At 63.9% G+C, this 56,962-nt stretch carries 55 protein-coding genes, 2 pseudogenes and 1 riboswitch (1 of these 58 cut by a window edge); of the genes and pseudogenes, 34 read left to right on the top strand and 23 right to left on the bottom strand.

Annotated elements, in window-relative coordinates; all coding sequences use genetic code 11:
* The 5 genes from AOT87_RS10845 to AOT87_RS10825 all read left to right on the top strand — a co-directional run.
* Positions 1-148, top strand: partial view of an alpha/beta hydrolase gene (locus tag AOT87_RS10845; RefSeq protein WP_234795837.1) — the 3' end only. Its footprint begins 536 nt before the window's first position; the window shows 148 of its 684 coding nt (coding positions 537-684); the start codon falls outside the window, past its left edge; it ends in the stop codon at positions 146-148.
* A gap of 61 nt (positions 149-209) precedes the next feature.
* The gene (locus AOT87_RS10840) at positions 210-731 is read left to right on the top strand and encodes a hypothetical protein (RefSeq protein WP_057970095.1); all 522 of its coding nucleotides are present in this window, start codon (positions 210-212) and stop codon (positions 729-731) included.
* Entirely contained in the window at positions 731-1,879 is a 1,149-nt protein-coding gene (locus AOT87_RS10835; protein ID WP_057970096.1) for a hypothetical protein, read from the top strand. Before AOT87_RS10840 ends, AOT87_RS10835 begins: the two co-directional genes overlap by 1 nt.
* Complete coding sequence (locus tag AOT87_RS10830; protein WP_057970097.1) at positions 1,876-3,027, top strand: hypothetical protein; 1,152 nt, start codon at positions 1,876-1,878, stop codon at positions 3,025-3,027. Before AOT87_RS10835 ends, AOT87_RS10830 begins: the two co-directional genes overlap by 4 nt.
* Positions 3,024-4,178, top strand: coding sequence for a hypothetical protein (locus tag AOT87_RS10825; protein ID WP_057970098.1), 1,155 nt, complete (start codon positions 3,024-3,026; stop codon positions 4,176-4,178). The genes AOT87_RS10830 and AOT87_RS10825 overlap by 4 nt, the downstream gene beginning before the upstream one ends.
* Here AOT87_RS10825 and AOT87_RS10820 read toward each other — a convergent pair.
* Both AOT87_RS10820 and AOT87_RS10815 read right to left on the bottom strand, forming a co-directional pair.
* Complete coding sequence (locus AOT87_RS10820; protein WP_030095862.1) at positions 4,118-4,540, bottom strand: helix-turn-helix transcriptional regulator; 423 nt, start codon at positions 4,538-4,540, stop codon at positions 4,118-4,120. The genes AOT87_RS10825 and AOT87_RS10820 overlap by 61 nt on opposite strands.
* A 263-nt stretch (positions 4,541-4,803) precedes the next feature.
* Entirely contained in the window at positions 4,804-5,496 is a 693-nt protein-coding gene (locus AOT87_RS10815) for a GAP family protein (RefSeq protein ID WP_057968756.1), read from the bottom strand.
* 202 nt (positions 5,497-5,698) lie between these two features.
* Here AOT87_RS10815 and AOT87_RS10810 point away from each other — a divergent pair, with 202 nt between their 5' ends.
* Positions 5,699-6,394: a CPBP family intramembrane glutamic endopeptidase gene (locus AOT87_RS10810; protein ID WP_030095860.1), complete on the top strand. Its 696-nt coding sequence runs from the start codon at positions 5,699-5,701 to the stop codon at positions 6,392-6,394.
* On the opposite strand, the gene AOT87_RS10805 is transcribed toward AOT87_RS10810, so the two are convergent.
* Positions 6,391-6,825, bottom strand: coding sequence for a membrane protein (locus AOT87_RS10805; RefSeq protein ID WP_030095859.1), 435 nt, complete (start codon positions 6,823-6,825; stop codon positions 6,391-6,393). The two genes, AOT87_RS10810 and AOT87_RS10805, sit on opposite strands and share 4 nt — an antisense overlap.
* Positions 6,826-6,907: 82 nt before the next feature.
* On the opposite strand from AOT87_RS10805, the gene AOT87_RS10800 reads away from it, so the two are divergent.
* Complete coding sequence (locus AOT87_RS10800; RefSeq protein WP_057968755.1) at positions 6,908-7,465, top strand: TetR/AcrR family transcriptional regulator; 558 nt, start codon at positions 6,908-6,910, stop codon at positions 7,463-7,465.
* Here the strand turns inward: AOT87_RS10800 and AOT87_RS10795 are convergent.
* Genes AOT87_RS10795 through AOT87_RS10785 form a run of 3 tightly spaced genes read right to left on the bottom strand, consistent with a single transcriptional unit; the run spans position 7,462 to position 11,451 of the window.
* Positions 7,462-8,025, bottom strand: a complete 564-nt coding sequence (locus AOT87_RS10795; RefSeq protein ID WP_057968754.1) for a DUF4352 domain-containing protein — start codon at positions 8,023-8,025, stop codon at positions 7,462-7,464. The two genes, AOT87_RS10800 and AOT87_RS10795, sit on opposite strands and share 4 nt — an antisense overlap.
* A complete protein-coding gene (locus AOT87_RS10790; RefSeq protein ID WP_057968753.1) occupies positions 8,022-9,668 on the bottom strand; it encodes a CocE/NonD family hydrolase in 1,647 nt (548 codons plus the stop codon). The genes AOT87_RS10795 and AOT87_RS10790 overlap by 4 nt, the downstream gene beginning before the upstream one ends.
* A gap of 10 nt (positions 9,669-9,678) precedes the next feature.
* Positions 9,679-11,451 (bottom strand): hypothetical protein, encoded by a 1,773-nt coding sequence (locus AOT87_RS10785; RefSeq protein WP_057968752.1) that lies wholly within the window; start codon positions 11,449-11,451, stop codon positions 9,679-9,681.
* A 105-nt stretch (positions 11,452-11,556) separates the two neighbouring features.
* Between AOT87_RS10785 and AOT87_RS10780 the strand changes: the two genes are divergently transcribed.
* Positions 11,557-12,501, top strand: coding sequence for an NAD-dependent epimerase/dehydratase family protein (locus AOT87_RS10780; RefSeq protein ID WP_057968751.1), 945 nt, complete (start codon positions 11,557-11,559; stop codon positions 12,499-12,501).
* On the opposite strand, the gene AOT87_RS10775 is transcribed toward AOT87_RS10780, so the two are convergent.
* On the bottom strand, positions 12,445-12,813 hold the full coding sequence (locus AOT87_RS10775; protein WP_078354521.1) for a DUF2304 domain-containing protein: 369 nt from the start codon (positions 12,811-12,813) through the stop codon (positions 12,445-12,447). The two genes, AOT87_RS10780 and AOT87_RS10775, sit on opposite strands and share 57 nt — an antisense overlap.
* Entirely contained in the window at positions 12,810-13,508 is a 699-nt protein-coding gene (locus tag AOT87_RS10770; RefSeq protein WP_030095852.1) for a glycosyltransferase family 2 protein, read from the bottom strand. The genes AOT87_RS10775 and AOT87_RS10770 overlap by 4 nt, the downstream gene beginning before the upstream one ends.
* A gap of 110 nt (positions 13,509-13,618) precedes the next feature.
* Between AOT87_RS10770 and AOT87_RS10765 the strand changes: the two genes are divergently transcribed.
* The gene (locus AOT87_RS10765; RefSeq protein WP_030095851.1) at positions 13,619-15,004 is read left to right on the top strand and encodes a wax ester/triacylglycerol synthase family O-acyltransferase; all 1,386 of its coding nucleotides are present in this window, start codon (positions 13,619-13,621) and stop codon (positions 15,002-15,004) included.
* A 19-nt stretch (positions 15,005-15,023) separates the two neighbouring features.
* On the opposite strand, the gene AOT87_RS10760 is transcribed toward AOT87_RS10765, so the two are convergent.
* From AOT87_RS10760 to AOT87_RS10745, 4 genes are all read right to left on the bottom strand, one after another.
* Positions 15,024-16,283, bottom strand: a complete 1,260-nt coding sequence (locus tag AOT87_RS10760; protein ID WP_057968750.1) for a hypothetical protein — start codon at positions 16,281-16,283, stop codon at positions 15,024-15,026.
* On the bottom strand, positions 16,280-17,632 hold the full coding sequence (locus AOT87_RS10755; protein WP_057968749.1) for a M1 family metallopeptidase: 1,353 nt from the start codon (positions 17,630-17,632) through the stop codon (positions 16,280-16,282). The genes AOT87_RS10760 and AOT87_RS10755 overlap by 4 nt, the downstream gene beginning before the upstream one ends.
* The gene (locus tag AOT87_RS10750) at positions 17,629-21,633 is read right to left on the bottom strand and encodes a Pls/PosA family non-ribosomal peptide synthetase (RefSeq protein WP_057968748.1); all 4,005 of its coding nucleotides are present in this window, start codon (positions 21,631-21,633) and stop codon (positions 17,629-17,631) included. Before AOT87_RS10750 ends, AOT87_RS10755 begins: the two co-directional genes overlap by 4 nt.
* A 180-nt stretch (positions 21,634-21,813) precedes the next feature.
* Positions 21,814-22,794: a TerC family protein gene (locus AOT87_RS10745; protein ID WP_057968747.1), complete on the bottom strand. Its 981-nt coding sequence runs from the start codon at positions 22,792-22,794 to the stop codon at positions 21,814-21,816.
* Between the two features lie 256 nt (positions 22,795-23,050).
* Positions 23,051-23,163, top strand: a riboswitch (SAM riboswitch).
* A gap of 32 nt (positions 23,164-23,195) precedes the next feature.
* Here AOT87_RS10745 and AOT87_RS10740 point away from each other — a divergent pair.
* The 4 genes from AOT87_RS10740 (at position 23,196) to AOT87_RS10725 (ending at position 27,640) form a co-directional block, all read left to right on the top strand.
* A complete protein-coding gene (locus AOT87_RS10740) occupies positions 23,196-24,521 on the top strand; it encodes an aminotransferase class V-fold PLP-dependent enzyme (RefSeq protein WP_057968746.1) in 1,326 nt (441 codons plus the stop codon).
* Between the two features lie 83 nt (positions 24,522-24,604).
* The gene (locus AOT87_RS10735) at positions 24,605-26,194 is read left to right on the top strand and encodes an NAD(P)/FAD-dependent oxidoreductase (RefSeq protein WP_057968745.1); all 1,590 of its coding nucleotides are present in this window, start codon (positions 24,605-24,607) and stop codon (positions 26,192-26,194) included.
* Positions 26,191-27,150, top strand: a complete 960-nt coding sequence (locus AOT87_RS10730; RefSeq protein WP_057968744.1) for an SDR family NAD(P)-dependent oxidoreductase — start codon at positions 26,191-26,193, stop codon at positions 27,148-27,150. The genes AOT87_RS10735 and AOT87_RS10730 overlap by 4 nt, the downstream gene beginning before the upstream one ends.
* 52 nt (positions 27,151-27,202) lie before the next feature.
* On the top strand, positions 27,203-27,640 hold the full coding sequence (locus AOT87_RS10725) for a hypothetical protein (RefSeq protein WP_193601852.1): 438 nt from the start codon (positions 27,203-27,205) through the stop codon (positions 27,638-27,640).
* Positions 27,641-27,652: 12 nt separating this feature from the next.
* On the opposite strand, the gene AOT87_RS10720 is transcribed toward AOT87_RS10725, so the two are convergent.
* The gene (locus AOT87_RS10720) at positions 27,653-28,174 is read right to left on the bottom strand and encodes a 2-oxo-4-hydroxy-4-carboxy-5-ureidoimidazoline decarboxylase (protein WP_057968743.1); all 522 of its coding nucleotides are present in this window, start codon (positions 28,172-28,174) and stop codon (positions 27,653-27,655) included.
* 114 nt (positions 28,175-28,288) lie between these two features.
* Here AOT87_RS10720 and AOT87_RS10715 point away from each other — a divergent pair, with 114 nt between their 5' ends.
* Positions 28,289-28,963, top strand: coding sequence for an MmpS family transport accessory protein (locus AOT87_RS10715; protein ID WP_057968742.1), 675 nt, complete (start codon positions 28,289-28,291; stop codon positions 28,961-28,963).
* Here the strand turns inward: AOT87_RS10715 and AOT87_RS10710 are convergent.
* Positions 28,960-29,448: an inorganic diphosphatase gene (locus AOT87_RS10710; RefSeq protein WP_057968741.1), complete on the bottom strand. Its 489-nt coding sequence runs from the start codon at positions 29,446-29,448 to the stop codon at positions 28,960-28,962. The two genes, AOT87_RS10715 and AOT87_RS10710, sit on opposite strands and share 4 nt — an antisense overlap.
* 105 nt (positions 29,449-29,553) lie before the next feature.
* Between AOT87_RS10710 and dacB the strand changes: the two genes are divergently transcribed.
* The 3 genes from dacB to tilS all read left to right on the top strand — a co-directional run bounded on the left by dacB (position 29,554) and on the right by tilS (position 32,953).
* A complete protein-coding gene (gene dacB, locus AOT87_RS10705) occupies positions 29,554-30,951 on the top strand; it encodes a D-alanyl-D-alanine carboxypeptidase/D-alanyl-D-alanine-endopeptidase (RefSeq protein WP_057968740.1) in 1,398 nt (465 codons plus the stop codon).
* A 68-nt stretch (positions 30,952-31,019) separates the two neighbouring features.
* Positions 31,020-32,021 carry a zinc-dependent metalloprotease gene (locus AOT87_RS10700; protein ID WP_227457858.1) on the top strand — a complete coding sequence of 334 codons (1,002 nt, stop codon included), beginning with the start codon at positions 31,020-31,022 and terminating at the stop codon, positions 32,019-32,021.
* 56 nt (positions 32,022-32,077) lie between these two features.
* Positions 32,078-32,953: a tRNA lysidine(34) synthetase TilS gene (gene tilS, locus AOT87_RS10695; RefSeq protein ID WP_057970100.1), complete on the top strand. Its 876-nt coding sequence runs from the start codon at positions 32,078-32,080 to the stop codon at positions 32,951-32,953.
* On the opposite strand, the gene AOT87_RS10690 is transcribed toward tilS, so the two are convergent.
* Positions 32,950-34,446: an NAD(P)/FAD-dependent oxidoreductase gene (locus tag AOT87_RS10690; RefSeq protein WP_057968737.1), complete on the bottom strand. Its 1,497-nt coding sequence runs from the start codon at positions 34,444-34,446 to the stop codon at positions 32,950-32,952. The two genes, tilS and AOT87_RS10690, sit on opposite strands and share 4 nt — an antisense overlap.
* Before the next feature lie 89 nt (positions 34,447-34,535).
* Here AOT87_RS10690 and hpt point away from each other — a divergent pair, with 89 nt between their 5' ends.
* The gene (gene hpt, locus AOT87_RS10685; RefSeq protein ID WP_030095835.1) at positions 34,536-35,117 is read left to right on the top strand and encodes a hypoxanthine phosphoribosyltransferase; all 582 of its coding nucleotides are present in this window, start codon (positions 34,536-34,538) and stop codon (positions 35,115-35,117) included.
* 28 nt (positions 35,118-35,145) lie between these two features.
* Here hpt and AOT87_RS10680 read toward each other — a convergent pair whose 3' ends face one another.
* The 6 genes from AOT87_RS10680 to AOT87_RS10655 form a co-directional block, all read right to left on the bottom strand.
* On the bottom strand, positions 35,146-35,754 hold the full coding sequence (locus AOT87_RS10680; protein ID WP_030095834.1) for an SIMPL domain-containing protein: 609 nt from the start codon (positions 35,752-35,754) through the stop codon (positions 35,146-35,148).
* A gap of 3 nt (positions 35,755-35,757) precedes the next feature.
* Positions 35,758-36,507, bottom strand: a complete 750-nt coding sequence (locus AOT87_RS10675; RefSeq protein ID WP_057968736.1) for an SIMPL domain-containing protein — start codon at positions 36,505-36,507, stop codon at positions 35,758-35,760.
* A 24-nt stretch (positions 36,508-36,531) separates the two neighbouring features.
* Complete coding sequence (locus tag AOT87_RS10670; protein ID WP_057968735.1) at positions 36,532-37,563, bottom strand: zinc-binding dehydrogenase; 1,032 nt, start codon at positions 37,561-37,563, stop codon at positions 36,532-36,534.
* The gene (locus tag AOT87_RS10665; protein WP_057968734.1) at positions 37,563-38,756 is read right to left on the bottom strand and encodes an LLM class flavin-dependent oxidoreductase; all 1,194 of its coding nucleotides are present in this window, start codon (positions 38,754-38,756) and stop codon (positions 37,563-37,565) included. The genes AOT87_RS10670 and AOT87_RS10665 overlap by 1 nt, the downstream gene beginning before the upstream one ends.
* Positions 38,753-39,718, bottom strand: a complete 966-nt coding sequence (locus tag AOT87_RS10660; RefSeq protein WP_057968733.1) for an alpha/beta hydrolase — start codon at positions 39,716-39,718, stop codon at positions 38,753-38,755. The genes AOT87_RS10665 and AOT87_RS10660 overlap by 4 nt, the downstream gene beginning before the upstream one ends.
* 273 nt (positions 39,719-39,991) lie before the next feature.
* Entirely contained in the window at positions 39,992-40,810 is an 819-nt protein-coding gene (locus AOT87_RS10655; protein WP_030095829.1) for a Coq4 family protein, read from the bottom strand.
* Between the two features lie 62 nt (positions 40,811-40,872).
* On the opposite strand from AOT87_RS10655, the gene AOT87_RS10650 reads away from it, so the two are divergent.
* A complete protein-coding gene (locus AOT87_RS10650; protein ID WP_030095828.1) occupies positions 40,873-41,535 on the top strand; it encodes a helix-turn-helix domain-containing protein in 663 nt (220 codons plus the stop codon).
* Here AOT87_RS10650 and AOT87_RS10645 read toward each other — a convergent pair.
* A pseudogene (locus AOT87_RS10645) lies at positions 41,532-42,377 on the bottom strand (VWA domain-containing protein); the annotation flags it as partial. The gene AOT87_RS10650 and the pseudogene AOT87_RS10645 overlap by 4 nt on opposite strands.
* 34 nt (positions 42,378-42,411) lie before the next feature.
* Here AOT87_RS10645 and AOT87_RS28810 point away from each other — a divergent pair.
* From AOT87_RS28810 to AOT87_RS29035, 7 genes are all read left to right on the top strand, one after another.
* Complete coding sequence (locus AOT87_RS28810) at positions 42,412-42,576, top strand: hypothetical protein (protein ID WP_157859009.1); 165 nt, start codon at positions 42,412-42,414, stop codon at positions 42,574-42,576.
* A gap of 32 nt (positions 42,577-42,608) precedes the next feature.
* On the top strand, positions 42,609-43,163 hold the full coding sequence (locus AOT87_RS10640; RefSeq protein WP_234795797.1) for a recombinase family protein: 555 nt from the start codon (positions 42,609-42,611) through the stop codon (positions 43,161-43,163).
* 547 nt (positions 43,164-43,710) lie between these two features.
* Complete coding sequence (locus AOT87_RS10635; RefSeq protein ID WP_057966646.1) at positions 43,711-44,367, top strand: MspA family porin; 657 nt, start codon at positions 43,711-43,713, stop codon at positions 44,365-44,367.
* 452 nt (positions 44,368-44,819) lie between these two features.
* Positions 44,820-45,812, top strand: coding sequence for a hypothetical protein (locus AOT87_RS10630; RefSeq protein WP_057970101.1), 993 nt, complete (start codon positions 44,820-44,822; stop codon positions 45,810-45,812).
* 57 nt (positions 45,813-45,869) lie between these two features.
* Positions 45,870-48,260, top strand: coding sequence for a hypothetical protein (locus AOT87_RS10625; RefSeq protein WP_057967197.1), 2,391 nt, complete (start codon positions 45,870-45,872; stop codon positions 48,258-48,260).
* Positions 48,261-48,299: 39 nt separating this feature from the next.
* The gene (locus tag AOT87_RS10620) at positions 48,300-48,782 is read left to right on the top strand and encodes a hypothetical protein (protein WP_057967199.1); all 483 of its coding nucleotides are present in this window, start codon (positions 48,300-48,302) and stop codon (positions 48,780-48,782) included.
* A gap of 7 nt (positions 48,783-48,789) precedes the next feature.
* Positions 48,790-49,152 carry a DUF4333 domain-containing protein gene (locus AOT87_RS29035; RefSeq protein ID WP_198528404.1) on the top strand — a complete coding sequence of 121 codons (363 nt, stop codon included), beginning with the start codon at positions 48,790-48,792 and terminating at the stop codon, positions 49,150-49,152.
* 89 nt (positions 49,153-49,241) lie between these two features.
* Here the strand turns inward: AOT87_RS29035 and AOT87_RS10615 are convergent.
* Positions 49,242-49,763: pseudogene (locus AOT87_RS10615) on the bottom strand (substrate-binding domain-containing protein); the annotation flags it as partial.
* A gap of 205 nt (positions 49,764-49,968) precedes the next feature.
* Between AOT87_RS10615 and AOT87_RS10610 the strand changes: the two are divergent.
* From AOT87_RS10610 to AOT87_RS10575, 8 genes are all read left to right on the top strand, one after another.
* The gene (locus tag AOT87_RS10610; RefSeq protein ID WP_030095826.1) at positions 49,969-50,397 is read left to right on the top strand and encodes a hypothetical protein; all 429 of its coding nucleotides are present in this window, start codon (positions 49,969-49,971) and stop codon (positions 50,395-50,397) included.
* Positions 50,398-50,558: 161 nt separating this feature from the next.
* Positions 50,559-52,829 carry an ATP-dependent zinc metalloprotease FtsH gene (gene ftsH, locus AOT87_RS10605; protein WP_057963929.1) on the top strand — a complete coding sequence of 757 codons (2,271 nt, stop codon included), beginning with the start codon at positions 50,559-50,561 and terminating at the stop codon, positions 52,827-52,829.
* 1 nt (position 52,830) lies between these two features.
* The gene (folE, locus tag AOT87_RS10600) at positions 52,831-53,445 is read left to right on the top strand and encodes a GTP cyclohydrolase I FolE (protein WP_057963928.1); all 615 of its coding nucleotides are present in this window, start codon (positions 52,831-52,833) and stop codon (positions 53,443-53,445) included.
* Positions 53,442-54,494 carry a dihydropteroate synthase gene (gene folP / locus AOT87_RS10595; RefSeq protein ID WP_057967196.1) on the top strand — a complete coding sequence of 351 codons (1,053 nt, stop codon included), beginning with the start codon at positions 53,442-53,444 and terminating at the stop codon, positions 54,492-54,494. Before folE ends, folP begins: the two co-directional genes overlap by 4 nt.
* Positions 54,491-54,877: a dihydroneopterin aldolase gene (folB, locus tag AOT87_RS10590; protein WP_057963926.1), complete on the top strand. Its 387-nt coding sequence runs from the start codon at positions 54,491-54,493 to the stop codon at positions 54,875-54,877. The genes folP and folB overlap by 4 nt, the downstream gene beginning before the upstream one ends.
* Complete coding sequence (folK, locus tag AOT87_RS10585; RefSeq protein WP_057967195.1) at positions 54,874-55,410, top strand: 2-amino-4-hydroxy-6-hydroxymethyldihydropteridine diphosphokinase; 537 nt, start codon at positions 54,874-54,876, stop codon at positions 55,408-55,410. The genes folB and folK overlap by 4 nt, the downstream gene beginning before the upstream one ends.
* Positions 55,410-55,877: a DUF3180 domain-containing protein gene (locus AOT87_RS10580; RefSeq protein WP_057967194.1), complete on the top strand. Its 468-nt coding sequence runs from the start codon at positions 55,410-55,412 to the stop codon at positions 55,875-55,877. The genes folK and AOT87_RS10580 overlap by 1 nt, the downstream gene beginning before the upstream one ends.
* Positions 55,878-55,947: 70 nt before the next feature.
* Positions 55,948-56,962: DUF6779 domain-containing protein (locus AOT87_RS10575; RefSeq protein WP_109398577.1), on the top strand; the 1,015-nt coding region annotated here is incomplete at its 3' end.

Below are 56,962 nucleotides of genomic sequence, written 5' to 3'. Positions count from 1 at the left end.
CGGAAACATCGAGACATCAATGCCGCAGTGGGCAATCGCAGAAGGCGTCGCCGGGGTGGTCATTCCCGATGCCGGTCACGTAGTTACGTTGGATGCCCCTGAATCTGTGAATGCTGCGCTCGTCGCCTTTCTCCGGTACTTGACGTAAATCACTTCGCTGCCGGGTACTTCTGCTGTGGGCGCAACGCAAGGCCGCTAGATTAAAGGTCATGTGGTTCGCGGGACGCGGTGCAGGCCGTCACGGTTTGGTCGTTGCTGCGGTGGACCAGGTGCTGGCCACGGCCACCGGGCGGCAAGGCTCGGTAGTTGACGTCACACATAGCTGGGCGCACGCGAACGGCCGCGTGGTGGATATCGAGGATGCACCACTCGCGGCGGGCGTTTTTGGCCAGTGGATCTCGTTCCCCGACCGGGAGCTCGTGCAGGTGGGGCAAGGAGTCGTGGGCCGCGACCGCACGATCGCCCATGAATTGGGCCACATGGTGTTGGGTCATCGAGGGCTTCCGGTTGCTGAGTTCGCCGCTGAGCACGTCCGCGCGGTGCCGCCTGAGCTGGTTGCCCGCATGCTGCAACGCAGTTGTGGCGCGGATGAATTGACCCATAGCGATGACCGTTGGCCGCAGGATGAGCTCGCTGCTGAGCGGTTTGCGGCATTGTTGGTGCGCCGCTTGCGGGCCGGCCGACGAGACCGCCCGAGCTGGAGTCCATACGTCGACGACGCGCTGGGGTAATGACTCGCTCGGTATGGGATTCCCTGCAGGCTGTGCGCGTCGCGGTACTGATCGTGTTTCTGCCGGTAGTGCTGTATCGGATCTGGCGATTGGTCCGGTACCCCACGTCGATTCCCGCCATCGCTGCCACAGTCTTCGGGGTATGGGTGTGGTTCTGGATGTTGATATTCACCGAGCCGGTGTGGACGGCGATGCCTGCCTCCGTGCACGCGGTGAGCATGGGCGGTTGGGCGCCGGTCTGGATGGCTGGCTGTCTGCAGATCTTCGTGATTGGGATCAACGGTGACGTTTCGCAGGTCTGGATTCGTCGTGGGCTGCGCACCACCTTTATCGTCACCGGTTTGGTCCTCATCGTGGTTGCGGTGGCGGTGAGTCAGAGCCGTGTGCTGGCTTCTTCTGCCGACATGTTTGCGCTTACCAATGCTCTCCTAGACGGGGGAGATCGTGGTGCTGCCGTTGCCCAAGTAGTGAGTAGTGGGTTCCTGGCAGTGGTGCTTGTTCAGCTCGCGTGGGTCGGATTCCGCCACGCCGACCGCACCCCAGTTGGAGTGGGATTGGGACTACTGGCGATGGCAGCGGTATTACAACTGACCGCAATCGCACTCACCGGAGTCTGGCGACCCCTGACTGGGGGAGGTATGGGAATCGGTGGTCGATATGTTCCCTCACTTCAGATTTTGCCCGGATGCGCGGGCGCGGCGCTTATGGTCGTGGGATTCGCCTGGCCGCCTGTGATGCTGCGTGTCCAGGCACGGCGAGAACTGCGGCGGCTACGTCTGCTCCATGATGCTCTTGTCGGTATGTTCCCAGGGTTGTCCCCGCCGGCAGAATCTCAAATAAGGTTGTCGGACTTAGTATTTGAATGGGTAGCGCACGTGCAGGACGGTCTCACCATCTTGTCTCAGCGCCGTGAGGTACCTGTAGAAACGGGCTGGGCGCCTCCCGCCGATCAGATAGGTCGTGCTTTGGAAGTGGCGAATTGGATTTCTGGCCAATCAGTTTCGGGATTCAGTTGCGAATGGCTGCGTCCGCCTATGGGCATGAGCGAACAGGCGTGGGTGCTCGCGATCGCCGACGCTTACCGCAACTGTATGGAGACTTCCGAGGTTCAGGAAGTCGGACGCGAGCGTCTGCCGGTGGGAGGATGATCACTCGCTCGATATGGGAGGTGATGCAGGCAGTACGCGTTGCGGTGCTGATCTGCTTCCTGCCTGTGGTGCTGTACAGAATCTGGCGGTTGATCCGTTACCGGACATCAATCCCAGCTGTTGCGGTAACTGCCTTTGGGGCGTCCGCCTGGCTCTGGCTCCTGGCGTTCACCGACTCTGTATGGAACGTACTGCCGCAGATTGTGCGTGCTGTCAGCATGGGTGGCTGGCCGGCCATCACGATCGCGGCTTGTTTGCAGGTTTTCGTCGTTGGTATCAGCGGTGACGCCTCACCGGATCGGGTTCGTCGTGGGCTGCGAATTACCTTCGCGATGGCTACGCTCGCACTCGTTGTCGTGACACTGACGGTGAGGAACAGCAGTGTGCTCATGACAACGTACGACGCATTGACGATCTCGAACATCGTGTACTCCGGTGGCGATCGCGCATCCGCAATTGCCACCATTGTGACTAGCGGGTACGTGATATCGGTGGTTCTGCAAATGATGTGGGTAGGTTTTCGGCACGCCGACCGAACGCCAGTCGGAGTGGGCCTGGGGTTGCTGGCCACCGCATCGGCATTCCAAGTTGTGGGTAGCCTCTGCGGAGGGGTCTGGCGTCCGCTTGCCCATGGCGAGGGCTTTATAGGCAGTCCGGTGGGGCTGTGGTTTCAGACGCTTCCCGGATGTGTAGCTGCGATCTTGATGGTCGCGGGCTTCCTCTGGGCGCCGGTGGTGTCGCATGTTCAGGCGCGGCGGGACATGAAACGGCTGCGGCCGCTTCACAGCATGCTCGCTGATATGTTTCGAGGACTGTTTCCGCCGACGGAAAGTCAAATACGTTTGTCGGACAAGGTATTTGAGTGGAGCACACATATTCAGGACGGTCTTACGCTTTTGGCGCAGAGTCGCGGAGTGCCGCTAGATAGCTCCGCCATGGTTCCAGAAGAGGAGGCAGCACGGGCCTTGGCTGTGAGTAATTGGATTTTAGGTCAATCGTCTGCGGGATTCAGTTGCGCTTGGCTGCGCCCACCAGTGGACGTGAGTGATCAGGCTTGGGTGCTCGCGATCGCCGACTCGTACCGCAACTGTATGGAGACCTCCGGGGTTCAGGAAGTCGGACGTGAGCGTCTGCCGGTGGGAGGATGATCACTCAGTCCACGTGGGACCTGATGCAGATTGTGCGCGTCGCCATGCTCGTCTGCTTTCTGCCGGGGCTGCTGTACCGAATATGGCGGGTTGTGCGCTACCCGACATCAGTCCCGGCTGTCGCGGTAACTGTCTTTGGGGTGTCGGTGTGGATCTGGTTCGTGGTGTATACCGACTGGGTCTGGGCCGCATTGCCAGAGGCCGCACGTGCTGTCAGCGTGGCGGGTTGGCCAGCCATCACGATCGCGGCGTGTTTGCAAATTTTCGTCGTTGGTATCAGCGGTGATGCGTCGCCCGAGCGCATTCGCCGTGGGCTATGGATCACTATGGCAGGCGCGGCGATTGCACTTACCGTCGTCTTCATCGCTATGAGTTACAGCGAGGTGGTCCCGAGGGCTGATGATGTGCTGGCGACCGCAAATGCCATGTACGCCGGGACTGATCGCGGTGCGCTCGTCGCAATTGTGGTGAGCAGTGGGTACATGGTGTTAGTGGCTCTTCAGCTCGCATGGGTGGGCTCTCGCAACGCCGATAGAACTCCCGTCGGCGTAGGTCTGGGCTTGCTAGCGGCTGCATCGGCGTTCCAGGTAGTCGCGAGCATCTGTGGCGGGATGTGGAGCCCGCTGAGCCGGGGCGAGGGCTTCATCGGCGGCGCGGTCGGACGGTGGCTGCAGACCTGGCCGGGGTGTATCGCAGCGGGTTTGATCGTCGCGGGCTTTCTTTGGCCTCCCATCATGCTGCGTGTTCAGGCACGGCGAGAATTGAGGCGGCTAGGCCCGCTCCGTGACGCACTCGCCGGTATGTTTCCGGGGCTGTTCCCGCCCGTGGAATCGCGAATTCGATCGTCGGACTTGGTGTTCGAATGGACGACGCATGTCCAGGATGGACTCACGCTATTGGCGCAGAGTCGACGGGTGCCGCTAGTAGCCGACTCGCCCCTGCCAAAGAGTGGCTCAGAGCGGAGTCGGGATGTTGTGAATTGGCTTGTAGGTGAAGCAGTTCCAGGATTCAGTTACGAATGGCTGCGTCCGCCCGAAGGAGTGAGTGAAGGGCCTTGGGTGCTCGAGATCGCGGACGCTTACCGGGAACGTCAGGAAGACTTGGAGGCGCCGGCTTCCTTGTCGGGTATGCCCTCGACCTTGCGTAAGTGATCGACCATGTCGGCGATCGCCTGCCGACTGTTCTCGGAGAGCGCATAGCTGCGCTGCGCGATCTCACGAACCTTCGAGTCACGCAGCTGTACAAGCCAATCCAAATCGCGATTCACCGACGCGGCGTAGTCGGCGTCATAGAAGTAGGCGGGGCTCACCTGGAAGAACTCGGCTAGTGCCGCGACGATCTCCGGCGCCGGGTTCGATCGTTCGCCCTTGCGCAGGAGCGACAGATAGGGCGAGGAGACCTCGACGCCGCGCTCGCCCAGCGCGGTGACCACCTCGTTGAGGGAATAAGGTCCGCGCCCGGCCGGATGCACAGTGGCAAACAAATGGCTCAAGCGCTGCGAAAAGTCTGGCACAGCACCCCCTCACATACTTTCACTTCGCAGCCCAACGATACACGCACACACTGTGCTGCTCATCGTAGGTCTACGGGTGTCTGAGCGGTATGAAACTTATCGGAAGGGTAAGTCATTGACAAGGGCTATTTACTGACAGTAATGTCCGGGGTGTTCGTTCGGCTAATCAAGGTCGATCGTGCTCGGCTGGTCAATCGCTGTGCTCATCGTGGGGTTGAGCACAGCGAATGGTCAGCCGATTTACGTATGAGTCCTGCCGCTGCTCAGCGGAGCCCCAGAGCACTGTGATGCAGCAGCGCGCCGACAATCAGAACGCCCCCGAGTCCCAGGAATATGACCCGAATCGCGGTGGGGCCGTATCGCGTCACCGTTCGCACCAGACCTCGCTGCACCCGCCGCGCGCGAGGGGACCGTCGCGTCGACAGTACGAGAATCAGCAGACTGGGAAGAATCGCGACCAAGCCATAGCCGACCAACAGCAGCGGCCACATCGACGGCAGCGGGTGACGTGAGGCGAGCATCGCCAGCGCGCTCAGATACGGAACAGAGGTGGGTGCCTCCGCGTAGCCCAATGCGAGACCCACAAGCGCGAGAAGCCATGGATGGCGTCGCGCAACAGTACGAATCCATGGTGGCGTCACCGGTTCGGTGAACCAGGTCAGCGCCGCAACGGCGATCAACAGAATGCCGATGATCAGTTGCGCCCAGTATCGGGTAGACGGGGTGATGTCCGAGCCGCCGGCGACATCGGTCAACGAGCGCACGCCGAGCACGGTCGCCAGTCCAAAGGTGAACAGCGCTACGAATAGGCCGGTGACAAAGCTGAGGCCGCCGGGAAATGCTGATCGGCGTTCCAGCCGGGTCGCATAGACGATGGTGGTGGCGACACCGATGTTGAGCACGTTGAGGGCGTCCAGGCAGGCGAATCCTGCGAACGCCAGCAACAGGGTGAGCACGATTCCAGAACTTACGTGAGCCGGATCGTGTTCCGGCCATGGCCGGGTTGTGGGGACTGCCACAGTCGCTCGTGCGCTGACCCCCGGACGGTAGTCACGACTGGATCACACTCTGAACTGGGCCAACGTCACCGCCGGTACTCTGAACCGGATGCCTACTCAGACCTCGGCCGCTGTTGCGCCCCTGCACGGATTGCGGGACGTGCGCACGTATATCGATATCGCCGTCGTGGTCGCCGTTCTCGTGGCCACGAATCTGATCGCGCACTTCACCACACCATGGGCCAATTTCGTGGTGGTGCCGGTCGCCGCGATCGGGCTGCTGGCACTGATCCGCTACCGCGGCCATTCGTGGGCTGAGCTGGGGTTGGGCCGGGACCACTGGCGTTCGGGCGCCAAATACGCAGCCGTCGCGGTTGTCATCGTCGGCGCGGTGATCGGCATCGGTCTCTTGCTGCCGGTCACCCGGCCGATGTTCCTCAACAGCAGTTACGCCACGACCGTCTCGGGTGCGTTGCTCGCCTCCTTCGTCCTGATCCCGCTGCAGACCGTGATTCCCGAGGAGCTCGCTTTCCGGGGGGTTCTGCACGGCACGATGGCTCGAGCCTGGGGCTTTCGCGGAGTCGCGGCCGTCGGGTCGCTGTTGTTCGGCTTCTGGCACATCGCCACGTCCTTGGGATTGACCACCGGCAATGTCGGCCTGACCAAGTTGCTCGGGGTGGGCCTTTGGGCACAGATCGCTGGCGTGGCCGGCGCGGTGGTGGCCACCGCCCTTGCCGGATTTGTCTTCACCTGGCTGCGGCGTCGTAGTGGCAGCCTATTGGCGCCGATCGCGTTGCATTGGTCGCTCAATGGGATGGGAGTGCTGGCCGCAGTCTTGGTCTGGCACCTCGTCTAGCCCCATACGACGAGCGCGGTCGCCGCGAGAAACAACAGCTGTTCGGCGGTGCGCCAACCAAGGGGAGTGGACAGCGGATTTGACCGCTGACTGGCGGCATACACATTGGCCGGAAACATCACCACCAGCAGCACTCCCAAGCACCCGGCTGCCACCGCCCTCGTCGAGGGAATCAGGACACCGATCGCGCCGAGTAACTCGAGGACTCCGGTGAGCGCCACCAGGAACCCGGGTGCCGGAATCCGTGGCGGAACTATCGCGATCATCGCGGCACGCATTTTCGGGACGAAATGCGCGATCCCGGTCAGCGTGAACATCGCGGCGAGGCCGACCGCCACGGCGGCCGGCCACGAACTGACGGGTGCCAACCCCTGCGTACCGACTAAACGAGCCAGGAGCGTCCCGGCGAGGAGGGCAATGAGCGGTGCCATGACAGATCTCCAATCTTGACATTGACTAGATAGACGATACCCCCAAACTTGTCACTGTCAAGATTCGCGCTATGCTGAGGCGATGTCGTATCACCATGGCGGTCTGCGGGCGGCGATCCTGGCCAGCGCGGCCGACATGGTGGCCCGACGCGGCGCCACCGAGCTGTCACTACGGGAACTAGCTCGCGAGGCGGGTGTATCCCACGCCGCACCCGCCCATCATTTCGGCGATCGTCGCGGACTGTTCACCGCGTTGGCCGCCGACGGATTCACCAAACTGGCCGAGGCGCTAGACGGCGCGCACCCGGACTTCCATGCCGCGGCGCTGGCCTACGTGGACTTCGCCCTGAGTCATCCGGGCCACTACTCGGTGATGTTCGAACCCGCGCTCCTGGATGCCACCGACGCGCAATTGACCGCGGCGCGTGAGCGTGCCGGGGCGGCACTGAATGCAGGAATCGAGACGTTGACGCCACAGCAGACCTCGGCCGACAAGGTCACCGCGGCTCGCGCCGCGTGGTCCTTGGTGCACGGGTTTGTCTCACTGTGGTCCACTGGGGCACTGGCTGATTCGCATGATGCCGATCCGAAGACGATCGCCTCACAGCTCGCCTACACGCTGTTCCCGCCCACCGGTTAGCCCAGCAGAACTTTGGCGCCCTTGGATCGGTAGTCGGTGTGCAGGTCGATCTCCTTGGGTACCGTGCCAGCCGGTACGTCGTAGACGAGCACTGACCGCTTCTGCGCGCCGGGTCCCAGTTCTGCGCCGGGCTCCAGCTGTTCGGCGTTGCGCGCCAAGATGTTTGCCATGCTATCCGGCGTGTACTCCTTGCCCGTGGCGTCCTTGAGCTTTTGTTCATCGCCGAGGAACGAGTGCGTGGTCTGTCCGAGGTTCAGGACTTCGACGTGGACCACGACAAAGGTGCCGACGGCGGTCGCCTGCAGGGCAGGATTCGCCACATCGCCAACGGTCCCGGCATCACCCACCCGGGTGACCACAAACGCGAGGTCTCCATCGCGCACCTGCTGTCCAAGAGCCCCGGGCTTGCCTTCTTCCGCTGTGACCACCTTGGTTTCCGCCCCTCCGCCTGTAGGGCCGACGTGGATCAGGGTCGGGCGGCTCTCCGATGGCTGGCCGCCCCCGCATGCGGTGAGCAAGATTCCGGTAAGAGCAAGAGCGCAAACGCGTTTCGCGATCATGAGGCGTGTAGCACCGGCAATGTCACGGCCGAGGGATGTTTCTCGTCATGGCGGATCTCGAAGTGGATCGGAACAATGCGGCTGGCGGTCGCCAACGGTTCACCGGACCCGGTGTTGCGGGCGTGGTTCGGAAACGCACCCCCACTGACCTGGACCCGCAGCCGATGTCCCCGCGCGAAACGATAACCGGTGGGATGCATGGTCACCTGGACCGGTGACTGCGCGGCACCGTCTAGTTTGACGATTCCGTCAGTTACGTTGCGGGAAACTCCCTTCCGATCAACGTCGCAGAGCCTGACGAACAAATCGCCCTGACCACTGTCGGTTGTCGCGTACACCGATGCCGAAACCGGGCCGACCAGATCAAGGTCTTTTGTCAGAGGCGAGGTGGTGAAGACCAGCACATCGGAGCGACTTTCGATGGACGCGTTGTCGCGCTGCCCGGACACCCTGGCGTCAAGCAGCGGCCCGCCCACCACCGGGGTCGGGTTCTTTGGATCGTATGTGAAGGTGTCGACGGCGCTATCACCTTGTGGTGCTTGCCAATCAAGCCCGTGATCGGCCTGCAGATACAACGGTGTGGGCGTCGAACTCTTCGGCGGCCAATGATCGAAATCCAGCCATTGACCGGCCTTCTGTAGGTAGACCCGTACCGGTGCACGATGCGTTGATGAGGCGTCGCCGTGTAGATGTGCTGCCAGCCAAGAAAAGCTGTCGGCTATCGCCGTCTTGATCGACTTCGCATGGTCCCACGAGCCGATGGTGATACGCCGGGGGCAGTCGGCCTTCTGTAGCTCCTCGTAATCGCGGAGCTGACCTACTAGAAGCAGATCCCACCAGCCGGTCACCATGCTCACGGGTGTGCCCAGCGTCGCGAGCTGGGCGGTGTGGTTGATCTCGTCCCAATAGTCGTCGTCGTTGTGATCGGTCACCGTGCGCCAGAAGGGTTCTGGCTTTCCGATCGCGACATTGTCGGCGTCGGCGAGAGGTAGGTGATCCATCGCTCGGCGCACCCGCTTGCCGTGCGCGTTCGCCCGAAGCAGGCGGACCGCCTGCGGGATCTCCGGTGAACCGACCGCCGCGGACCACGTCAGGAGATTGTGCAGGTTGAACGACCCGCCCGGATAGAAGAGCTCGGTGAAGTTGCTGGTGGTGATTGCCGGGCACATGGCGGCCAAGGGTGGCTCGATGTACGGCGCCACCGCCCATTGCGTATGGCCGAGGTATGACGGTCCGGCGGTAGCGAGTGTGCCGTCGCACCACGGCTGTTCACGGACCCAGGCGGCGGTTGCAAGGCCATCCGCCCGTTCCTGGCGAAACGCGTCGAATTTGCCTTCGGATGCGAATTGGCCCCGGGTGTCTTGCACTATCACCTGAAACCCTTGACGGGCCAATAACGTTGCCCAGAGTTGGCTGATGATGCCCTGCTTGTCGTACGGGGTGCGGAAGATGACGGCAGGCAGGGGGTCCTGCCCCGGCGGGCGGAAGTGGTCGGTAGCGAGCTTGACGCCGTCGGGCATCCTCACCGGGATGTCGCGGCGCGTCTGTATCTGAGTGAACTGGGGTTCGGGCAGATCGAGCAGCTTTTCCAGGACGGGTGCAGAGAGTCGTCCGGTCCAGGTCAAAGCCAGTTCTCCGAGCATGGCGCCCAATCTACCGGGGAGCGAGCGCCCCTACCGGCCCGACGGCTACGCACAGTGACAATGACTGGGTAATCGGTTGCAGGGTAAGTGAATTACCCGAACCTGGGAGTCTGATGAACACCCGATTGAGTCCCGGCCGAACGGGAACCTTGATTCTGGGCCCGTTGGTGAACGATGCCCACACGGCACCCTCGGTATTGGCCAGGTAGTTCAATTCGACGATCCAATCTGCGGGGAGCAGCGGCCCCGTCAGCGGCATGGTCTGCGTGGACTGCACCAGGTACCCGCATCCGGGAACCGGGCCTTCGGTGAGGGCCCGCACCCACGTCACCTGGGCGTCGAGTAGGTGGCCATAGCGATCGAGCATCCGTAACTGCGTTGTGGTGGAACCGATCTCTGGTCGGGGGCGCACCAGGGCGAACATGTGACTCAACAGGTTCTCCGGTCGCACCACATTCTGCAGCACCAGCGGATCAACTTCCTGGTCCAGCACCGCCGGCCCGTCCGCGACCGCCGCCAGGGACTCCTTCACAGTGGCGATGTACGGCGAGGCGGGATTGTTGCGCCAGCTGCGTAAGTAGTTGGCCGTGGATACCAGGCTGCTCCCCACGAACAACGCCAGCGTCAGCGCGACCACGGCGGTGCGTCGAGCGGAACTGTCCAGGCTCGTACTGCCCGGCCGGTTCGAGGCGGTGAGACCCACCGCCGCCAGCAGCGTCGCGACGACCACCAGATCCGGCAGATACCGCAAGGTCTGCGCGAGCAGCAGCGCCGTGAATGCCGACGAACGCATGAGATAAATCGGCACCTCACTGGCCGCCAGATACCCCAGCAAGGTCAGCCAGACCAGCCCAAGTCGCTGCTTGCGGAAACAGGTCAGCGCCACGGTCGCGGCGAGCGCCAATGCCCCCAGCCAGATCACGAATGACGAGGGCTCGGCCCACGGGGAGCTGGGCACCCAACGATCCCAATGCCACGGACCACCCACCAATCCGGGAAGCACCCCGTGCGTGAATGAGCGTTGGAGCAGCGACCACGTCATCGACAGATCGGTGCTCCAACGCTTCTGGTCCACCACCACCAGGTAAAGCGCGATCCATGCCGCGGTAAGGGCCGCTGCCGGAACCCACAGCACCGCACCCCGGCGCCATGTCCGCTCCAGCGCCGACCACCCGTCGCCGCGCAGGTACGCCAGCAGCATCACCACCGCGAACGCGACGAAGGGAATGACCACCGACTTCTCGAAGAACAGAAGCCCCCCGAGGAACGCACACATCGCCGTCACGGCGTACCGACGGTTTCCGGTGCGATCCAGCAGCACCGCGTCGGCGACGAACCAGCACATCGCGGTCAGCATGGGCAGGGAATTCAGCGCGGCCGACCACCAGGTGAAACCTGGAACTGCCAGCGGCGTGAACAGTGCGAACGTGAGTGGAACAAGTAGCACGGGCCGCCAGCTCAGGATCACGCGCAGCGTCCGCAGCAGCGACAGGGACGCCAATGCCTGCAGGATCACCAGGCTCAGCGCGGGCCAGAACCAATTCAACGGTGCGAGCTTGGTGAGGATGCCAGCCAGCAAGAACGCTGCGGGCATGACGTGTCCATCGTGGTCATCGAACAGGTACGACGGGGAGAACAGGCCCTGTGTACCGGCGCGGCCGACCAGGATCAGGTCATCCCAATAGAAATCTCCGCCGAACGCCAGCACGCTGCGCACCACGAGGTGCACCACGATGAGAGCCGCTGCGGCAACGGCAACGCGGTTGGTTCTGGCGAAAGGCATCAGGGCCCGAGACTAGCGATGAACGCTTGCGGGAAGAACATCAGGCACGGTCGGTAGGGTGGGGCCGAATGCCGCGAGCTATGTGAATAAAGAGGGAGTCGCCACGTGCGGGCAATGGTTACCGGAGCCGCAGGATTTATCGGATCGACGCTGGTCGACCGGCTGTTGGCGGACGGGCACGAGGTAACGGGCCTGGATAACCTCGCCACCGGCAAGGTGTCGAATCTGGAGGCCGCCGAGGCGCATTCCGCCTTCACCTTCGTCAAGGACGACATCGTCGAGGCAGATCTGGATGCCGTTGTGGCCGAGTTCTCGCCCGAGGTGATCTTCCACCTGGCCGCGCAGATCGATGTGCGCCACTCGGTCGCCGATCCGCAGTTCGACTCCTCCGTCAATGTGGTCGGTACGGTGCGGCTGGCCGACGCCGCCCGCAAGGCAGGCGTGCGCAAGATCGTGCACACCTCATCGGGCGGCTCGATCTACGGCACTCCCGAGCAGATCCCCACCGGCGAATCCGTCCCCACCGATCCGCATTCGCCATATGCCGCGGGCAAGGTGGCCGGAGAGATCTACCTCAACACCTTCCGGCATCTGTACGGGCTGGAGTGCTCACATATCGCTCCGGCCAATGTGTATGGGCCGCGCCAGGATCCGCATGGCGAGGCGGGTGTCGTCGCCATTTTCGCGCAGGCGCTGCTGTCGGGTCGCGTCACCAAGGTGTTCGGGGACGGCGGAAACACCAGGGACTACGTATTCGTCGACGACGTGGTGGACGCCTTCGTGCGCGCCTCCGGTCCAGACGGCGGGGGACAGCGGTTCAATGTCGGTACCGGAGTCGAAACCAGTGACCGGCAGCTGCATTCGCTGGTGGCCGCGGCCGCCGGTGCACCGGACGATCCGGAGTTTCATCCGCCCCGGCTGGGTGATCTGCGTCAGTCTTGCCTGGACGTCCGCCTGGCCAAGAGCGTGCTGGGATGGGAGCCGAAGGTGGCGCTAGCGGACGGAATCGGAAGGACTGTCGAGTTCTTCCGGAGGCTCGGCGCCGCGTAACGCGACGGCGCGCGCGAGCCGCGAATAGCGCAGCTCCAAATCCTTGAAACGCAGGTAGGTGCTGAGTGTCGTGAACGCGAACGCGATGATCAGCGCGTAGAGCATCAGGTCGGTGCCGCGGCCCAAGCCGAGCCAATGCGCCAGCGTGGTGGTGTCATTGGGCCGCAGGATGGCGTAGATGCCCGCGACCACGAAGACCACGAATCCGAGCTTCACCCAGGCCTTGGCCTGCGCGGTGCTGCGCGAACGCAAGAGATACACCAGCAACAGCAGGACCGCGACGATCAGTAGCGGCTGAATCCAGGTGATCACGGCAACCTCCGGCGGAACGCGGTGTCGAACATGATGTTGACCCCGTTGATCAGCGATTGGCCCTTGGCCATCGAATACTCGGTGTACAGAATATCGACCGGCTGTTCGGCCACCCGCCAATGATTTTCGGCGATCATCGCGATGAACTCGCTGGCGTGGCCCATGCCGTTCATGGTGATGTTGAGTCCGTTGGCGACGGTCCGGTTGAAGACGCGCAGTCCGTTGTGAGCGTCAGTCAGGTTGAGGCGGCGGGTGCGCGGGCTCAGCAGCACAACGGTTTTCAGCACGATGCGTTTGATGAGGGGTACGTGGCCCGGTGCCGATCCGGCACCGAAGCGGGTGCCGACGATGATGTCGAGGGGTTCCAGTCGCAGCCTGTCCACCATGGCCACCACGTCCTTGACCTGATGCTGGCCGTCGGCGTCGAAGGTCACAAAGATCTGAGCCCCGGGCTGTGCACGCGCGTATTCGACGCCAGTCTGTATCGCCGCGCCCTGCCCGAGATTGACGGGGTGGCGGACCACGTGTGCGCCCGCGCCGTGCGCGAGTGCGGCGGTACGGTCGGCGCTGCCGTCGTCCACGCAGACGATGTTGGGGAAGGTGCCGAGCGCCGCGGCGATGACGTCGGCGATGACTGGTCCCTCGTTGTAGGCGGGGATGACCAGCCAGACGTCGCTGTTACCGGTGTTGCTCACTGGGATCAAGGTAGCACCGGTAACCCACCGGTGAACGTCGGCTCCGCCCGGCCCCGACGAGTCCGGCCATTCCGGCAGAAGGGAAGGTCGGCGGCACTAATGTTTCGGCCATGCAGCGGCTGTCTGGGGTAGATGCGGCGTTCTGGCACGCCGAAACGTCGGGTTGGCATATGCACATTGGGGGACTGTCGATCTTCGACCCCAGCGATGCCCCCGACTACAGCTTTGAACGGGTGCGTGGTCTCATCGTGGAGCGGCTGCCGTCGATGCCGCAGTTGCGATGGCGGGTCACCGACGTCCCGCTGGGTTTGGACCGGCCGTGGTTCGTGGAGGACGAGGAACTCGACCCTGATTTCCACATCCGCCGCATCGGCGTCCCCGCCCCCGGCGGCCGCAAGGAGCTCGAAGAACTGGTCGGCAGGCTGATGTCCTACAAGCTCGACCGGTCGCGGCCACTGTGGGAGCTCTGGGTCATCGAGGGGGTTGAGGGCGGGCGCGTTGCCACGCTGACCAAGATGCATCACGCCATCGTCGATGGCGTCTCGGGCGCGGGTTTGGGCGAGATTCTGCTCGACATCGCCCCGGAGCCGCGCCCGGCGCCGGACGACACCGTGGGATCGTTGGTGGGGCTGGGCCTGCCCAGTCGTGAGCGCATCTTGCTGAGCGCCCTGGTCAACGTGGGTGTCAAGACGCCCTATCGGGTGGTCCGGTTGGTCCAGCAGACGGTCCGCCAGCAGCTGGCGGTTTTCGGTATGGAACGCAAATCTCCTGGATACTTCGAGGCGCCGCACACCCGATTCAATGCGCCGGTGTCACCGCATCGCCGGGTCTCCGGGGCGCGCCTCGAATTGGCGCGGGTCAAGGCGCTCAAGGATGCGTTCGGGGTCAAGGTCAACGACGTGGTGCTGGCGATCGTTGCCGGCGCGGTCCGCGACTACCTGCTCAAGCGTGACGAGCTGCCGGACAAGCCATTGATCGTGCAGATTCCGGTGTCGGTGCGCACCGAGGAAACCGATGGGGTGGTGGGCAATCAAGTCAGTTCGATGACCGTGACCCTGGCGACCGATATCGATGACCCGGCCGAGCGGATCAGGGCCATCTACGAGGGGACCCAGGGTGCCAAGGAGATGGCGCGGGCGATGTCGGCCCACCAGATCATGGGATTGACGGACACGACGCCGCCCGGGCTGCTGCAGCTGGCGGCGCGGGCCTACACCGCCAGCGGGCTATCCCGGAATCTGGCGCCCATCAACCTGGTGCTCTCCAACGTTCCTGGTCCATCGTTCCCGCTGTACATGGCCGGTGCCAAGCTCGAGTCGTTGATTCCGCTGGGCCCGCCCGTTATGGACGTGGCCCTCAACATCACCTGCTTCTCCTATCTGGAGCATCTGGATTTCGGATTCGTCACCACACCGGAGGTAGCCGCGGACATCGACGAGATGGCCGACGGCCTCGAGGCCGCGCTGGTAGAGCTGGAGCACGCCGCGGGGATCTGACGCGCTCGTTAAGGGTCGTTCAGTCGATGATCTCGTCGGTGGTTTCTGGGTCCCGCCAGAATGCGAGCGCGGCCAGATGCACGACGATTCCGACGATGGGTCCGCCGATCAACGCGATGACCGTCCGTTCCTCCAACGCGAGCGGCAACAGCAACAGCAGCGCCGAGACCACTGTCGCGCCAACCCATCCCGCTGAGTACGCGAGATGCCGGGCATGTGCCACGGTGGCCGCCCCGGTCAACGTCAACAGTGCGATCATCACCGCACCGGCGGTGAGCCAGCCCAGGAGCGGGCCGCCCGCCTGATATGCCGGATCGAACACCGTCCGTAGTAGCCATGGGCCGACGGACGCCGCGAGTGCAATGCCCACCGCGCCGACGCCGATGATGATGACGGCCGGCGTGATGAGTGCAGTGAGGCGGCGGTCCCGCGCATCGACGAAGTGGGCGATGAGGTTGCCCTGCAGCGCAGTCAGCGGCACCAGTAGCGGTGCACGGGTCAGCGTGACGGCCAGGATCACCACCCCGCCGGTGGGGCCCAGATCGCCTGCCGTCGACTGCAATAGCACGGGGAACCCCATCACCAACACCGCACTGGCGGCGGCTGCGGCGATCGAATGCCGGGCCCCGCGCAGGAATTCCATGGTGTCGACGAGTGCGGGTACCTTGAGTGCCTCGCGGGTCGGCTTGGAGATCGCGGTGAGTAGTAACCATGACATCGATCCGGCCACCGTCGCCCAGAGATAGCCGACGAGACCGAGGGTGGCCGCGAACGTGACAACCGCTACCACCAGACGAATTCCTGCATCGGTCACCATGAGAACGCCGTACTGAGTCCAGCGGCTCGATCCCGCCAGCGCGCCCAGGGTTGTCGCGTGCATGCAGAATCCGGCGAGCCCGCCGGCAAGCAATGCCACACTGAGCCAACGGAACTCGGTGAACACATGCGATGCCCACAGTGGTGCGGTGCCGACGACCCCTACGGCGGACGCGATGGCGAAGGCGAAGGCGATCCTGATCGGCAGGGTGGTGTCCAGCGGAGAACGTTCGCGCTGCGCCAGCGATAGCCGTACTTCGCGAGTGGTCTCCTGCAGCAGCCCGTTCGCAGCGCCAGTCACCAGACCGAATGCGCCCCAGAAGACTCCGAACACCGAAAACAAGGAGGGGCCCAGTTCACGCGCGGCGAGGTACAGCACGGTGTACCCGCAGATAGCGCTGATAGCAGTGGCCACGCCGATCCGGGCGACGCTGGAGCGGGTGCTGGGGCCGGCGTCGGTCACTTCCGGTCCAAGGGCGGGAGCTGCTTCTCGTACAGCCACGCTGTCCACAATGGCCGGAGCGATTCGTCCGAGTAGGCGGCTGCTAGGCCGGTGAAGTCGTCGGTGATGACGGTGCTGTGCCGGTAACGGGTGGTCCAGTCCTGCAGCAGTGCGAAGAATTTAGTGTCACCGAGTCGTAATCGCAACGCGTGCAACGTCAGCGCTCCACGCTTGTACACGCGATCATCGAACATCAGCTGTGGGCCGGGATCGGCCAGAATCAAATCTTGGGGGAGATCTTTCAGTTTCTGGTGATAGTGGCGGGCGCGGGCATCGGCGGACGGCCCCCCGGACTCTTCAGACCAGAGCCATTCGGCGTAACAGGCAAACCCTTCGTGGAGCCAGATGTCGCGCCAGCGGCGGGCGGTGACGCTGTTGCCGAACCACTGATGCGCCAACTCGTGTGCCACCAGGCGCTCGGAGTGTCGCTCCCCGTCACAATGGTTTGCCCCGAACACCGAAATACCTTGCGCCTCAAGAGGGATCTCGAGATCATCGTCGGTGACCACCACGGTGTACCCGGCCGCGAACGGGTAAGGGCCGAACTGTTTGATGAACAGCTTCATCATCTGGGGCTGCCTGCCGAAGTCATGCTCGAACCGTTCGCGCAGCCGTGAGGGCAGCGCGGCATTCATCGAGATCGGGTTCTTCGCGAGCTTGATCGTCTGGTAGTCGCCGATCTGTAGTGTCGCCAAATACGGCGCCATCGGCTCGGGCTGCTCGTATGTCCAGGTTGTGTGCGCGGCCCGGACTCGACGAGATACCAACTCCCCGTTGGAGACAACACAATATGGGCTGTCACTGCTGATGACGAATCGATAGCTTGCCTTGGAGCTGGGGTGGTCGTCACAGGGGAACCAGGATGCCGCGCCGTTAGGCTGCCCGGCCACCAGCACCCCGTTGGACAGCTCCTCGAATCCGACGTCGCCCCACACGCTGTTGATGGCCCGAGGTGATCCGCCATACCGAATGACGATGGTCATGGCAGCTCCCGCCGGGATGGCGGTCACCAGCTTGATGGTGATCTTCCCGGCGCGGTGCCCGAAATGCTCTGGACGCCTGCCGTTCACGGTCACCTTTGAGACGCCGAGGGCATCGGCAAGGTCAAGGGTGAATTCCTTGAGGGTGGCAAGGGTGACGGCCGTGATCGTCGCGGTACCGGTCAGCCGGTTGATGGCAACCTTGTACTCCAGCTCCAGCTCGTAGCGTGACACCCGATATCCGTAGTTGCCGTTTTGCGGCAGATAGGGATCGATGACGGGAGGCCGTGGGGGTAGCCGCTTGGCCGCCTTCTTGCCTGGTTTGGTCATGCGGCCCCGGAATTCTTACCGGCGGAAACCTTGCCGCCCTTGGGCTTCTTTGGTGCCATCGGATCCAGTTTGCCCCATGGAGAAATGGGGTTGCCCTGCCACCTGGTCGACGGGGGTACGACGTCACCGCGGACGACCAGCGATGCCGGGCCGACGGTGGCGCCGGCACCCAGCTCGGCGGCGGGAAGCGCCACGCAGTGCGGGCCGAGGGTGGCACCCTCGGCGAGGGTCACGGTGTCCATCCGCATGATCCGGTCGTGGAAGAGGTGCGTCTGCACCACACAGCCGCGGTTCACGGTCGCTCCCTTGCCCAGGGTCACCAGATCGGCCTCGGGCAGCCAATACGTTTCGCACCACACTCCGCGGCCGATCTTGGCGCCCAGGCCGCGTAGCCACCAGTTCTGCATCACCGTCCCTGACGCGGCACGTGCGAACCACACGGCGGCAACGGTTTCCACGAAGGTATCGGCGACCTCGTTAAGCCAGACGAACGAGGACCAGAGCGGCTTTTCCACGGCCTTGGTGCGCCCAACCACGACCCACTTGGCCACGACGCTCACCACACCAGCCACGGCACCGGCGACCAGCAGCACCACACCGCTCAGTGCGCCGGCAACCCAGAAGTTGAACCGGATGGCGATTGTCTGCAGGCTCAGCAGCACCCCGACACCGATCCCGAACGTCACGATGATCGGGACGATGCGGCAGGTCTCCACGATTCCCCGCATCACCTTGAGGCGGAACGGTGGCTCGAAGGTAAGCGCGGAGTCCGCACCATCGGCCTTTCGCCGCAACCGCTTTGGTGGGCTACCGATCCACGACGAGCCCGACTTCGCCTTATGCGGAGTGGCGGACAGGACGGCGACCAGCGCGTCGTTGGGTACCTTGCGTCCCGGTTGAGTGATCCCCGAGTTCCCCAGGAATGCGCGCTTGCCGATTCTGGCCTTGGCGATGTGGATCCAGCCGCCACCCAACTCGTACGACGCGACCATAGTGTCGTCGGCCAGAAACGCACCGTCGTCGACCTCGGTGAACTTCGGCACCAGCAGGGCCGTCGAAATCTCGGTGTCCTTGCCGATTTTCGCCCCCAGGATGCGCAGCCACCACGGGGTCAGTTGGCTGGCATAGATGGGGAACAGATAGTTACGGGCCGCATCCATGAGGCGCTCGGTGGCCCACAGTTGCCAGCCCTGCCGGCTGCGGACGGGGTGATAACCCTCGTGCACGCCGATCGACAGCAGCCGCACCAGCACAACGGTGATGGCGGCGTACACGACGACGCTGACCAGCGCGGCCCCCGGCGTCCAGATGAGCGCGGGCACCACGGCCTGGCAGATCGTTGCCGTATTCCTGATGCCGAAGGCCACCACACCCAGCCCGGCGGCCAGCGCAAGCAGGGGCAGTCCGCCCAGCAGAATCGACGTCACCCCATAGATCGGCACCCATTGCCCGGCGCGGGGCGGACGGTAATCAGGCCAGGGATGGCGGGCCTTGCCCGACTTCACGGCCGGTGAGCCCTTCCAGTACTGACCGTTCTTGACTCTTCCGACGACACCGGAAGCCGGTGCCACATCGGCGTTCTTACCGATGACCGCACCCGGCAACAGGGTGGTGCGGGCCCCGACAGTGGCGTCCTCGCCGATGACGATCGGGCCGACATGGAACTTGTCGCCGTCAACCCAATGCCCGGACAAGTCGACCTCGGGTTCAACGGAACTGCGGTCGCCGAGTTCCAGCCAGCCCGTCACCGGTGGTGACGAATGCAGGTCGACCCCATTGCCTACCCGGGCGCCCAGCGCACGGGCGTAATACACCATCCACGGTGCGCCGGAGAGGTTTTCGGCACCGCTCGCGGTGGCAAGGCGATCGGCGATCCACACCCGCAGGTGCACGCTTCCGCCGCGCTCGTACGTCCCCGGCTTGACCCCGGAGAGCAGCAGTCGCGCCCCGATGACGGTGATACTCATGCGGCCCAGGGGGGTGATGAAGAGCAGGAAAGCTGCCAGCAGCACCCACCAGTTGACCGTGACCAGCCAGGGCACATTGCTGAATGCTGCGAACACGTTGTTGGCCAGGGCCAGCCATGTGGCCCATTGCAGCCCGGTGAGGGTGGTCAGTGGGATGGTCGCCACCAACTGCGCCAGCTCGGTGAGCCGGGGCACCGGTTTCACGATCCGGGGTTCGACCTCGACGGGAGGGGCGAGCTCATCCAGATAGGTGGCCAGCGATCCGAGCCGCGGCTGGTCGTACAGGTTCGCGACGGTCACCTGCGGATAGCGTTGCCGCAACGCCGCGACCAGTTGTGCGGCGGACAACGATCCGCCGCCGAGAGCGAAGAAGTCGGCTTCGGGTCCGTCGACCGAGGCGGCCAGGATGTCGCGCCACAGTCCGGCAAGCCAGCCCATGGTGCCACCCAATTCGGTTGCATCGTCGTCGGTATCCGCGCCCGGCGGTGGCCAGGGCAGTGCGTTGCGATCGACCTTTCCTGATGTGCGCGTGGGCAGCTCGTCAAGTTTGACCAGTCGCGGCACCAGTGCGGCGGGAAGCGATTCGGCCAGGCTGGCGCGTGCCGCGGCGATATCGAAGTTGGGATCGGCGCTGGCGATGTAGCCGACTAACAGCGGGGTGCCGCTGGCGGTCTTGCGCACCGCGGCCGCACCACCGCTCACACCGGGCAGATTGACCAGTGCCGCATCTACCTCACCGAGTTCGATACGGCGGCCGCCGACCTTCACCTGGTCGTCGGCACGGCCCTGGAAATACAGACCGTCGGGCTCCAAGCGCACCAGATCACCGCTGCGATAGGCCCGTGACCACCCCAGAGTCTGCAGCGGAGCGTACTTTTCGGCGTCCTTTTCGGGATCGAGGTATTTGGCCAGGCCGACGCCGCCGATGACGAGCTCACCGACCTCGCCGTAGCCGACTTGGCTGCCCTGCGGATCCACAACGGCCAGATCCCAGCCCGGAAGGGGCAACCCGATGCTGACAGGGCTCACTCCGTCGAGCCGCGCAGCGCAGGCCACCACGGTCGCCTCGGTGGGGCCGTAGGTGTTCCACACTTCGCGTGCGGCACCGTCCTCGCCGGTGGCCAGTCGTTCGGCCAGATCCGGTGGGCAGGCTTCGCCGCCGAAAATCAGCAACCGCACCGCCTCCAGCGCTTCGGCCGGCCACAACGCGGCCAATGTGGGCACCGTCGACACCACGGTGACATCGCGGGACACCAGCCACGGACCCAGATCCATGCCGCTACGTACCAGGGAACGCGGCGCGGGTACCAGGCAGGCGCCGTAGCGCCAGGCGAGCCACATTTCCTCGCAGGAGGCGTCGAAGGCCACGGATAGCCCAGCGAGTACCCGATCATCCGGACCAATCGGATTGTCCGGCAAGAACATCTGTGCTTCCGCGTCGACGAAGGCCGCCGCGTTGCGATGTGTCACCGCCACGCCCTTCGGGGTGCCGGTGGAACCTGAGGTGAAGATGATCCAGGCGTCGTCGCGTGGTGTGGGTTTGGCGGCGCGCCAGCCCCTCGAGGATCCGGGTCCACGAACGAGACCGTCGGGGGTGATCACCGCGGCCACTTGTGCCTCGCCGAAAACTAGCGCGGCACGTTCGTCCGGATCGTCGGCGTCCACCGGAACGTACGCGGCTCCCGCGGCCAGGGTGGCCAGGATCGCGACGTAGAGCGAGTAGCTGCCGGAGGGCATTCGGATACCAACGCGATCACCGCGCCCGATTCCGCGTGCCCCGAGCCACTCGACGCTTGCCTCGACGTCGACGATCAGCTCTGAATACGTGAGCTGGATGGTGCCGTCATCGATGGCAGGCGCATCGGGGTGCTCCGCGGCCGTTGAGTAGAGGATGTCGATCAGTGTCCGGGCCGGAGGGGCCGACCTGCCGAGCAGGTACTGCGGTGGCACCGGATGGCCCGGGGTTTCCTGAACGGCGGGCTGGGGAGCCTCTTCGCCCGTGCGGTTAGTGGGTGACTCGTCGGGGCCGGTCACGCTGCTCCTCGTTAATTTCCGCGTCGGATCTATGGGCCTGGAGGGGTACGGCAGCGAGCCTATCGGTCCGGCTGCGGCTGGGCTCGCCGCCGCGCGGAGGCGCTCCCGCGGGCACGGTGAGCCCGTCGCCGCCAAGTTTGCCACGGTGGACCGCGCCGTTCACCGTGCAGGCGCTGGGCACTAGCCTTCTTTGGCAGTGCGCCGGGTCTTGTACAGGCTGGCGCCGGTGGTGATCAGCAGCGTCACGACGATCACCGCAAGGCTTGCCAGCGTGGGGATCTCGGGTACGTGCACCGGCTCGCCGCCGTTGATGAAGGGCAGCTCGTTCTCGTGTAGCGCGTGCAGGATCAGTTTGACGCCGATGAAGAACAGGATGAAGGCCAATCCCTGCGACAGGTACACCAGACGCTTGAGCATGTCGCCCAGTAGGAAGTACAGCTGGCGCAGACCCATGAGGGCGAACACGTTGGCCGTGAACACCAGATAGGGCTCCTTGGTGAGCCCGTAGATCGCGGGGATCGAGTCCAGGGCGAAGAGAAGGTCGGTGGTGCCCAGCGCCACGATCACCAGGAACATCGGCGTGATGAGTCTGGCGCCGTTCGCACTGTTATCCCGGACCCACAGTCGCAGGCCGTCCCACTTATCGGTGGTCCGCAGGTGCTTGCGGGCGAACTGCACCACGGCGTTATCGGCGTCGTCGTCGTGCTCGGTGTCCCGGGCCAGGTTGATCGCGGTGTACACCAGGAATGCGCCGAAAAGGTAGAAGATCCAGGAGAACTGTTCGATGGCCACCGCGCCCAGCGCGATGAAGATGCCGCGGAAGATCAGCGCCAAAATGATGCCGATCAGCAGCGCTTCCTGCTGATAGACACGGGGAACTTTGAAGCTGGCCATGATGATTAGGAAGATGAACAGGTTGTCCACCGACAGGCTGTACTCGGTGAGCCAGCCCGCGAAGAACTCCAGCCCGAACTGGCTGCCGTGGAAGAACCACACCCACAGACCGAATGCCACCGCGAGCCCTATGTAGATGCTCAGGGCAGTAGCGGTCTCGCGGACGGTGGGCTCATGGGGGCGCCTGCCGATCACCACGACATCGACCAGCAAGATCGCGACCGTGACGGCCAGCGTGATGATCCACTCGAGCTGGGATACCTGCATTGAATAACCTCCGGTCGCCAAAACGCCGGAGGTCTCTTCCGCCGATACGTGACCGGCCCGCGGCACCGACCGGTCCAACAATGGCCGATGTGATGACGACACCGCAGCGAAGGAATACTCCCCTCCACTAGTCAGTGTGCCCTACGGGGCGGGGATCGGAAAATCGGGCCGGATCAACGACGCGACAGCGCGCATTTGAAATCACCCTGCGCAATGCGCTTGACGATGGCCGCGCCCGGTAGGCACACTGCCCTCAGGTCATGAGAACCAGCGACAAGCCCTGGCTAGCTGGTCGGCAACCCTCCTCCACGGTGGGGTGCTCCAGGTGACGACCTGGCCGCGCTCAACCGGGCGTGGCAAGCGTGGACTCGCCGGGCGGGTCCGGTGAGATGGGATGTCACATGTCAGTGTCCGCACAATCTGGGGCTGAGCGACCGGCCGCGCGTGTCGTTGGAGCAGATGTCAAGGTGCCTCTGGCTCAAGGTGGTTGGATCAGGTACGCCAATTTCGACTACGCGGCGAGCGCGCCCGCGCTCGGCGATGTCGCGGACCACGTCAACGAGTTGCTGCCGTATTACGCCAGCGTGCACCGTGGCGCCGGATATGCCTCGCGCGTGTGCACGGCGGTGTACGAGGGTGCCCGGGAAACGGTGGGACGTTTCGTGGGAGCGGCCCCCGACCAGCACGTGATCTTTACCCGCAACACCACCGACTCGCTCAATCTGCTCGCTTCGGCGGTGCCAGGCGGGGCGGATTCTGAAAGCCGGCGACACCCAAATGTGGTGGTGCTTGATATCGAACATCATGCAAACCTGTTGACCTGGCAGCGATATGGCGCTCGGGTGGTAGCACATCGGGTCACCGTCGCGGACACCGTCGCCGCGCTGGATGAGGAACTCTCCCGGCAGCCCGCCGCGCTGCTGGCCGTTACCGGCGCATCGAATGTCACCGGTGAGGTGCTGCCATTGGCTGAACTCGCTGCCGTTGCCCACCGGCACGGCGCGAGGATCGCCGTTGACGGTGCGCAGTTGGTTCCGCATCGTCGCATCGACCTGGCGGCAACCGGAATCGACTACCTCGCGTTCTCCGGGCACAAGCTGTACGCCCCATTTGGTGCCGGAGTCCTTGTCGGACAAAGTGACTGGCTCGACGCCGCGCGACCGTATCTGGCGGGCGGGGGTGCGGTGCGCAATGTCGGTATCGACGAGGCCGAGTGGCTCGTCGGACCGCAGCGGCATGAGGCGGGCACTCCGAATGTGGTCGGCGTTGCCGCCGTGGCGGCGGCATGTGAGGCATTGGACGCGCTGGGAGAGATAAGCCAGCTCGAAGAAGCGCTCACCGCCCAACTCCGGGAGGGGCTCGAGGCGATTGAAGGCGTTGATACTCTTCGCATTTGGGAAGGTGGCCGAGATGTACTGGGCATTGTGTCCTTCACGGTCGCCGGATACACGCCGTCGGTGGCCGCCGCGTATCTGTCGGCCGAACATGGAGTCGGAGTGCGCGACGGCAGGTTCTGCGCGCATCCGCTGCTAGCCAGATTGGGCGCTCCGGGTGGAGCGCTACGCGCAAGTGTCGGGCTGGGAACTACTGCGGGTGATATCACGCGCCTCGTCGATGCGATCGGTCAGCTTGTTCACCATGGCCCGACCCTGACCTATGTCGAGCGGGATGGGCAGGTGGGGCCCGCCGACGACCCGCGGCCACTGCCGGACTTCCTGGTGGCGTGACGCCGAATCGCAGTATCCGTAACTCGTAATACGTGATACTTTCAGTCCGATACATCACTGGGTCGGACTGACAAGGACGTCGAATGACTAGTACACGTGTGCGGGGTAGCGAAGCCAACGGTCGGGAACGGGTTGTTCCCGACCATGAAGTCGCGATTATCGGAGCCGGTTTCGGAGGTATCGGAGCAGGTGTTGAGCTCACCAAAAAGGGAGTTCACGATTTCGTGATTTTGGAGAAGTGGGGGGCCGCCGGCGGCACCTGGCACGCGAACAAGTATCCGGGCGTGGCCGTTGATATCCCGACCTTTATCTACAGTTTTTCCTACGACCAGAAGACCACCTGGTCGAAGTTCTTCACCCCGGGTAATGAACTCGAGGAGTACGCCAACGAGCTTGTCGACAAGCACGACCTGCGGCGCAAGATCCGGTTCAATACGCGCGTCGTTCGTCAGGAATTTGATGAGTCGCAAAATATCTGGGCTCTTACCCTGGACGATGACACCGTCATCACTGCTCGGCATGTGATCGCCGCGACCGGCGGACTTGAGCAACCCAAGCTCCCAGAAATAGACGGTATCGATTCCTATCAGGGTGTGCTGATGCATACCGCGCTGTGGGACAAGGATGTTCAGCTTGCCGGGAAGAGGGTGGCGGTCATCGGAACCGGGGCTACCTCGCTGCAGCTCGTTCCCGAGATCGCCCCGGAGGTTGGCAACCTCACCGTCTTTCAGCGCACGCCCATCTATGTGGGGCCCAAACCTGACTTGAAGTACAACGCGTTCTGGCGGGCACTGTTCGGATTCCCCGGTGTCGCCAAGGGTATTCGCCACGCGATCAACCTCAGCACCGCGTACATTCCGGATGCTGTTTTCAACCTCGACTCCAAATACGTCGAATCGGCATCGATGGCCATGGCCAACAGGATTCGCTCCTGGATGCGTACACAGGTCGACGATCCGGTGACCCGCGAGAAGCTGCTGCCCTATTACGGATTTGGCTGTAAGCGTCCGTCGTTCTCTAACACCTACCTCAAGACGTTCAACCGGCCCAATGTGGACTTGGTGACCGAACCGATTCAGCGGATCACCGAGAAGGGTCTGCTGACCGCGGACGGCGTCGAGCATGAAGTAGATGTATTGATCTGTGCCACGGGATTCGCGATCTGGGATCACATGCCGGCCTTCCCGACCGCCGGGCGAGGCGGCAAGGACTTGAAACGATTCTTCCAGGAGAGCCGCTATCAGGCTTACCAGGGTGTTTCGATTCCCGAGTACCCCAACTTCTTCCTTGTTCTCGGACCGTACGGCTATGTGTTCGGGCCGTATCACATGCTGATCGAATCGACGACCGCGCACGCGGCCCGGGTCATCGCGGAGACCAAGAAACGCGGTGCCACCACCGCCGAGGTCAAGCCGGACGTGCACCAGGCCTACTTCCGTAAGATGCACCAGCGCAACAAGAATCACCTTTGGCTGTCTCCGGCATGTTCGACGGCCAACACTTACTATATCGACAATCACGGTGATTCGCCTTTCCGGCCAGGCGGTTTCGGCGAGATGTACTTCCACAACAAATACTTCCGGCTGGACAACTATCGCTACGGCAGCGAGACGGTAGCGCCCGTGGTGAAGGTGGCATCGAGGCGTAAGCGCAACAAGGAGGTCGTGGGATGAGACTGCTCCCCGCACGTAAACCAGATCTTGTTGTAGTGACCGGCGCCGGCAGCGGCATCGGGCGAGCCATCGCCATCCAATTCGCTAGGGGCGGTGCGGAGGTGGTGGCGTCGGATCTGGATCTGACCACCGCCCAGGAAACGGCGGAGATTATTCACAACAGGGGGCTGCGTGCCGTTGCTTTCCAGCTCGACGTCACCGATCCATCGGCATGGGAGCGATTCGCCGAACAGGTGCGGGCGGAGTACGGCGTTCCCGACGTGCTGGTGAACAACGCGGGCATCATGGTCGGTGGTCGTTTCTTCGACCTGGAGCAGGAACACTGGGAAAAACAGTTCCGGGTCAACGTTTTTGGGGTCGCCTACGGTGGCCGTGTCTTCGGCAAGCAGATGGCCGAACGCGGCCGCGGCGGTCAGATAGTCAACATCGCCTCGGCGGGGGCCATCACCCCGACGCCGGTCTTTCCCGCCTATTCCGCGTCCAAGGCGGCAGTGAAGATGCTGAGCGAATGCATGCGGATGGAACTGGGCCCCAAGGGAATCGGGGTGTCTGCGGTATGTCCCGGCTTCATCAACACCAACATTGGGGTAAACGCCACCGTGGCCGGCGTGGATCTTCCCGATGATGTGCGTGAGCGTGTGAACAACGTGATGAGGGCCTTTCAGTCCTCTGCCCCGATGCGAGTGCTGGATCAATTGATCGGTCCTCCGCAGGTTGCGCGGGCCACGGTCCGCGCGGCGCGTTACAACTTTGCGGTGGCTCCGGTGCGTCCCGAAGCGTGGCTCGGTTATTTCTTGAGCAGGCTCCTGCCAGGTCTCAATCGACATTTCATGTATCCGATCCCGTATTGGCTCGGATTGGATATCGACTCGCTGATGCCGAGGGTGCAACGCGTCATCGACAATCTGACGGAGCGCACCCCGGCGTCACCTGCAACCGAGCAGTCGCCGGTGTAACCGGGGATTGATCCGCTCATCGGGAATCGAACAATGGCCCTGGCAGGCCCGCGTGGGTACGGTGGCCTTTGTGGCGACGCAACATCAAACGTTCCGGGTCTTCACCGACAATGCCGACGGATGGCATGAGCTGACCAACGGAACGGGTGTCACCGCGCGGGTGAACGCCCCCGATCTGAAGCAGGCGCAGCGGGCCCGGCATTCCTTGCGCACCTCGCGTAAGGAAGCACCTGCGGTCATCTTGGATGTGTATGTGCACATCGAGGCCGATTCACGGTCGGCCCGTAAGCATTTTGCGAGCCTGCGGGTTCCCTCGGCGGTGTCGTATGCGGGCACGCCGGAAGGGCTGGCGGGTCTGATCGCCGATATCTACCTGGCCGGTGTCGCCGACGGGGTGACCCTGATCCCGGCGTCGCCCACCACAGATATCGGTTGTGCCGCACGCCGCGTGTTCGCATTGCTGCCGCAGCGCGTACCGCTGGCGGCGTAGCGCGCGGCTAGCTCACCAGTTGTCGTAACCGCCCTCGGGGCCGAGCATGCGCTCCAGGCGCGTGCGGTTGATCTTTGCGAGTTCGTTGCGGGTCACCTTGCGTTCGGTGTCCACGTCGTGGTGCATGCGGTCGGAGATCGCACGCAGCACGGAGGCGCCGTCCTGTCCGCACAGGTGCATGACGAAGCGGTGGCCGAAGTGGTGCTCGTACCGGTGGGCGGCGGCCCGCAACGCGGCCATCATTCCCGGCGTTTCGTCGCGGATCGCGCACTGCTCGGCATGTGAACGCGCGCTTCCCGGGCGTCGGCCCAGTGGCGGGTAGGCGATCAGTACCTCGTCCAGTGATTCCTCGGACAGGGCGAAGAGCTCGTTGTCGGCGTACCGGAACAGGGCATCGTGATCGGCGAACGGCCGGGCCGCGGCGATCTTCCGCGCCCAGGTCACGCTGCCACCACACTCGTAGAGCGCGTGGACCGCTTTGGTGTCGGGCATCTCGTTGAACGTGCCGCGGCCGATGCCCTGATGCATCAACATAGAACCATGATTCGACGGGGCGCCGCTGTTCGCTAGAGGGGGACCGTGCATTTTGCAGGAGTTTAACGCGACGTAACATTGCACCCAGTTGCACTGGGGAAGGAGTGGGGGACAGTGACGGATCCGGCCTGGCAGGAGTACCCGCAGGAGCCATGGCCACCCGGCGAGCCGATTCCCTATCCGGAGGATCCGAAACCCCCGAAGTGGCCGTGGATAGTCGCCGGCGTCAGCATCCTGGCGGTGCTGGCGATAGCGCTGACCGCCATTCTGGTTATCACCCGCCGAACTGAGGTGGCCGCACCGACAACGGTCACCGTCACCCCATCGACGACCTGGACGGGGCCCAATGACGTCCCCTTGCCGTCGATAACGACGACCGAGCCACCTCCGCCATCACCACCCCCGCCTAACCCCAGCACCGGTGTCGAAACCACGCCAACGACCACTGAGGCGCCGCCGGTGCCCACCACGACCGAGGCGCCCACTACGGGTCAGGGTCCCGGGGGGGCGGGGAACGGCGGCAAGAACGTCACCTACAGCGTGGGTGGTCAGGGCGGCGGGGTCAATGTCGCCTATATGACGGACAACGACTACGTGCGTGTGTCGAATATTTCGCAGCCGTGGGCCGTCTCGGTGACGGTTACACGTCGGGACGTTCCGCTGACCATGAATGTCACCATGGTCGGTGAGGGCACCATCAGCTGTTCTATCACCGTTGACGGAGTGACCGTCGCCCAAAGCAGCACCGACGTGTTCGCCGTCGTGTGCCAGGCGCCTATGCCGGGCTAGTGTCCCTGGGTCTTGAGGCGCTCGAACGACGCGGTGACCTCGGCTTCGGCCTCGGCGCGGCCCACCCAGTCGGCGGCCTCGACGAACTTGCCGGGCTCGAGGTCCTTGTAGTGCACGAAAAAGTGCTTGATGGCGTCCAGGTCGAAGCTCGACACGTCGCCGATGTCCTGGATGTGATCCCAGCGCGGATCGCCCGCCGGCACACACAGCACCTTGTCGTCGCCGCCGCCGTCGTCGACCATCTTGAACATGCCGACGGGCCGTGCCTCGACGATCACGCCCGGGAAGACGGGCTCGGGCAGGAGCAGCAGGGCGTCCAGCGGATCGCCGTCCTCACCGAGGGTGTTCTCGATGAAGCCGTAATCGGTGGGGTAGGCCATCGGCGTGTAGAGGTAGCGGTCCAGACGCACCCGGCCGGTCACGTGATCGACTTCGTACTTGTTGCGCTGACCCTTGGGGATCTCGATGGTGACGTCGAACTCCACACCCGCTCCTTGAATGTCGGTGGTACTTAGCCTGTCAAGTCTGCCTGTCAGTCTTCGCGCAAGCGCTCGTCCAGCGGGCACCAGGATAGCGATACCCTGCAGAGCATGGTCACCGCCAGTGCACTTGATCCGCGTCGCTGGCGGCGCTCTACCCATGTCCTGCTCGCCGTCGCCGTCGTACTGGCGATTGCCGCGTTGGTACTTGTGGCCTCGCTGACCACCGGAGCCGCCACCTCCCATCAATTGCAGGGCGCCGATCCGGAGCCGGTACTCGTCAGCCCCAAGCCCGGCGTTGTTCCGGTTTCCGATTCCGCGCCGGTTCCGACGGTGGACGGGCTGGCGCAGGCGCTGGACAAGGCGCTGGCCGATCCGGCGCTCGCGATGTTCACCGGCCGGGTCACCGATGCGCTGACGGGCCGCGAGTTGTGGCAACAGGGTTCGACCGTGCCGATGGTGCCGGCGTCCACCAACAAGGTGCTGACCGCGGCGGCGGCGCTGATCACCCTCGAGCGCGACGCCAAACTCACCACTTCGGTAGTCGCTGATACCGCGGGGCAGCGCGGATTGGTGACACTGGTCGGTGGCGGAGACCCGATCCTCAGCGCGGCGCCGACGGGCACCGACACGTGGTACCGCGACGCCGCCCGTATCAGCGATCTTGCCGATCAGGTGCGCAAGTCGGGCGTCACCGTCACCTCAATCACCGTGGATATCAGTCGATTTGGCGGGCCGTCGATGGCACCCGGGTGGGACCCGGCAGACATCGACGGCGGTGACGTCGCGCCGATCCAGGCCGTGATGCTCGATGCCGGCCGCACGCAGCCGACCGATTATGACTCACGCCGTTCCACCACTCCCGCATTGGATGCGGGGCGTGCACTCGCCACCGCGCTGGGGGCTGACCCGGATACGGTGCGATTGGATGCTGCGCCCTCGACAGCGAAACCCATTGCCTCCGTGCAGTCGGCGCCGCTGATGGAGCGGCTGCGGGAGATGATGAATGCCTCCGACAATGTCATGGCAGAGACAATCGGGCGCGAGGTGGCGCTGGCATCGGGCCGACCGCAGACCTTCTCCGGAACCGTCGATGCCGTCACGAGCCAGTTACGCAGCGCAGGAATCGATCTCACGGGCCTGACATTGCGTGATTCCAGTGGGTTGTCGGTGGACGACAGGGTGACGGCACGCACCCTCGATGAGGTTATCGGAGCGGCCGCCGGCCCCGATCAGCCGAAGCTGCGACCGCTGCTGGATGTGCTGCCCATCGCCGGCGGCAGCGGAACGCTCTCGGAACGCTTCGTCCTCCAAAACCAAACCTCGGCGGGCTGGTTGCGCGCCAAAACCGGGTCGCTCACCGGGGTGAACACACTGGCAGGTGTGGTCACCGACATCAGCGGCCGGGTGCTCACCTTCACGTTGATGCAGAACCAGGCCACCGCCCCGACCGCGCGCAACGCGGTGGATAACACCGCGGCGGTGCTGCGGTCATGCGGATGTAGCTGATGACCACGCCGGATCGCGTCGCGAAGCGCGGAGCCGGAACCGAGCGTCCCGAGTTGACGGTTGGCCGCATGGTCAACTGGGAGTTCGCGGCCACCGTGGGCGCGAAGCTGGCACGACCCGCCCCGCCCACCACCGAGTACACCCGCCAGCAGGCCATCGCCGAGCTCTCGGATGCGGCGCGGCGTGCGGAAGCTCCGGTGCGTGAGCTCACCGGCTTGGCCGATGGGCTGGTGGTTCCGGAGGCGCGGATCATTGACCGCCCCAGCTGGATTGCGGCGGCAGCCGAGTCCATGCGGGTGATGGCCGGCGGTGACGGCGGCGCCTCGGGGTTTTTGTCCGGCCGCGTCACCGGGGCGCAAACCGGCGCCGTGCTGGCCTTCGTCTCGTCGGGCATTCTCGGACAGTACGACCCGTTCACCGCGGAAGGGGCGGGCGCGTTACTGCTGGTGTATCCGAACATCATCGCGGTGGAACGTCAGCTTCGGGTGATGCCAAGCGATTTCCGGATGTGGGTGTGTCTGCATGAGGTGACGCACCGTGTGCAGTTCTCGGCCAATCCATGGCTGGCGGACTACATGTCGGGCACGTTGGCAACACTCGCACATGAACAGGAAGAAGATGTGGCCGGCATGCTCGGCAGGCTGGCCGAGTTTGTCCGATCCCCGAAAGGGCAGGGCGAGAACGGAATTGTCGACTTGCTGCGCGCTATGCAATCCGACAGCGGCAGGGATGCACTGGATCGTCTGCTGGTGCTGGGCACCCTTCTCGAAGGACATGCTGACCATGTCATGGATGCGGTTGGCCCCGCCGTGGTCCCCTCGGTGGCATCCATAAGGTCGCGCTTCGAGGCGCGGCGTTCACGCAAGCAGCCACCGCTGCAACGGGTCATCCGTGCGCTCATCGGCATGGATGCCAAGATGCGTCAGTACACCCGTGGCAAGAGATTTGTCGACCATGTGGTGGGAACGGTGGGGATGGAGCGTTTCAACACCATCTGGCAAGACCCCGAGACGTTGCCCAAGCCAGCCGAAATCGAGGACCCGGACCTATGGATCGCCCGAGTTCTCTAGCGCTGCGGCGGGCTGTCAAAGCCTTTGGTGCGCAGCACCTCCCGAATGCCACCGCTATCACCGTGGCGCTCTCGGGTGGCGCTGACTCGCTGGCGCTCGCGGCGGCTGCCGTCGGGCAGGACTGGGCGGTGACCGCGTTGATCGTCGACCACGGGCTGCAGCAGGGCTCGGCCGAGGTCGCGGCCCAGGCGCGGAATCGGGCGCTGGCCCTGGGATGTCGTGACGCATTGGTTCTTTCGGTGGCCGTTGACGGCCCGGGTGGTCTGGAAGCAGCTGCCAGGACTGCCCGGTATGCCGCGTTGCGCAAGGCCAGTGACGGGCTGCCCGTGCTTCTTGCCCATACTCTCGACGATCAGGCTGAGACGGTGCTGCTGGGACTCGGGCGAGGATCGGGGGCACGTTCCATCGCCGGAATGCGCCCGTGGGATGCCCCCTGGGGGCGCCCGTTCCTGGATGTTCGCCGCACCGAGACGCGTGCAGCCTGCACCGAATGGGGGCTCACTCCATGGGAAGACCCGCACAATGTCGATCCGCGCTTCGTCCGGGTGCGCCTGCGCCACGAGGTGCTGCCGTTACTGGAGCAGGTTCTCGGAGGCGGCGTGGCCGAGGCCCTTGCCCGAACCGCGGCCTCGCTACGCGAGGACGGGGATGCGCTCGACGAGCACGCGCGGGCGGCCTTCGCCGATACGGGTTCTCTGGAGGTTTCGGGTCTGCGCAATTTGGCGCCCGCCGTACGGAGAAGGGTGATCAGGCTTTGGCTGTTGGCTGGTGGCGCACAGGATCTGAACGACAACCAGATTCGCGCGGTGGATGGGCTCGTTGCGCAATGGCATGGGCAGGGCGGGGTCGCGGTGGGCGCAGGTTTGCCGTACCAGCGCCTGGTGGCCTCGAGATCGGGTGACCGGCTGGTGCTGTCGATCCACGACGTCTAAGTGATTGCGAAGTCCTCGCGATTCGGAGAGGTGAGCGTGCGACGGTAGTCGACGGGAGGCCAGGGCCACAGCTCCGGTACGCCGTCGGCTCCCAGATACCAGCTGTCACATCCCGAGGACCACACGGTATTGGGCATGGCCCGGCGCACCTCGGCGTTGAAAGCATCCGCGGCATGCGCGGTCGGTGCCACCGATTGAACTCGGCCATAACGTATCTCGTCGATCCAATGCATCGCGAACTTCACCTGCGTCTCGGCGATCGAGATCAGCGAATTGTTTCCGATCGGACTGTTCGGCCCGATCAGGAGAAAGAAGTTCGGGAACCCGGCCAGGCCCACGGCGCGGTATGCGCGCGGCCCGTCACGCCACACCTCGCTGAGCTTCACCCCGGCGCGGCCGATCACCTCCATCGGACGCAAATAGGAATGAGCATCAAAACCCGTGGCACACACCAGGATGTCCAGCTCATGCAGAACTCCGTCGTTTGTGATGACGCCCTGTGGCACGATGCGTTCGATACCGTCGGTGAGCACCGCGACGTTGGGGCGTTGTACCGCTTTGAAGAACGGCACCGACATGACCAGTCGCCGGCACAGCGGCTCGTAATCGGGATGCAGCTTCTCGCGCAGCGCGCGATCGCGGATGAGCAGCCGATGCGATGCCCGCACGAACCCCTGGATGAGTCGGCGCCGTACACCGGGATTGACCACTGATCCGCCCACGCCCCGTTCGAAGTAGAAGCGCCACAAGCGATAAGAGAACCTGTTCAGTATCGGTACCCGGGACCACATCGATTTCGACATGGACGAGTAGGTGAAGTTGGGCACTGGTGCGACCCACTGTGCCGAGCGCTGGAACACCGAGAGGCTCCGCACCTCGGTGGCGAGTGCACCGATGATCTGGACCCCCGAGGATCCGGTACCGATAAGCCCGACCCGTTTCCCCGTGCACTGCACCGAGTGATCCCACCGCGCCGAGTGAAAGCACGGGCCGGCGAATGTTCGCAGGCCGTCGATATCGGGAAGGCGGGGAAGGTGCAGCACTCCGGTGGCGCTGACCACGACATCAGCGGTGTCACGGCTGCCGTCGGAAATCTCCAACTCCCAGTGGGGCTGGCCCGGCCCATCTACCCATTCGGCCCGGGTGACGGCTGCGCCGAAGCGGATGTTCCGGCGCAGACCCTGCTCGTCGGCGAATCTCACGAAGTACTGGTGGATCTCGGGACCTGGTGAGAAGCCTTTGCTCCAACCGGGATTCGGGGCGAAGGAGTAGGAGTAGTAGCGCGACGGCACGTCGCACTGCAGACCTGGGTAGGTGTTGTCCCGCCAGGTTCCGCCGACCTCGTCGGCCTTCTCGTAGACGGTGAAGTTGGTGATGCCCCGGTGCCGGAGGGTGGAGGCCATGCACAGACCGGACATGCCAGCCCCGATTACCACCACGCGGATATCGCGGGACGGCAGCTCGTCGCCTGCTCCGTAAGCGCCATTGCTCACGTTTCCATAGTGGCCTATTTCGTAAACAAAGTCACTAGCCAATGTCACCGGCTTGGTGAGCTTGCGTTCTCCATGGCACGCTGTCCGTCGTGACCTGCGAACAGCAACAGTCATGCGGCGAGCAATACAGCGGCGACGTGAAATCGGTGCTCCTCACCGAGGAGCAGATTCGTGCCCGGACTCAGGAGCTTGGCGCCGCCATCGGCGAAAAGTATCGCGACATCGAGGGCGACCTGCTGCTGGTGACCGTGCTCAAGGGTGCCGTCATGTTTGTCTCGGATTTGGCCAGGGCCATCCCCATCCCGACCCAGATGGAGTTCATGGCGGTCAGCTCGTATGGCTCGGCAACCTCGTCCTCCGGTGTGGTGCGCATCCTCAAGGATCTGGATAGGGACATCCAGAACCTCGACGTCCTGATCGTCGAGGACATCATCGATTCCGGGCTGACCCTGAGCTGGCTCATGCGGAACCTCGCCTCGCGCGGCCCACGGTCGCTGAATGTGGTGTCGCTGCTGCGCAAGCCCGAGGCTAAGAAGGTCGACGTCGACGTGGCTCTCGTCGGCTTCGAGATCCCCAATGAATTCGTGGTCGGTTACGGGCTCGACTACGGCGAGCGCTACCGCGATCTGCCTTTCATCGGAACGCTGCACCCGCGCGTCTATACCGACTAACTGTCTGTGACGGTCTTCGCGTGAGTGCTCATGTCAGCTCCCACGTCACGGTGATGTCGGCGCTGACGGTCTGCTGACCCGCCTCCACCGGTGGCCCGCTCGCTGCACGCAGCATCGCGAACTCCGCGCGTGGGGATGGGCTCGAATGGCTCCCGGTCTCGTCGATGCGCAGCACCTTGCCCAGCGTCCCCCCGGACAGGGTTGCGTACTGCTCGGCCCGGGCCCTGGCATCGGCGAATGCCCGTTCACGTGCCTGGGTCGCGAGATCGGTGCTGTCCTGCAGATCAAAGCTGACCCCGGACAGCTGTGCGGCCTCACCTCCCGCGGTGACGGCCTTATCCAGCACATCGGAGACCTTCGACAGGTCGCGGACGGTGATCCGTACCGAGTTGTCGGCCGAGTACCCGGTGATCTTGTTGCCGTCGAATTGCGGGTGCACAGACATCCATGCGGTTCTCACGTCCTCAGCGGCCACGCCCGAGTCGAGTACCGCATCGATCACCGCACGGGCCTTGGCCTTCACGTCGGCCATCACCCCGGCGATACGCCGTGAGCGGACCGACACACCGACCGTGGCCATGAACACGTCGGGACTACCGCTGGCCTCGCCGTGGCCGACAACCGTGATGTCACCCATCGCTTAGGTCAGCTCCCAGATGACGCTTACCTCGAATGTCACCGTCTGCTGTCCGGGCTCCAGTGGTGGCGCGAACGACGCGTCGGCTTGCATGGGTGCCCGCTTCCCCATCATCGGCGCGGGGGGAGGCACCGATCCGTGGGATTCGTCGATGCGCAGCACCTTGCCCAGTTTGGAGCCCGATAGGCCGGCATACTGCTCGGCGCGGGCCTTGGCGTCGTTGAAGGCGCGCTCGCGCGCACCCTTCAGCAGGTCGGCGTCGTTGTCGAGATCGAAGCTAACGCCGGACAGCCGCGCCGCGTCGCCGCCGGCCTGCACTGCCTTGTCCAGGACTTCGGATGCCTTCTTGAGATCACGGACGTTGATACGCACCGAGTTGGTGGCGTTGTACCCGGTGATACGCGCGGGACCGCCCTGCGGGTAGGTCTGTTCAGGCTGGATGGACAGCTCGTTGGTCTGGACGTCCTCGCGGGCCACCCCGGCGCCGACCACGGCGTCGATGACGGCCTGAGCCTTCTCGCTGGCCTGAGACAGTGCCCCGGAGACATCCTTGGCGCTCACCGATACGCCCACATCGGCACGCAGGACATCGGGTGCGCCCTTGACCTCGCCCTTGCCGACGACCGTCACATTCCGCGTGGACTCCGGGCTGCCGGTGGAATCATCACCGCAGCCGGCCAGGAGCACCGCCATCGCTGCGGTGGCAGCCACCACAGCCGTCCGGGTCAGTGCTGTCCGTCTTTGTACCCGCATGTCACTTCCTGTCCTCCCCAACCTTTACGGCACCACCAAAATCTTGCAGTGGTGCCCCGGATCGCCGAGATCGGCAAATGCCGATCCGACATCTTCCAGACCTACCTCACCTGTGACGAGGTGCGCAACATCGATCTCGCCGTGCGCGATTCGCCGCAGCGTCTCGGAGAACTCTGTCGGGTCGTAGGCGAGCACGAATTGAAGCGCAACTTCCTTGGCGATCCCGAAGTAGGGGGTGATGGCATCGGGCTCCATGCAGACGCCCACAACCACCACCCGCGAGCTGTGCGGCGCATCCCTCAACACATTGTTGAGGATGCCCGGCACCCCGACGGCCTCGAAGATCACCGGCGCGCCCTTCCCGGCTCGGGACCAGGCCTCGAAGGTGGGCTCGACACCGGGGTCGACGATCTCGTGCGCTCCCATGCGCTGGGCCAGATCACGCCGCGCGGGGGAGTAGTCCGCGGCGACAATGGGCTCGATGCCGAGGTTATGCAGGGCCGCTATCACCGCTATGCCGACCGGGCCACACCCGATGACGATGGCTCCGGTACCGGGTTGGATGCCCGATTTGTTGACGGCATGCAGACCGACCGCCATCGGTTCGGTGAGCGCCGCGTACCGCGGGTCGAGACCGTTGGGGATGGGCAGCAGTAGCGGAGCGCTCAACAGCATCTGCTCGGCGTAGCCGCCGAGTGTGCTGTTGCTATAGACGATAGGTTCGATTCCCTTGGAAGATAGCAAGATTGGAATTGACGTCACAGGGGTCCCTGGCTCGGGGGCCTGCGTCCCCGGTCCGGCCTCGATCACTTCTGCGGCGAACTCATGTCCCATGAAGACGTCGGCTTCCAGGTTGACGCCGTCGGTAAGACTGGGCATGCCGGCCATCTGTTTGGACAGTTCGATCGCTTGCGCACCGTGCTTTGCGAAATGAAGGTCGGATCCGCAGATTCCGCATGCGGTGACCTTGACGAGTACCTGTCCTTCTCCGGGCACCGGGTCGGCCACATCGTCTCGATAGACCATCGCGCCGTTGCGCAGCACCGATGCTCGCATCACGCATGCCCTTTCTGTGCGCGGTCGTTCTGATGTTCGACGATGGCCTTGGCGACGGCCTCGCCGGCACGGCCCAGGAGCTCGCCGCGCTTGGCCTGCGCCCAGTCGTGCGAGATCCTGGCGGCGGTGAGCTGTCCCGTAAAATGCGGAATCACCTTGCGGGCGAACAATTCATAGGATTTGAACGTGGCCTCCGGTGAAGCCCAATCGTGCCCCAGCATCAGGAATGTACCGAAGCCGCCCGACTTGTCGAGCAGGCCCTGGACGTAGTCGATGGCATCGTCGGGAGTCCCGATGCAGCAGTTCCCTTCGTCCACATAGGCCTTGACGAACTCGCGTGGGTCAGCCTGCACGCCGTCTACTTCATTCGCAAGCGGCAGCACCCCAACGGCACCGAAGTAGTGTGCGTAGTCCGGCAGACCGTACGTACAGTCCTCGATGGCCTGCTCACGTGTTTCGGCGAGGTGCATGATGCCGAGCACCCGCCAGCTGGACCGATCTGGTTCGGGATGGCCGTGGGCGGCCGCCTGTTCACGCACCACTTCCCAGGCGTTCTCCAATGCCGCGAATCCACCCGGGATCGATGCCGACAAGGACAGCAGGCCTGCGCCGAGCTTTCCAGCCAGCCGCGGACCCGAAGGGGAAAACATCGCCGCGGTAAGGATTTCCGGATAGGGGTGGGTGTAGGGGCGCAGCTGCAGCTGTGCATCCCGCAAAGTGAACCAGGATGTTTCGCGGCTGATGCGCTCATCCGGTGCCGCGCGCAGCAGCGCCAGGATCGCCTCCAGCGACTCCTCCTGCATCTGGCGCTGATCGAGCGGGTCGATGCCCATCATGTACGCGTCCGTCGGCAGCGCACCGGGTCCGGTGCCGAATATGACGCGGCCCCGGGTGATGTGGTCCAGCAGAATCCAGCGATCCACCACCATCAATGGATGGTGGTAGGGCAGTGACACCACCCCGGTGCCCAGCCTGATGTGTTTGGTGCGCTCGGCCGCAGCGGCAATGAAGACTTCGGGGCAGGAGATCAACTCGTAGCCGCCGGAGTGATGCTCACCAAACCAGGCCTCGTCATAACCCAGCCGATCCAGGGCAACCACCCGCTCTAGGTCGTACTCCAGTGCGGTGGTGGGGTTTTGGCCGACAGGATGAAACGGGGTGATGAAGGCGCCGAATCGCAGTGGGGTGCTCATCGCGCAACCTGTTGCAGGAATTCCAGGAGCGCGGCATTGACCTCATCGGGCCGTTCCTGCTGAATCCAGTGTCCAGCGCCATCGATCAGGATGTCACCCCGGTTATCGGTGCGGTATTTCAGACTCCCCGCCTGGTCGGTGAAACCGAGAACAGGGTCGGCTGCGCCCGCGATGAATAAAGAGGGCACAACGACATTGGCTCCGGCCAGGCGCTCGGTCAGCGCCCAGTTGCGATCGAAATTCCGGTACCAGTTCAGCCCTCCAGTGAACCCCGTGCGGGTGAATTCCGCGACGTAATGGTCCAGTTCGGTCTGGCTCAGCCATCCGGGAAGCTCGCCGGGATCGGACATGCGCTCGATGAATCCGGCCGGGCCGGGTGCGATCATCGTGGCGCCGTCGGTGTGGGCCATGCCTATCAGCATGCGGCGCATCGTGGCGGTGGGATCACGGCTGAGATCGGCGTCTGCGACCCCCGGCTCCTGGAAGTACAGGATGTAGAAGAAGTTGTCGCCGAACAGCTTTTTCCACGCCTGGGTGGGAGCCACCTGGCTACGCCGGGTGAAGGGGACCGACAGCCCGGCGACACCTTCGACGCGTTCGGGGACGGCGAGTGCGGTATGCCAGGTGACGACGGCGCCCCAGTCGTGCCCGATGAAGGTCGCCTTGCCGGCGCCCACCTCGTCCAGGATGCCCAGCAGGTCATCGGACAGCGCTTCGATGTTGTAGTCGTCGATGTGCGCCGGTGAACTCGACCTGCCATAACCCCGCTGGTCGGGGGCGATCACGTGATATCCGGCGGCGGCGAGTGCCGGAATCTGGTGGCGCCAGGAGTAGGCCAACTCAGGGAAGCCATGGGCCAGAACGACTACGGGCTGGCCCTGCTCACCCGCCTCGACGATGCGCAGGTGCACGCCGTTCGTGGCGATGTCACGTTCCCGGATATCCACAGCGGCATCGGTCATTAGCGCATTCTCACCTTCTGAGGGTGGCCAACAGCGTTGTTGTCGCTTCTTCGCCGCACAGGCTCATCAGCGTTGTGATTGCCACTAAACCACAACACACAATCGGCGACCAGGATGCCGATTGCCGGTCATACCGGAGTGATCGAAGGCGCTCGGCCCCTCACCCATGTTGCGTACGAGGGTATTCGAAATATTAGACATTTTGGCGATCTCGTCAGAATATGAATCGCCGCGGGTCCCCGCGTGGGTGAATCGTGTTGATTCGGTGGAGATTCAGGCCGCGATAGGGCCCGCGTCGAGGATGCGCTCGTAGTTCCAGGGTGTCGGCGGCTTGATGGAAGGCGGTGTCCATTCGGTGGTCCACCTACCTTGCGGATGTGCCACCTCGACCGGACTCACCCCCAGGGCCGACTGGGCCTGGCGATAGGGCAGTTCGAGTAACTCCTCCCAGGGCGCGGCCATCAGCAGGTCGGCGCGACGGCCACGCTCCACCGCCTGGCGGTAGTAGCGGAGTTTGAACGGCGCTGAAGCGCCCGGCAGGGTGAGGGCGCCGAACATCCCGAGCTTCTCCAGCGGTCCTGCGGGTTCCATTTGTCCGCAATGGAATCCGATGTTGGCCATTTCGCCGGCGATGTCGGGACCGTAACCGCCGATGGTGTGGAACATGTCATGAAGTGCGGTGCCCCTGATGATCATGTAGTAGAAGTCCTCGTCCCAGTTGTTCTTCTCGGCGATCGGCCTGATGATGTTCGCTTCGCCGAAGACGCCTGCGTCGAGTTTGTTGGTGTTCAGGAACGACAGGTAGGCGTGCCCCAGGCTGCCGAATGGCAGGGAGTTCAGATACTCCACATCGTTGAGCACGGCGAGCAGGTCTGGCTTGTTTTTGAACAGCTTTCGGCCGTTCGGATGGGCCCGCACCTGATAGTAGGCACGCGCGAAGACCGGCGCCTCCATGCCCAGGAACGCCTCATAGATGTCGCCGTGGTACTTGGCGTCAATCAGCATGCGCCAAGCCTTCAGCCAGGGAGTCCACGTCGTGCGGTCTGGTACGACACCGCCGGGATTAGAGTATTTGGCCAGGTCGTTTTGCATGCGATTAATAATAGGCAAATGCGTGAAAGTGTCAATATATTTTCCAAGGAGGCGGCTGCGGGGTGGCTCGTAAGAGTGAGGGAGTGAGCAAGGTTCCACGTGGACGCGGTAGGCCGCCGGGTGGCGGTAACACCGCCCAGCAGGCGCAGGCGCAGCTCCTTGATGCTGCGGAGCGGCTGTTCGTCGAGCGCGGATACGGCGCATCCACGATGGAAGCCATTGCGCGGGAAGCCGGATACAGCCGAGCCGTGGTGTATCGGCATTTCCGGAACCGGGACGATCTGATGGATGCCCTGGTGGTCCGCGCGACGATGAGCGAGATCACCAACATGATCGGTAGGCTTATCGTGCTCAAGGACCTGGCCGAGATCATTCCGGAATCGATGGTGATCGTTTCCGTGGAGGTCGGTGCCAATCCGCTACTGCGCGTGCTGGCCGACCGCGATGATCGCGGCACGGTCGCCTCGTTGATTGTCAACGCGCCCAATCTCATCGACCTGTTGACCTCGTTATATGCAGGTGTGTTCAGTACCCGGATGGCGGAGGTGCGGCAGGGGGTACGGCCCGAGGACGCCGCGCGGTACGTGTTGTCGGTGGCGTTGTCGCTGCTCCTCGGGCTGATCCCGGGAACCGATAACCCGGAGCAGGTTCGCCGCTACGTCAGGGTTTTCGTGCTGCCCACGTTGCTCGCCAACCCTCCGGCGCCCGAGGCCGTGTTCGTCTAGCGGGCAGCGGTTCGAGCCCTGATGAGATCGATGACAATGTTGGGGATCTCATCCGCGCTGCGTGCGACGCGGCTGCCCCCTCCCGGGGTGGCGTCCGAAATCTGTTTGAGGACAGCGGCATCGGCGTCTTCCGTGATGCCGAGGGTGATGAGCACAACGGGCCGTGCGGGGTCTTGCTCTTTCTTCAATGTTGCGAGCAGTTGGTCCAAGGAGATGCCGTTCGGATCCTCATTTGCGCCGTCGGTGATGATCACCACGCTGTTGACGTAGTGCGGGTCGTATGTCGACTGGACCTTGCGGAATGCCGCGAGTGTGGTGTCGTACAAACCGGTTCCACCGCCGACTAGGGCGTCCAGGCCGTGGCCCTCATCCGCCAGAAGCTGACGTTGAGTCCTATCGCCCACCTTCTCGCCGAGCGTGCGGATGGGCAGCAGGTCCTTCCAGTCCTGCCCCGGCCCGCCCTTGTCGATCGAGAAGGCCCACAGGCCAATCTGTGCGTTCTCGGGGAACAGCGGAAGCCCGTTGTCGATAGCCTGGCTCAACAGACCGACACGGGTGGTCTGCCCCGCGGAGAACTTCATCGAGCCCGAGACATCGAGAACGGCAAGCATTCGAGAAGGCAAGGCCAGCACCGCGTATCGGCGCATCGCGGTGTCGAACGCGGTCAGGTCATTCACGGTGAGTGTCTCGATCGCGCCCACCCCCTTGCCCGCCAGTGGCGCGAAGTCCGGTCCACGGAATCCCGCACCCGTCAAGGCATCTGCGCCGTTGCCGCTGGTCAGACGCTCCGCAAGAGCTTCCCCTGCTTGCTTGGCCTTGGCATGTCGATCATTGGCGGCTTCGGCCTTCAACGCCGTCAAGAAACACATCCAACGAATGCCCGCCGAGGACCAGGAACTCGCCCGCGCCTACAGCGCCGGCAACTACCGACAGGTCATCGCCCAGCTCTACGAGGTCGTGGCCCGGGCCCGGACGGCCAACCACTACCGAGCTGGGCCGACTGGTCCGACATCACAGATCGGAAGGGATGATGCCCGATGAGCGACACTAAAGCGGGGCAGCAGGTCGGCTAGGTGCGGGTGTCGACCCTTGACCAGAACACCGAACGCCAGCTCGACGGCATCGAGGTTGATAAGCGGTTTGAGGACAAGGCCAGCGGCAAGGACACTGCCCGGCCGGCGCTCACCGAGGCGCTCGGCTACGTACGCGACGGTGACACTCTGGTGGTTCATTCCATGGATCGGCTGGCGCGGTCGCTGGAGGATCTACGGCGCACCGTGCGGGAGCTGACCGCTCGGGGTGTGCGGGTCCACTTCGTCAAGGAGAACCTCACATTCACGGGCGACGATTCGCCGATGTCCACGCTGCTGCTGTCGATGCTGGGCGCGGTGGCGGAGTTCGAGCGATCGATGATCAAGGAACGTCAGCGGGAAGGCATCGAGCTCGCGAAAGCCAAGGGCGTCTACAAGGGCCGCAAGCCAGCGTTGACCGAGGAGCAGACGACGGCATTGTTGGAGCGGCTGGCCAGCGGCGAGCATCCAGCAGATCTAGCGCGCGAGTTCGGGGTGTCACGCGCCACCGTCTACAACGTGCGAGCACGAGCCGCAGGCGAGGGAGACGGCGCGTAGCACTCCGTCGCCGGTATTGATGGTCTCCGTTGCAGAGGTCCGGGGAGGTCGGCCGCAGTCGGCGCGCTATCGCTACGCTGCGTGCCCGGAACGCTGGTAGCAAAAATTAGCGCGAGCACCCTATGTAGCTAGGCCAGATCAAGGGCAGGGTCGCGAGCGCGGTATGCGGACCATTGCCAGATCATGAGAATGTGGTGAGAGTGCGCAGTTGGCGCTTGCCAGCTTGCACAGTTTGCACACATTGCCAACCGCGCCGTGGCCGTGCGCCGGGTTGCACGATGCCTGGTCGCTCAAGCAAAGCCAATGCACGATCAAGGTCCCATGTTGGTGCGGTTGACATGATCTCTAGCGACGGCATAGCGTACCGGCCACGCAGACCTTTGGGCCCGTGTCGGGTGTGCTCCGGTGTTGCTGGATCAGGTCTCGGGGAAATGAGAATGAGGGGGGCGAATGTATGGCATTGTCAGCGAGCTCCTGCGGGGAGCGGCCCACACACGGCCTTCGACCCGCGCGAGTATGGGCTGCGGCGGCGGTAACCATTGTGGCAATGTCGGCCACAATGCCGACCGCTGTTGCTGATCCGCAGGGGATGCCGGATCAGTATCAGCAGTTCGTGACCGATGATGGCTGGACGGTCGGGTTGACCATGTCCAACGAGGTGATCGATCACATCGACAACATCGCCGGGGCGAGTAATTCGTGGCAGGCGCGGGTGTCGTACCGGGCGGAGGCCACCATCACTGGCCAGGGCAGCGCTGTGATTCAGGACGGGCAGCTGGAGACCGGCTACTTCGTGGGCTGTCGCACGGATTCTTCAGCGGGCGTGGAGACCGGCGGCGATCTGGGATTGACGCTGAACCAGTCTGTTTTCGGGCAAGGCTACGGCGGTGGCTACGGCCAAGGATCCAACGGTGGTGGCGGAGGCGGTGGGTTCGGAGGCGTCTCCGGTGGTGGATCGCTGGGTGCCCAAGAACATATCGGCGGCTACATCCGTGTGCTGCTCAAACCGGGTGGTCTGGCACAGCTGCCGATGGATCGGATCAATTTCCGCAACATGCGCGCGGTGTCGCGTGTGCGCAACCAGAACGTTGAAGCTGACGGCTGCGGTGGTCAGGTCAAGATCCAGTCGTATGCCACCTTCCGGATCCGTACCGAGAACGGTAACGACACCCAAACCGTCTATGGCGAACCCAAAGACCTTTAGAAGTAGGCCAGGAATCGACAATCATGCCAGCTGCGATGACGATGACACGCCCAATCTCCGCGGGTCGCACCGTGTCTAATGAGGAAACATTCAACTATCAGGTTGACTTGGTAACTACACAGCCATACTGTCAGTTGAAACGGCCTCTATTGAGTGGCTGGATACCGCGTGTGACCCAGTGGTGGGAAACTATTAACTTGCGGAGGATGGCGGTTATGGCCCAGATGGCGGTGCGGGTGATCACCTGCCGCCGTCTGCATGCAAGTGCTGCTGTCCAGCAACCTATCTGTGCGTCCAGTGCGCGTCCGGGTGCTTACGTCGCTTTCGTCGCTATGACGAAGGCCGTGTTGACCGTGGCGGCAACGGTACTGCTGGCCGCAGGCGCCAGTTGGCGAGCCGGAGCTGATCCGGCCACTCCAGGCCCGCCTGCGCCGGCTCCGCCGCCGTTGGCAGTGCCTCAACCTGATTCGCTACCGCGTGATGCGTTCATCGGTGGTGCGCGCACCAGTACGAATTCAGGACTGGGCATGGGCAACGGCATGGGGCGGCCGTTGGCTGAGCCGCGTGAGCGCTCGGTGGCTGCGGTGCCTCCGATCGCGTCCGATGGTGTGCACGCCGCGACCGCTTGGCCAGGTAAGCAAGTCATCATTCACCTGCCCAACGAACGAGCCTTGACCGCTGCTAATTGGGGTGAGGGTGGTGCGGCTGCGTACGGGTCAGGCCCTGTCGACTATGTGGTGATTCCTGATGCTGGCGGTGGTGCGGATATTCGCATGATCCGCAAAACCTTCATCTCGCCGAGCGACTTCACGTTAGGGGTGAGGTATCCGGAGGGCACTCATCTGCGCCAAGCCGCTCAAGCGGTGGTGGTTGAGACTGACGCTTCTCCGGGCAAGCCCGCGGCGATTATCGGCGCGCTGAGCATTCCTGAGGCGAAAGACGGCGCCGGAAACTCGATCTCGGTGACACCGTCCATCGGGGGAAGCTATCTGTATCAGCAATCGGATGTGAATCTGAACGTCGGCGAGGTTGGGCTGCTCAATTTTCCCGTCACGATCACCGTGGCCTACCGCGCCACCACCGCTAGCCCAACCGTGGCTCAGGGTGATCAGGGACCTCAGCGTCCGCCGGTCGCCAAGGATGGCCGGTGTGTGTCCGGTCCGCCGCAATTCCGCGGCGCCGACAACGATGGAACCCCTGGCGCAGCTGCTGATTTCGTGCCGTCCTGCGTCCGGCTGGCCGCGTGCATGAGCGCGGCCCCCGCCCGCACCAGCGCCTTGACGTGTGAGAACACGTTTATGGCTGATCTGACGAACGCGTGTGTCACAGCGGTCGGGCACGACGGCGACGACTACGAGGGTTGTCTAGCAGCGGCCAACGGGCATACCCGCTGGGCCAAAGAAAACATGGTTCCCGGTCCCACGGCCGCAGGAACGGGAGCCTGACATGTATACCTACACAGCACTTTTCGCAGCACAATTCCGGGGAAAAGGATCTTGTCGATGAATGAGGATGCGCCCACGCAGACCCTGCCCGCAGCAGCGCCGTTGCGAGCGCCGGAGTTGACCGGCGTCGGTGCCGGGATTATCGGGGCCGCCTTGGTGACTGCGGGGGTGTGGGGCCTGCACGTGCTGACTCCCGGTGGCGGTGCGGTGGGGTCGGTTGGCTGGGTTATGCTGCTGTGCTTGGCGTTTACTGCCTTGGGCAAGGGCATCACCTTGCTGCGTCGTGCCTTGGCCCCGGTCACTGCCGCAGCCTTGGTGCCGCTGGCTAGTATTTCTGCCCCTGTGCGTGCCACGGCCGGAATCGTCATTGGCGCCAGCGGTATTTGGTGGGTGATGCGCGGACACGCCGCCAGCTGGTGGACACACATCACCGGCACCGGCGGCGCGACCGAGTGGACGTTGATCTCGCAGCTGGTGGTTGTGGCGCTGATCGCTGTTTCTGGTGCGCTGCTATTCGGCGGCGCCAAAACCCTTGCCACGCTGATCTTCGCCAATTCAGGCGCCCGAGAACGCCAACACAACCTCAGCCAGCAGCAGCGATGGGCGCTGTTTTGGTCCAGTCACCCTGGCCTCGGCTTAACCCTGCTCGCCGGCGGGGTCGCGCTGGTGTTCCTGTCCGGGTACGTCGTTCCGCGGGTGTCGGGGTGGCTTTCCGGCGACGACCCGATGGCTGCCTTGGCGGCCATTGCTGCGATATTGACCGTGGCTTTCTTCGCGAATACGTGGTGGTGGAAAGCACTATCAGGGTGGTGGACCTGGGCCCACACCCACGGCAGCAGCGGCGGCGGAACCAGCCCGCTCGGGCAGATGCAGGCCGGCGGCGCCGTCATCGCACTCATCTGGTTTAGCGCCATGGGATTTGGACTGGCGTCCCCGGCCGATTACACCGGCCCCGGCGCCGCACCCCTGGCGCGTGCCGCCTGCCCACCGGATTGCGGCGGCGGAGGCGGCCTTGACGGTCCTCCTGGGGGCGGCAGCCAGTTCAGACCACCGGACATGCCCGCCCAGCAACCCGACTATCAAGGCGGCATCAACCAGGCGCCCCTGAACCAAAACTCGGGAATCTCGATCTACAACGAAAACCCCGCCCAAGGCGGCGGCCAGCAAGGCTCCCAAAACATGGGCCCACAAATGTCCGGTCAACGCGCCGCCCATGGCGAACCGCTACCCAACTACGGACCCTGGCAACCCGACGCCCAACCTCCCGCCCAAGCACCGGTACAGCAGGCGCCCGCTCAGCCACAACAGCCCCCGGTGCAGCAAGCACCCCAGGCCCCGCAGCAGCCCGCGCAGGCGCCACAGAACCCTGCCGGGCAACAGCCTCCGGCGCAGCAGGCGCCCGAGCAGCCGGTACAGCAGGCGCCGCAACAACCCGGCACGCAGCAGCCTCAGGGCCAGCCCGGTCAGCAGCCGGGCCAGCCAAACCAGGGCCAACCGGGTCAGCAGCAGCCGCAGAAAGACCCTGGGCTGCCGAATAAGGACAACAGCCCGATGGACCCGACGGATCTGGCGTCGGCGGCGACTCGTCGTGGGTCGCAACAAGCCGGCGAGCAGGCTGCGCAACAGGGCACGCAACAAGCGACTCAGCAAGCGCCTAAAACTCCCACGCAGACCCAGCAGGCGCCGCAGACCACGCAGCAGGCCACGCAGCAGACTCAACAAACCCCGACGTCGACCCAGCAAAATCAGCAGACTCAACAAACCCCGACGTCGACCCAGCAAAATCAGCAGACTCAACAAACCCCAACGTCGACGCAGCAAACTCAGGAGACGCCCAAGGATCCCAAGAAGATCAAGGGCGCCTCTAAGCAGGGAACTCCTGAGGAGAAGCCCTGGGACATCACTGGCGAATTGAAACCAATTAACAAGAATTTTCCGGACGGCAGCCAGAAACTCGGAATCGAGGGGAGGCACGGCCTACAAAACAAGGATCCCGTCTCTATTGGCAAAGCGACCATGGGGGAATACAACTTCGAAAGCACATTCCAGCAAAAGCTGGGTGGTGAGGTAGAGGCTTCGGCGGTGTTGAATCCGCAGAGCCCGCAGCCCGTGCTGCCCAAGGCAGAAGCATTTGCAGGTTACAATCTTGAGAACAAGAACCTAATATCGGGCCCCGGCGTTCAGGGCATTATCACTAATACGCTGAAAGTGGGCCCCAGTGCTAGTACAGGTGCGACCACTGGCACGCCTATCGGTGCTACTACTACATTTCAAAATCTTGGTGGTGGCAATTTCTACGTAAATTTGCCCCTGACTACGGCGTGGCGGCAGGTCGAGGTTGGTAGCACCATACAAGGGGTTGTGAATGTGCCCCAGCTCATCCAGGGCGCCTTGGGGCCGGCTGGTCAATGGATATCCAGCGGAATCCCCTCGGTGTTCGGTCCGTGAAGTTGCTAAAGTCGAATGAATCGACAGGCGGAGGTGGAAATGACCACTCTTGAAATTGGGCTCGAAGGCCACGCTCCTGTTGGCTGGAGCGTGAGCCTTGAGCAGGCCCGGCGTGGCGATACCTTTCTCTGCGTCACAAGGGACAGCGAAGCTGGCCAGCCGATTGTGCCAGAGATCTTAATCTCGGTCGTGGAACTCCCCGATGTAGAAACGTCGTTGGAGGTGCTCGCTTCCTCGCGTCGCGCAGTTGTGGCCGACACCTATGATGAGGTTCGGCTTCGTCGTGGTGAGTTCATCTCCGACCGTGACCCCGAAATGTACGGTCAAGAAATCTCGTTCGAGACCAAGGTGCCTCAAGGTGATCGTGTTGCGATAATCCAGAGTGAGATTTTGGTTACTTTTCCAGGATTCAAATCACGTGTCTTGAGTTTCCTTTTGACAGCGCCAGAGTCTGTATTTGAAGATTGTGCACTGGATTTCAGGAAGCTGTTCGATTCTATCCTCGTGAAAGAAAGCGAGTAGGGCGATAATGCAATACAGGCTGGCATCGGTAGCTCTTATCTTGACCGCCCTTGTGGTGTCAGGGTGTTCAGTCAAGTCGACATGGCATGCAGGAACGGTAACGGCCGAAACACCACCGACCTCATCCGTAAGACAGATTCCGAAAGAAGAGGCTGGAAAGATCGCGGCCGAGCGTCTTGAAGCTCAATTTGGTGGCAAGGTGGAGTCGGTTGTATGCGAGGGGCCTCTTGATGCGACCGTGGGCGCTACCCAGCGATGCGTGATGAGCGAGGACGGGCAGAAAGCGGGTCTGACCCTCACCGTCTCAAAGGTCGAGGGAGATAAGGTCGACTTCCGTATAAAGGTCGACGACCACCCACTCCCGGAGTAACTTGCGGTGAGGTAACAGCCAACATCCGTGCGGCGTTGGGTGCGCTGCTGTTGGTGTTTGATGTCAGCGCGATCGCTGTTTCGCTGACCAAGCACGGCCGCCGTGATGGCGTTGGGATCGCTCTTTCCCTGTTCGGCCTCGGCGAGTGCGCCCATCACCGGGCCTGCCGCCACGGTGTCTTCGAGTGGATTACCAATCCGCAGGGCGGGCTGCTTCAACACGCTCAGCCAGGAGTCGAATGTCGGCGTTTCGCCCTGCTTGGCGGCCGCCACAACGGGGGTTCGGGCCACCGACTGACTCGCCGAATCCAAGGGGGACCCGGTGGCGCGCATCTGCCTTGCCAGCCAAATGGACGAATCGGGGAGCCACAATGCGGGCGCACCTCCGGGCTTGCCGAGCGCCGCTGCTGTTGCCGCGGACGGTTTCGCCTCCACGGTGAGTTTTGTGCAGCCGATTTCTTTGGCGCTCGCGCCGCCAATTGCCTTCGAGACGGCCGCCGCGATGGCCGGGTCGGTGGCCACCGTGAAGGGGGTGACGTCTGCGCATCGTCCGGAGAATTTCTTGTATGCGAAGAACCCGAGCCCGCCGAGCAAGATGGCGACTACCGCCAGTGCGATCCACTTGGGCAGACTCGTGCGGCCAGACTGTTGTCTTCTGCGATTGCGTTCACTGTGGCGACCAGGCATGACTGGACCTCTTCGTTCTCGGCCGCACGCAGACCTGGTGCCCGCGTCGTGAGGCTCGGGGGATAGTACCGTGAACAAGATCACGCTCTGGCGGCCTGAGCAGGCACTTGAGGGGTGTGAAAGGGGGAACATGCGGGTATTGGTGGGGGTGATGTTCTGCGCCCTGTTAGCTGGCTGCTCGGTATTCACATTCGGTGATGACCCGGTCGAGGTTCCGCTCGCCGAGGCCGAGGCGTTCGGGCGGATTGACGTCCCGGACGGTGTCGCGGTCCTGAAAGTGAGGCGAACGCACTTCCAGGACACGCTCTATGCGGTGGTGCTGCGGGCCACGGCACGGGATGTGGACATGATGTTGCGGAATTCGAAGTTCACCGGGCTGTTCCGCCCGGTGCAGAACCCCGCGACCCTCACGGTGATCGCAGGTCCGCCGTTGTCGGGCGCCACGAACGTCAAAGAGGCCCAAGACCATGTGGAGAAGCCATGGGTTTATCGCACCATCGTCCAAGATGTCAGGTCACCCGATGAGGTCTACCTGCATATCAGCCTGTTCAACACCTAGCCCCGTATTGAGCCTGGGGACTACCTCCGTTTTCTCCCTCGGCGTAGTGCGCGCCACAGATGCGAACATGCAGGTGAGGTAGCCTGAGAGTTCATTACGTATGCCTATGGCCTGCCCCATGACGACGGAAGGACCGGGCCGCTGACCGCGGCCGACGCTGTATGAACCGGACAAACGTGTTTCGCACCCTGGGCGTCATCGTGGTGGTGCTGCTGCTGGGGTGGTCGTTCTTCTACTTCGGCGACGACACCCGCGGTTACAAACCCGTGGACACCACGGTCGCGATCAAGCAGATCGACACCGACAACGTCAAGAGCGCTCGTATTGACGACCGTGAGCAGCAGCTGCGGCTGGACCTCAAGGCCGGCAACGGTGATACCGAGGGCAAGGACAAGGTCATTACCAAGTACCCGACCGGGTATGGGGTGCCGCTGCTGGAGAAGCTGAACGGCAAGGGTGCGGCCGTCAGTACAACGGTGAACCAGGGCAGCATCCTGGGATCGCTGCTGCTGTACTTGCTGCCGGTGATCTTGCTGGTGGTGTTGTTCTTCGCGTTCAGCCGCATGCAGTCCGGTGGTCGCGGCATGGGCTTCGGTTTCGGTAAGTCACGGGCCAAGCAGCTGTCCAAGGACATGCCGAAGACCACCTTTGCCGACGTGGCCGGGGTCGACGAGGCCGTGGAAGAGCTCTACGAGATCAAGGATTTCCTGCAGAACCCGTCGCGGTATCAGGCGCTTGGGGCGAAGATCCCGCGCGGTGTGCTGCTCTACGGCCCGCCGGGTACCGGTAAGACGCTGCTGGCGCGTGCGGTCGCTGGCGAGGCGGGAGTGCCGTTCTTCACTATCTCCGGGTCCGATTTCGTGGAAATGTTTGTGGGCGTTGGTGCTTCGCGTGTTCGCGACCTGTTTGAGCAGGCCAAGCAGAACAGCCCCTGCATCATCTTCGTCGACGAGATCGACGCCGTGGGCCGCCAGCGCGGTGCGGGTCTGGGCGGCGGTCACGACGAGCGCGAGCAGACCCTCAACCAGCTACTGGTCGAGATGGACGGCTTCGGCGACCGGCAGGGCGTCATCCTCATCGCCGCGACCAACCGTCCCGACATCCTCGATCCGGCGCTGCTGCGCCCCGGTCGTTTCGACCGGCAGATCCCGGTGTCGAGCCCCGATTTGGCCGGCCGCAAGGCCGTGCTCAAGGTCCACTCGGCGGGCAAGCCGTTCGGCCCCGACGTCGATTTCGACGGGCTGGCCAAGCGCACCGTGGGTATGTCTGGTGCTGACCTGGCCAATGTCATCAACGAGGCCGCCCTGCTCACCGCACGTGAGAACGGCACCGTCATCACGGCCGCGGCGCTGGAGGAGTCCGTCGACCGGGTTGTGGGCGGTCCGCGCCGCAAGGGCCGCATCATCAGTGAGCACGAAAAGAAGATCACCGCCTATCACGAGGCCGGGCACACCCTGGCGGCGTGGGCGATGCCAGATATCGAGCGGGTCTACAAGGTCACCATCCTGGCGCGCGGGCGTACCGGCGGGCATGCCATCGCGGTACCCGAGGACGACAAGGGTCTGGCCACCAGATCCGAGATGATTGCGCAGCTGGTGTTCGCCATGGGCGGCCGCGCCGCCGAGGAGCTCGTATTCCGCGAGCCGACCACCGGCGCGGTGTCCGATATCGAGCAGGCCACCAAGAAGGCTCGCGCCATGGTCACCGAGTTCGGCATGAGCGCCAAGCTCGGCGCCGTGCGCTACGGCACCGAACACGGCGACCCGTTCCTGGGACGCACCATGGGCACGCAGCCGGACTACTCCCACGAGGTCGCTCGCGAAATCGATGAGGAGGTACGTAATCTCATCGAAGCCGCGCATACCGAGGCGTGGGCCATCCTCACCGAGTACCGAGATGTGCTGGACACGTTGGCCGGCGAGCTGCTGGAGAAGGAAACGGTGGTCCGCAAGGATCTCGAGGAGATCTTCAAGGACGTGCAGCGTCGTCCGCGATTGACCATGTTCGACGACTTCGGAGGCCGGATTCCGTCCGATAAGCCCCCCATCAAGACCCCGGGGGAGCTCGCCATCGAACGTGGTGAACCCTGGCCTCCTCCGGTCCCCGAGCCCGCGTTCAAGAAGGCCATCGCCGAACAGGCGGCCGCTGCGGTGCCCGCGAATGGGGCGCAGTCTGCGCCGAATGGTCAAGGCGGTCAACCGGTTCCGCCAGGAAGTCATCCGGGTCAGCCGTCGGGCGCCAACTATGGTGCACCCGCGGGCTGGTATGCACCCGGCTGGCCGCCCCAGGGGCAGCCTCCGTACCCGCAGCCGGGTTACCCGCCGCAGGGACACGCTCCGTACCCACCGCATGTCCCGCAGCCCTACCCGTATCCCGTGCCGACTCCGCATCAGCAGCCGGCTCCGGATGAGGGCAGCGAGAGCAAGAGCTGATATGAACTCGCCCGAGACGGCCGAGCGTAACGGCCAGCCGGCTGGTCACGTCTTCGACCAGGCACGTGCCGAGGCTGCGGTCCGTGAACTGCTCTTAGCAGTTGGTGAGGACCCGGACCGGCATGGGCTGGTGGACACGCCCGCCCGCGTGGCGCGCGCGTACAAGGAGATATTTGCCGGTCTCTACACCGACCCAGATACGGTGTTGAACACCACCTTTGACGAACAGCACGACGAGTTGGTGCTGGTGAAATCGATACCGATGTATTCGACATGTGAGCACCACTTGGTGTCGTTTCACGGTGTGGCACATGTGGGGTACATCCCCGGCAAGCATGGCCGGGTTACCGGACTATCGAAAATCGCTCGGCTGGTTGACCTTTACGCAAAACGGCCTCAAGTGCAGGAGCGATTGACGGCACAGATCGCCGACGCGTTGGTGCGCAAGTTGGAGCCGCGCGGGGTGATCGTCGTGGTCGAAGCCGAGCACTTGTGTATGGCCATGCGCGGCGTCCGCAAGCCCGGAGCGACAACAACCACCTCCGCGGTGCGCGGCCAGTTCAAGACTGACGCCGCCTCGCGGGCCGAGGTTCTCGACCTGATGATGAGGGCATGATCGCCGGCGTGACGGATACCCCCGCATTGACCCATATTCTGGGAGTCGTCAACGTCACTGACGACTCCTTCTCTGACGGTGGGCAATTCATCAAGCAATCGGATGCGGTGGCGCACGGGCTGGCGCTTGCCTCTGCGGGCGCCGACATCATCGATGTCGGCGGGCAGTCGACGCGGCCGGGCGCGACGCCGATCAGGCAGAAGATTGAAATGCAGCGGGTCATCCCGGTGATCAAAGAGCTTGCCAGCCATGGGATCAACGTCAGCGTTGACACCATGCGCGCCGAGGTCGCGGCCGCCGCGGTGGAGGCGGGCGCGAACATGGTCAACGACGTCTCGGGCGGCCGGGCAGACCCGGAGATGGCCCCGCTGATGGCGAGTCTGGGCTTGCCGTGGATTCTGATGCATTGGCGTTCAAAGGATTTCATACACACATCGAGTGCTAAGAACTACGGTGACGTGGTTGCCGATGTCTCGCGCGAGCTCATCGAGTCGGTAGAGGTCGCGCTCAAGGCCGGGGTTTCTCAGGACAAGCTGATCCTTGACCCGGGTCTTGGCTTCGCCAAGACAGCCCGCCACAATTGGCTGTTACTCCAAGCGATTCCGGACCTACAGGAGCTGGGTTATCCGATTCTCATCGGCGCCTCCCGGAAACGATTCCTGGGTGCGCTACTTACCGACCTCAACGGCGTGGAGCGTCCGGCCGACGGGCGTGAAACCGCAACGGCCGTCATCACCGCGCTCGGCGCGCTTCATGAGGTATGGGGTGTGCGGGTTCACGACGTCACGGCATCCATGGACGCGCTGAAGGTGGTGCGAGCCTGGGAGACTGGCGGTATCGAGACCATCGAAGAGGACGAGGAAGAGGGGCGCGAGCACCACCCGGAACAGCAGACCGAGCCCGAACCCACGCCCGCCACCGATATCGCTCAGGACGAAGTGACCATGGAGGTGACCGTGCGGACCGCTCGACCCGAACCCAGTAAGACCGCAGGGGGCAAGTGGCGTCGTGAGGTTGCCCAGCGCGGCACCAAGGGCGGCACGAAATGACCGACCGCATCGAGTTGCGCGGCCTGAAAGTTTTTGGTTATCACGGAGTTTTCGAGCACGAGCGTCGCGACGGCCAGGAGTTCTCGGTAGACGTAACCGTCTGGCTGGACCTCGATACCGCGGCGGCCACGGATCAGCTGACCGACACCCTCGACTATGGGGAACTGGCCCAGCGGGCGGCCGCCATCGTGTCCGGTCCGCCGCGCAATCTCATCGAATCGGTTGCCGGTGCGATCGCCGACGATGTGATGACCGATGCCAGGGTTCACGCAGTGGAGGCGGTGGTACACAAGCCCGATGCGCCAATTCCGTTGACGTTCAGCGATGTTGCGGTGGTGGCCCGCCGTTCCCGGAGATCGCGGCCCGGGGGATCACCGCAGTGACCCGCGCGGTGCTGTCTATCGGATCCAATCTCGGTGACAGGCTCGCGCACCTGCAATTGGTCGTCGACGCGCTGGGCGCGGATGTGATCGGCGTTTCACCGGTGTATCAAACCGCACCGTGGGGACCGGTTCCGCAGTCTGACTACTTGAATGCCGTGGTCATCGCGCAGGGGCGTGAACCGCGGGAATGGCTCGAGGTGGCGCATCGCCTAGAGCAGTCTGCGCAGCGAGTACGCGCGGAACGCTGGGGCCCGCGGACTCTCGACGTTGACGTGATCAGCTGCAGACAGGATGTCGACGACACCGCAGTGGCTAGCGAGATCCTCTCCGAGGACGTAGAGCTGACACTGCCGCATCCCCGCGCGCACGAGCGCGCCTTTGTATTGGTGCCGTGGCTGGCGCTCGATCCGGAGGCCGCACTGACGGTCGAGGGGCGGCTCCGTCCGGTTGCCGAGCTGGTGGCAAGTCTGTCCGAAGCCGAACGTGCCGGCGTCCGCCGTGTGGATGGCACTCTGACTGGTCCGGCTGCGTAATGGGGCCCACTCGGATCCGTGAACTGCTGCTGGGGGGTGCCGTTACGGCGATCCTCGGCTTTTTCTTTGTCTCAGTGGCTTACGGTTCCCTGCCGCCGATCCCGCTGCTCGGGGGTGTTTCGCTGTTGGCGCTGGCGATCGCCGAGGGTGGCTGGGCGTTCTACATCCGCAACAAGGTCACTGACGCTGAGATCGGGGTTGGCACGGGACGTTTGCCGGCGCTTGTGGTGGCACGTTCAGTGGTGGTCGCGAAGGCCTCGGCATGGCTCGGCACGCTGATGACGGGATGGTGGCTGGCGATGCTGGTCTACATCCTGCCGCGGCGCGCGCAGCTGGCCGCGGCGGCGGCGGACACATTCGGCGTAGTGATCGCCACCGGTTGTGCGTTGGCGCTCGTGGTCGCCGGGCTGTGGCTACAGCATTGCTGTAAGTCGCCACCCGACCCGCCCGCGACCCCCGCCCGATAGCACCCGCCCATGTCGAATCGCCGATTCGAGGTCGGCCAGCACACTGCACTGTCCGGGTACAGTCACCCCCATGACGATTCCGACCCGAGCGGCGAAGCCTCGGCGTGGCAGCCGTCGCCCCGGGTGGGCGTTGCTGACCGCGTTGCTGGTGCTGGCGATCGGTTCCGGGATCGCCCTGGTTTTCACCGATAAGGCCATCTATTTACGCGTCGGCTTGTTGCTGGCGTTATGGGCCGCGGTCATCGCGTCATTCGCCGCGCTGACCTACCGCCGGCAGAGCGATACCGACCAGGCGAAGGTGCGCGACCAGAAGCTGGTTTACGACCTGCAGTTGGAGCGGGAGATTTCGGCGCGCCGCGAGTACGAGCTGACGGTTGAGAGCAGATTGCGCCAGCAGCTGGCTGGGGAGATCGAGGCGCAGGCCGCTGATGAGATCGCGACCCTGCGTGCCGAGCTTGCCGCGTTGCGCACCAATCTGGAGATCCTCTTCAACACCGAGCTCAGTGAGCGTCCGGCGATCGAGCATGACCCGATTCGCGCGTTGGGGCCCTGGCCGGGAGCCGAGCCCGAGCCCGCACCGAACGTGGGCGCACCTGCTGCCGCATTCACCCACTCCGTCCGCGAGCCCCAACCCGCGCCGGCCGCCGAGTACCAGGACGTGACCGCGGTCGAAGAGGACAACCGGACATCGGAGTACCCGATCATCGATGTCGCCGAAGATCCCCATCATGTCGATGAGGCGGAGGCGCCTCCCACGCCGCCGTATCCGGCGCCTCCGTATTACGGTGCCGCGCAACCTCACGAGCCGGAGCCGTACCAACAGCCGGTCTCATCCGGTACACATTGGCGCCCGCAGCCGGAGCCGCATGTGGCCCAGTCCCCGGTGCCGCAGCCGGAGCCCGCGGTTCCGGCGGCACCGCCCGCTGCAGAGCCTGTGCAGCAAGCATATTGGGCTGCCAGACAAGAGGATTGGGATGCCGCGGCCGACGGCGAGGACTGGGATCCGACACCCCAGCCCATCGCGCCTCCGGAGCAGGTTGTCCCCCAGCCCGTGTGGAACGAGCCCGCCCCGGAGTGGAACGCCC

The organism is Mycobacteroides sp. H003, assembly GCF_001440135.1.
GTDB classification, from domain to species: Bacteria; Actinomycetota; Actinomycetes; order Mycobacteriales; family Mycobacteriaceae; genus Mycobacterium; species Mycobacterium gwanakae.
Note: the sequence above shows the minus strand (reverse complement) of the source record. Positions and strands in the feature narration are given on the sequence as shown.

Coding starts and splice junctions, on each gene's coding strand:
- AOT87_RS10840 (WP_057970095.1), top strand. CDS start 210: ATGTGGTTCGCGGGACGCGGTGCAGGCCGTCACGGTTTGGTCGTTGCT.
- AOT87_RS10835 (WP_057970096.1), top strand. CDS start 731: ATGACTCGCTCGGTATGGGATTCCCTGCAGGCTGTGCGCGTCGCGGTA.
- AOT87_RS10830 (WP_057970097.1), top strand. CDS start 1,876: ATGATCACTCGCTCGATATGGGAGGTGATGCAGGCAGTACGCGTTGCG.
- AOT87_RS10825 (WP_057970098.1), top strand. CDS start 3,024: ATGATCACTCAGTCCACGTGGGACCTGATGCAGATTGTGCGCGTCGCC.
- AOT87_RS10805 (WP_030095859.1), bottom strand. CDS start 6,825: ATGGCACCGCTCATTGCCCTCCTCGCCGGGACGCTCCTGGCTCGTTTA.
- AOT87_RS10800 (WP_057968755.1), top strand. CDS start 6,908: ATGTCGTATCACCATGGCGGTCTGCGGGCGGCGATCCTGGCCAGCGCG.
- AOT87_RS10795 (WP_057968754.1), bottom strand. CDS start 8,025: ATGATCGCGAAACGCGTTTGCGCTCTTGCTCTTACCGGAATCTTGCTC.
- AOT87_RS10790 (WP_057968753.1), bottom strand. CDS start 9,668: ATGCTCGGAGAACTGGCTTTGACCTGGACCGGACGACTCTCTGCACCC.
- AOT87_RS10785 (WP_057968752.1), bottom strand. CDS start 11,451: ATGCCTTTCGCCAGAACCAACCGCGTTGCCGTTGCCGCAGCGGCTCTC.
- AOT87_RS10765 (WP_030095851.1), top strand. CDS start 13,619: ATGCAGCGGCTGTCTGGGGTAGATGCGGCGTTCTGGCACGCCGAAACG.
- AOT87_RS10755 (WP_057968749.1), bottom strand. CDS start 17,632: ATGACCAAACCAGGCAAGAAGGCGGCCAAGCGGCTACCCCCACGGCCT.
- AOT87_RS10745 (WP_057968747.1), bottom strand. CDS start 22,794: ATGCAGGTATCCCAGCTCGAGTGGATCATCACGCTGGCCGTCACGGTC.
- AOT87_RS10740 (WP_057968746.1), top strand. CDS start 23,196: ATGTCAGTGTCCGCACAATCTGGGGCTGAGCGACCGGCCGCGCGTGTC.
- AOT87_RS10735 (WP_057968745.1), top strand. CDS start 24,605: ATGACTAGTACACGTGTGCGGGGTAGCGAAGCCAACGGTCGGGAACGG.
- AOT87_RS10730 (WP_057968744.1), top strand. CDS start 26,191: ATGAGACTGCTCCCCGCACGTAAACCAGATCTTGTTGTAGTGACCGGC.
- AOT87_RS10720 (WP_057968743.1), bottom strand. CDS start 28,174: ATGTTGATGCATCAGGGCATCGGCCGCGGCACGTTCAACGAGATGCCC.
- dacB (WP_057968740.1), top strand. CDS start 29,554: ATGGTCACCGCCAGTGCACTTGATCCGCGTCGCTGGCGGCGCTCTACC.
- AOT87_RS10700 (WP_227457858.1), top strand. CDS start 31,020: ATGGTCAACTGGGAGTTCGCGGCCACCGTGGGCGCGAAGCTGGCACGA.
- AOT87_RS10680 (WP_030095834.1), bottom strand. CDS start 35,754: ATGGGTGACATCACGGTTGTCGGCCACGGCGAGGCCAGCGGTAGTCCC.
- AOT87_RS10675 (WP_057968736.1), bottom strand. CDS start 36,507: ATGCGGGTACAAAGACGGACAGCACTGACCCGGACGGCTGTGGTGGCT.
- AOT87_RS10670 (WP_057968735.1), bottom strand. CDS start 37,563: ATGCGAGCATCGGTGCTGCGCAACGGCGCGATGGTCTATCGAGACGAT.
- AOT87_RS10665 (WP_057968734.1), bottom strand. CDS start 38,756: ATGAGCACCCCACTGCGATTCGGCGCCTTCATCACCCCGTTTCATCCT.
- AOT87_RS10660 (WP_057968733.1), bottom strand. CDS start 39,718: ATGACCGATGCCGCTGTGGATATCCGGGAACGTGACATCGCCACGAAC.
- AOT87_RS10655 (WP_030095829.1), bottom strand. CDS start 40,810: ATGCAAAACGACCTGGCCAAATACTCTAATCCCGGCGGTGTCGTACCA.
- AOT87_RS28810 (WP_157859009.1), top strand. CDS start 42,412: ATGCCCGCCGAGGACCAGGAACTCGCCCGCGCCTACAGCGCCGGCAAC.
- AOT87_RS10635 (WP_057966646.1), top strand. CDS start 43,711: ATGTCGGCCACAATGCCGACCGCTGTTGCTGATCCGCAGGGGATGCCG.
- AOT87_RS10625 (WP_057967197.1), top strand. CDS start 45,870: ATGAATGAGGATGCGCCCACGCAGACCCTGCCCGCAGCAGCGCCGTTG.
- AOT87_RS10620 (WP_057967199.1), top strand. CDS start 48,300: ATGACCACTCTTGAAATTGGGCTCGAAGGCCACGCTCCTGTTGGCTGG.
- AOT87_RS29035 (WP_198528404.1), top strand. CDS start 48,790: ATGCAATACAGGCTGGCATCGGTAGCTCTTATCTTGACCGCCCTTGTG.
- AOT87_RS10610 (WP_030095826.1), top strand. CDS start 49,969: ATGCGGGTATTGGTGGGGGTGATGTTCTGCGCCCTGTTAGCTGGCTGC.
- ftsH (WP_057963929.1), top strand. CDS start 50,559: ATGAACCGGACAAACGTGTTTCGCACCCTGGGCGTCATCGTGGTGGTG.
- folE (WP_057963928.1), top strand. CDS start 52,831: ATGAACTCGCCCGAGACGGCCGAGCGTAACGGCCAGCCGGCTGGTCAC.
- folP (WP_057967196.1), top strand. CDS start 53,442: ATGATCGCCGGCGTGACGGATACCCCCGCATTGACCCATATTCTGGGA.
- folB (WP_057963926.1), top strand. CDS start 54,491: ATGACCGACCGCATCGAGTTGCGCGGCCTGAAAGTTTTTGGTTATCAC.
- AOT87_RS10580 (WP_057967194.1), top strand. CDS start 55,410: ATGGGGCCCACTCGGATCCGTGAACTGCTGCTGGGGGGTGCCGTTACG.